The organism is Allonocardiopsis opalescens (genome assembly GCF_003002095.1).
GTDB classification, from domain to species: Bacteria; Actinomycetota; Actinomycetes; order Streptosporangiales; family Streptosporangiaceae; genus Allonocardiopsis; species Allonocardiopsis opalescens.
The window spans coordinates 510,257-565,776 of sequence record NZ_PVZC01000003.1; the positions used below are offsets into that span (position 1 = coordinate 510,257).

The following is a 55,520-nucleotide window of genomic DNA, read 5'->3' on the forward strand; positions in this document are numbered from 1 at the left end:
CGCTGGAACTCGCGGGCTCGCCTTGGTCGAGCAGTGCCGTCGCCTCGGCTGCTGCCGCCGATGCCTCGCCGGCCACCACGGCGCGGCGTGCGGTACGGCGTCGGAATGGGCCCCTCATGGGGTCGAGCCTACGGCCCTTTTTGTTGGGGACCGCCCGAGTCCGCTCAATGCGCAGGCAAAGGGTGACGTAGATCACGTGTGATGTGGAACCCGTGCGGCCGGCCCCGCCAACGGCGGCGTCCGGCCGCTCGCGCGGGGCGGGGCGGATCGCGGGCACTGCCTGCGGGCTTCGCCGCGGCGCGCCCCCGGTCACCGGGGCGGCGGCCCCCTCGGCGGCGCGGCCGCCGGGTGCGGGGCGGCGGGCCGGGCGGCGCGGGCGCCGGCGGTGGCCCCGGGGCGTGCGGGGGCGGCGGTCGAGGCTCGGCGCTGCGCCGCAGCGGCGGGTGCAGCATTATTAGCGGTGATGCTCGGGATAGTGATCGCCTTCATCGGCGCCCTGATCGCGTGGAGCGGCACCGCCGTTCTCGGATCGCTGCTGTCCAGAGAGCCGCGACTCTCCCACGGCGGCTGGCTGGCGGCGATGGCCGGCATGGCGCTCGCGCTCAGCGCGGCGGCCGCGGGGTACGCGGTCGGCTTCAACGCGCCGATCTTCCGCTTCTACCAGCTGGGCGCGGGCCTGTTCGCGCCGCTCGCGCTGGCCTGGGCCATCGTGGAGCTGTCCGCGCCCCGGCTGCGGCTGCGCTGGGCCGCCCGCCTCGCGCTGAGCTTCCTCGTGCTGGTCCCGGCCGTGGTGCTGCTGCTCGACCCGGTGCAGGGCGCTTTCGAGGCCGCGCTGCCCACGCCCGGAGACCACTACGACCTGCTGCCCAACGCCGTGCTCACCCTGGTGCACGTCTTCGTGTGCGGGGTGATCGTGGCGGCGGTGATCCGCTTCGGGCTGCGGGTGCGCGAGGGCGCCGCCGAGATGCTGCCGGTGCTGATCGGGCTCGGACTGGCGGCGGGCGCCGCCGTCCTGCAGATCCTGGTGAGCCGGCTGGGCCTGGGCGTGTTCGGGCTGCTGCTGCTGACGGCCGCCGTCGGCCTGGTCTGGACGGTGCCCGCCCGGGTGCGCCAGGGGCTGTCGGGCGCCCGGCGCCCGGCGCGCGGCCGGCAGCGCGCGCGGCGCGGCCGCAGGGCGGCCGACGACGACGACTACGACTACGACTACGACGAGGGCACCGGCTACGTGGAGAGCGTCGGCTACGACGACGGGTACGACGACGACGGCTTCGACGACTACCGCGACGACCACGCCGGCCTGCGCGCCGAACCGGAGCCCGAACCCGAACCCGAACCCCCGCCCCCGCCGCCGCGGGGCCGTCGCCACCGCGCAGCCGCGGCCGCACCGCCGGACGCGAGCCTGAGCGCGCCGGCGGGACCGCCCGCCGCCGCGCGGCCGCCCCGGCCGCTGTACGGCATGATCACGATCTACAGCGTGCAGCCCGGGCAGAACGCGTCCTTCGACGAGATCATGGCGCAGGCCGCCGCCGAGACCGGCCGCTCCGGGCCCGACACCCTCATCTACGCCTGCCACACCGTGCCCGCCGCCCCGCAGCAGCGCATCGTGTACGCGCTCTACCGCGACCGCCCCGCCTACGAGCGCCACCTCGCCACCCCGCACATGCGCCGCTTCGCGGAGCTGTCCCGGCTCTGCGTCGCGGGCAGCAGCGTGATCGAACTCCAGCTCACCAGCGCCGAGGCCGCCCCGGACGTGCTGGCCGCCCTCGGCGTCACCGGAGGGGTCTGACCGAGTCGGCGGCTCGCGTCCCGCCCCCGGCTCGGCGGGGGCGGATTCGCCAGGCAGAGGAGCGGCGCGACCGGGTCGGGCACTTCGCCCGCCCGCGGCATCCGCCGCGGGCGCAGCATCTTTGAACCGGCCGCGCCGACCCTGCTCGACGGCGCGGCGGCCACCCTCCCGTATGGGGCCGCGGGCACCGCCGCGCAAGGCCGCGATGGCGGCTGTGGACGACTTCGGGGCGCCGGCCGCCGGGCTGTGGACGACCCGGGCTGAGCGGGCCGGCCGCGGCCGGCCCGTGGCATCGTGAACGGGCGGGACCGGCGGGCGGTCCCGTAGGAGCGAGCAGGGGAGCGGAGATGACCGGGCACGACGGGCGGGCGGCGCCGAGGATCGCGCTGCTGGGCAAGCCGGGCTGTCATCTGTGCGACGACGCCAGGAGGGTCGTCGCTGAGGTGGCCGCCGAGCTGGGTGTGGCGTGGACGGAGCGCGACCTCACCGAGGCGCCGCAGCGCGAACGCGACGAGTACTGGGACAAGATCCCGGTCGTCTTCGTCGACGGGCGGCCGCACGACTTCTGGCGGGTCGAACCGGAGCGCCTGCGCCGGGCGCTCGCCGCCGGGCGGTGAGCGCCGTGCCGACCGCACGCAGCACCCCGGCGAGCACACGCTGTGCGCGGACGACCGCACGCAGTGCGCCCGGATCGGCCGCCCGGCCCGTCGCCGCACGTCCGCGCGGTGTCGCGTCGGTCACACCACGCGGCCTAAGCCGGCCGCGCCGGCCGGGCGGCGGCCCGTCGGTGCCCACGTCGCCCCAGGTCCGCGCGGCCGGTGCTCGTGGCCCACTGTTCACCCCCGCTTTGTGCGTGCGTTCACAAGGACATAACCTGGCGGCGAGACCGGCTCACACCGCCGGCGCCCGCAGTTCCCAGGCGGCCAGCCCGACGGCTGCGGCCGCCGCGCCGCCGGGGCGGCCGGGACCGCGCGGGCCGGCGGTCCCGTCACACCGCCAGGAGTGGAACCCCGTGACACGCCCGTCTTCCCGGCCCCGCGACCGGGGCATCCCGGAGGCAACGGTCGCACGGCTGCCGGTCTACCTGCGGGCGCTGCACGGCCTCACCGACCGGGGCGTGCCCACCGTCTCCTCGGAGGAGCTGGCCGCCGCGGCGGGGGTGAACTCCGCCAAGCTGCGCAAGGACCTCTCCCACCTGGGCTCCTACGGCACCCGCGGCGTCGGCTACGACGTCGAGTACCTGATCTACCAGATCTCCCGTGAGCTGGGCCTCACCCAGGACTGGGCGGTGGCCATCGTCGGCGCCGGTAACCTTGGACGCGCGCTGGCCAACTACGGCGGATTCGTCTCGCGGGGCTTCCGGATCGCCGCCCTGCTCGACGTCCAGGAGTCCCTGGTGGGAGCGGAGGTGGCCGGGCTGAGGGTCGAGCACTCCGACCAGCTGGAGGCGGTGGTGCGGCAGCGGCGGGTGTCCATCGGGGTCATCGCCACCTCCGCCGCGGGCGCGCAGACCGTCTGCGACCGTTTCGTGTCGGCCGGAGTCACCAGCATCCTCAATTTCGCCCCGGTAGTTTTGAACGTGCCGGAGGGTGTCGACGTCCGCAAGGTCGACCTCTCCATCGAGCTGCAGATCCTCGCCTTCCACGAGCAGCGCAAGGCGGCCGGCGCCCTCGGGCCCGACTGGAACGTCTCCGTCGAGCCGCCCCCGGCCCCGCCCGAGCGCGTCGGGGGCCGGATCCCGGTCGACGCGGTCGACGCCGCAGAGGAGGAGGGCCGATGAGCGTCCTGGTCGTCGGACTGAGCCACCGCAGCGCCCCGGTGGCGCTGCTGGAGCGGGCCGCGCTCACCGGCGAACCGCTGGTCAAGATGCTCACCGACCTGCACGCCGCGTCCTCGGTGGCCGAGGTGATGGCCGTCTCCACCTGCAACCGGGTGGAGGTCTACGCCGCGGTCGACCGCTTCCACGGCGGCGTCGCCGCCGTCTCCGAGCTGCTGTCCTGGCACACCGGCATCCCGCTGGACGAACTCACCGCCTCGCTCTACGTCCACTACGAGGACCAGGCGGTGCAGCACCTGTTCTCCGTCGTCTGCGGACTCGACTCCATGGTCGTCGGCGAGGGGCAGATCCTCGGCCAGGTCCGCGAGGCGATCAAGACCGCGCAGGCCGAGGGCGTCATGGGCCGCACCCTCAACGAACTCGGCCAGCGGGCGCTGCGCGTCGGCAAGCGCGCCCACACCGAGACCCACATCGACCACGCCGGTGCCGACCTCGTCGCCCTCGGCCTCACCGTGGCGGGCCGCTCGCTGGGCCCGCTGCCCGGCCTGCACACCCTCGTCGTGGGGGCCGGCTCGATGAGCGCGCTCGCCGCGAGCACCCTGGCCAGGCGCGGCGTTACCCGCCTTACCGTCGCCAACCGCACCCACTCCCGCGCCGAGCGGCTGGCCGAGTGCCTGGGCGAGGGCTTCGAGGGCATGTCCGCGCAGGCGGTGCCCTTCGCCGAGGCCGGAGCCGCCCTCGCCGACGCCGACCTGGTGATCTCCTGCACCGGCGCGCAGGGCACCGTGATCACGGCCGACGCGGTCCGCTCCGCGCTGGCCGGCCGCCCCGAGCGTCCGCTGGTGCTGCTCGACCTCGCCCTGCCCCACGACGTCGACCCGGCCGCCGCCCAGGTGCCGGGCGCCGTTCTGGTGAACCTCGCCGAACTCCAGGCCGCCACCGCCGACCGCGGCGCCGACGCGGCCGGGCGCGCCGCCGACATCCAAGCGGTGCGCGCCATCGTCGCCGACGAGGTCGCCGCCTTCCTCACCGAGCAGCGCACCGCCCGCGTCGCCCCCACCATCGTCGCGCTGCGCGGCAGAGCCAAGCTGGTGGTCGACGCCGAGATCGAGCGCCTGCAGGGCCGGCTGCCCGGCCTGGACGACCGCACCCGCGGCGAGATCACCCGCGCGCTGCGCCGGGTGGCCGACAAGCTGCTGCACCAGCCCACCGTGCGGGTCAAGGAGCTGGCCGGCGGCCCCGGCGGCGACTCCTACGAGGCGGCCCTGCGGGAGCTGTTCGCGCTCGACACCGCCGCGCCCGACGCGGTGAGCCGCGCCCGCATCGACGACCTGCGCGCCCCGGAGGCCGCCCGGCCACCGTCCCCCCGCACCGACGCGTCCCCGGCCGGCGGCCCGCCGGACCCCCGGCCATGACGCCGGCCGGCCCCCGCCTCGCCCGCCGACCGCGCGGCGCCGCCGCGCGACGGGAGAAGAACCGATGAGTCCGACACACCGCCCCGGCGGCCCGCCGCTGCGGCTGGGCACCCGCCGCAGCCTGATGGCCACCACCCAGTCCCAGGCCGTCGCCGACGCGCTCACCGAGCGCACCGGCGCCGCCGTGGAGCTGGTCGGCGTCACCACCTACGGCGACGTCACCACCACCCACCTCGCCCAGCTCGGCGGCACGGGCGTGTTCGTCAGCGCGCTCCGCGACAAGCTGCTGGCCGACGAGATCGACTTCGCCGTCCACTCCCTCAAGGACCTGCCCACCGCGGCGCCCGAGGGCCTGGCCCTGGCGGCCGTGCCCGCCCGCGACGACCACCGCGACGCGCTGTGCGCCCGCGGCGGCGCCGACCTCACAGCGCTTCCGCCGGGCGCGCGGGTCGGCACCGGCGCGCCGCGCCGGGTGGCGCAGCTGGCCGCCATCCGCCCCGACCTCGCCTACGTGCCGATCCGCGGCAATGCCGACACCCGCCTGGGCAAGGTCGCCTCCGGCGAGCTGGACGCCGTGGTGCTGGCGCACGCGGGCCTGCGCCGGATCGGCAGGCTGGCCGAGGTCACCGAAGTCCTGGACGACGACCGGATGCTGCCCGCCCCCGGACAGGGCGCGCTCGCCGTGGAGTGCCGAGCCGACCGGCCCGACCTGGTAGAACTGCTCGGTGCGCTCGACGACCCCGCCACCCGGCGGGCCGTCACCGCCGAGCGCACCGTGCTGGCGGTGCTGGAGGCCGGCTGCTCGGCGCCGGTGGGCGCGTACGCGTCCGAGAGCGGCGGGCGGCTCGACCTGCGCGCCGCCGTGATCGCGGTCGACGGCACCGACCGGGTGCGGATGGAGATGAGCGCCGACGTCGGTTCGGCCGCCGAACTGGGGCGGGCCCTCGCCGAGCGGATGCTCGAACGGGGGGCCGACGCGCTGATGGGAGGGAAGCCACGGTGAGTTCCGCGATGGACCAGGCACCGGCAACGGATTCCGACGCCGGACGGGACGCCGCCGAGGCCGCGTCCGCGGGCACGGGCGCACGCGAGGACCGCTGGCGCTCCGGCGGCGTGTGGCTGGTGGGCATCGGCCCCGGCGACGACGAGCTGCTGACCCTGCGCGCGGTGCGCGCGCTGCGCGGCGCCGACCTGGTGCTGACGCAGCGCGAGGTCGCCTCCGAGCGGCTCGCCGGCTACCGCGAGCCGGTGCTGCGCCACTGCGCCGCCGAGGCCGAGATCGTCGACACCGGCGAGATCGGCCGGGAGGAGGCCGAGCGGCTGGCGGTGGCCGCCGCCGGCGAGGGCCGCCGGGTGGTGCGCCTGTACAGCGGCGACCCCTTCTTCTTCTGCGACGGCGCCGGCCTCGCCGCCGCCTGCCGGGCGGCCGGGGTGCCGGTCGAGGTGGTGCCGGGCGTGCCCGCCGCCACCGCCGTGGCCGCCTACGCGGGGATCCCGCTCAGCGCCGCCTCCGGCGAGGTGCGGGTGCTGGACGCCGGCGACGGCACCGTCGACTGGGAGCGGGCCGGATCCGGCACCGCCACCCTGGTGGTGTTCTTCGCCGAGCCGGTCCTCGACGACCTCGCCAAGCGGGTGCAGGCGGCCGGGCGGCCCGCCGAGACGCCGGTGGCCGTGGTGCAGATGGGCACCACCACCGAGCAGACCACCCTGGTCTCCACCCTGGGCGCGGTCGCGTCGGAGTCCCGCAAGGTGGGGGTGTCCGGCCCGGCGCTGGTCATCGTCGGCGAGGCCGTGGCGCGCCGCGACGAACTGTCCTGGTTCGAGTCCAAGCCGCTGTACGGCTGGCGCGTGCTGGTGCCGCGCACCAAGGAGCAGGCGGCCGGGCTGTCGGAGCAGCTGCGCTCCTACGGCGCGGTGCCCGAGGAGGTGCCCACCATCTCGGTGGAGCCGCCGCGCACCCCCCAGCAGATGGAGCGGGCCGTGCGCGGCCTGGTCACCGGCCGCTACCAGTGGGTCGCCTTCACCTCCGTCAACGCGGTGCGCGCCATCCGGGAGCGCTTCGAGGAGTACGGCCTGGACGCACGCGCCTTCGCCGGGGTGAAGGTCGCCGCCGTCGGCGAGCAGACCGCGGCCGCGCTGGCCGCCTTCGGCATCCGGGCCGACCTGGTGCCCGACGGCGAGCAGTCCAGCGAGGGGCTGCTGCGGGTCTGGCCGCCCTACGACGCCGAACTCGACCCCATCGAGCGGGTGCTGCTGCCGCGCGCCGACATCGCCACCGAGACCCTCGCGGCCGGCCTGGGCAAGCTCGGCTGGGAGGTCGACGACATCACCGCCTACCGCACCGTGCGCGCCGCCCCGCCGCCCGCGCCGATCCGCGAGGCCATCAAGGGCGGCGGCTTCGACGCGGTGCTGTTCACCTCCTCCTCCACGGTCCGCAACCTGGTGGGGATCGCGGGCAAGCCGCACAACGTCACCACCATCGCGGTCATCGGGCCGCAGACCGCGAAGACCGCCGAGGAGTACGGTCTGCGGGTCGACGTGCGGGCGCCGCGTGCGTCCGTGGCCGAACTGGCCGCCGCGCTGGCGGAGTTCGGCGCCGAGCACCGCCGCAGGCAGGTCGAGGCCGGCCAGGCGGTGCGCAGGCCCAGCCAGATGCGACGTGGACGGAGGAAGACCACATGAGCCGCTACGCGGACGCCGGATTCCCGCAGGCGCGGCCCAGGAGGCTGCGCCGCACCCCCGCGATGCGCCGCCTGGTGGCCCAGACCCGGCTGGACCCGGCCGAGCTGATCCTGCCGATGTTCGTCAAGGAGGGCATCGGCGAGCCGCAGCCGGTGCCGTCGATGCCCGGAGTGGTGCAGCACACCCGCGACAGCCTGCGCAAGGCGGCGCACGAGGCGACGGCGGCCGGGGTGGGCGGGCTGATCCTGTTCGGCATCCCGCAGGCCAAGGACGAGCGGGGCTCGGCGGCCGACGACCCCGACGGCATCGTGCAGCAGGCGCTGCGCGATCTCACCGCCGACCTCGGCGACGCCACCGTGCTGATGGCCGACCTCTGCCTGGACGAGTACACCTCCCACGGCCACTGCGGGGTGCTCACCCCCGGCGGCGAGGTCGACAACGACGCCACCCTGGAGCGGTACGCCTCCATCGCGGTGGCGCAGGCTGACGCCGGGGCGCAGGTGGTGGGCCCGAGCGGCATGATGGACGGCCAGGTGGCGGCGATCCGCCGCGCCCTGGACGGCGCCGGCCACACCGAGACGGCGGTGCTGGCCTACTCCGTCAAGTACTCCTCGGCCTTCTACGGTCCGTTCCGCGAGGCGGCGGAGTGCGCGCCGCGCTTCGGCGACCGCTCCTCCTACCAGCAGGACCCGGCCAATGCCGGGGAGGCGCTGCGCGAGGTGCGGCTCGACCTCGCCGAGGGCGCCGACATGGTCATGGTCAAGCCCGGCCTCGCCTACCTCGACATCGTGCGCCGCGTCGCCGACGAGGTCGACGTGCCGGTCGCCGCCTACCAGGTCAGCGGCGAGTACGCCATGGTCGAGGCCGCCGCCGCCAATGGCTGGCTCGACCGCGACCGCGCCATCATGGAGACCCTCATCTCGTTCCGCCGCGCCGGCGCGCAGCTCATCCTCACCTACTGGGCCACCGAGGTCGCCCGCCGCCTGTCGGAGTCCTGACCGGCCGCCGGGGCGGCCCCGGTCGCCCCGGCGGCCGGCCGGCCGGGATCCCCCGCAGGGCGGGCGGCGGCGTGCCGCCCCGGGTCGAGGGCGCGACCGTCCGGGAGATCACCGGAAGCGCTCCGGGACGGACCTCAGCTGCGCGTCCAGCGACCAGCCGGGCGGCCGCAGCCGCGGCTTGAACCAGCGCGCGCCCCGGCGCAGCCACTCGCGGCGGTAGCCGCGGACGCCCTCGACCGTGGCGTCCTCGAAGCCGGACTCCACCCCGCAGCACGGGCAGATCCGGAACCCGGACGGCGGGCGGGCGGCGGGATGCCAGTTCGTCTCGCCCGGGCCGTAGCCGCACACCCGGCAGTGCTCCGCCTCCTCAGCGGGCGAGGGACAGGGCGAGGACTTCCGCATGACTCCACCTCAAGGCGCGCGCAGACCGGATGTGACGGCCCCCCTCCGCACGCTCAGTCCACCATGCCGCCCACCGCCGGACCAGGGTCCGCGGGCCCACGCCCACCTGCCCCGGGCGGGGCCCGGCGGCCCGGGCCCGCCGGCACCGGAACGGGTCCGCCGGCCCGGGCCCGGCCGGGCACCTGCGGCGCGGTCAGCCGGCGGGCTGGTCGTCCACCTGGATGTCGAAGTCGACCTGGCCGCCCTCCACGGCGGACGCGGTCACCGTCACGCCGAGGGTGGTGCCCTCATGGGTGAGCTCGCAGCGGATGCTCGCCCCCACCTCCGCGGGCAGATCCTCGGGGCAGGTGACCTCCTCCGGCTCGTACCCGACCTGGGCGGCCAGCTCCGAACTCACCTGAGAGGCCACCTCGTCGGCCGACACCGCGCCACCTCCCGCGCTGAACTCGAAACTGCACGCCCCGAGCAGCAGCACTCCGGCCGCCGCCGCCGTGGCCGCGGTCCAACGGATCTTCCTCACGCCATCACCTGTTTCCCATCATCGATTGCCGTGCACGGACGTAGACGCGCCGCCCGCCGATGATGATCCACAGCTCGGCCCGAGAACCGGCCATGACCGGCTCCGGACAGCGCACCGCCGGCCGGTGCGGCGGGGCGAGGCCGGCGCGTCGCGGCAGCCGGCGGTCTAGCGGTCCGGCCTCGGTCGGACCCTCTGGGGGCCGGCCATGACGGCCCCCGTCCGCACGCTCGGTCCAGCACGCCGTCCGTCTGCTGGGACAGAGCCCGCCGACCGGGGCGGGCGGCCGCGGCTGCGCACCGGGTCAGTCCGCACCGCTCGGCCGCCCGATCGTCGCGACGGCGAGTTCATCGACCTCGCCGTCCGCCACGGACACCACGGTGGCCTGCACGCTCTCGGCGGTTCCGTCCCAGGTGACCCGGCAGACCGCGGTCGCCCCCGGCCGGGCGGGCAGGGAGCGCGGGCAAGAGACGCCGTCAGGCGGGCGGCCGTTCTGCTCGGCCAGCGCCGAGCCCACCTCGCGGGCCAGTTCGGCGGCCGGCAAGCCGCCCGCCCCGGCGCAGCCCGCGAGGCCGCCCAGGCCGAGCAGCGCCCAGGCGGCGACGGCCGCGCGCAATCTGGTCTTCGTCTCCATAACGGCTCCCCTCGCCGACCGCGGTCCAGGTACAGACGCGGCACCGCCGGGGGAGGATCCGGGTGCGGGGGAGAAGCCGGCGGCCGGACCGGTGGATCGTCGGCCGGTACGGGTAGCCGTCGCTCTCCGGGAGTCGCCCGATCGTGGTCGTCGGCCGTGTCGGGCGCCGGCGGCAGGGGCGGCGGTCCGAGGGACGGCGGCGCGGACCTCGCCGTCGGGGGCGGGACAGCCGCCGGGACCGGCACCGGTGTCACCGGAGCGCGTTCAAGCGGTCGACCGCCCGCTGGTAGGAGCCGCCGTGCCCCGGGTTCAGCCGGGTCATGGCCTCGAAGAAGGCGGCGCCGTTCACGGCGAGCGCGCGCAGCAGCTCCGCCTCGTCGGCCTCGGCCGTGCGGACATGGCCGGGCGTGCCCATGTCCAGCGCCAGCAGGATCCGGCCCGGCCGGGTGCGGGTGAGCCGGAACCGGATCGGCTGCCCGGGGAAGTACACCTGGGCGTCGCCGGTGGCGACCGCGTCGGCGGCCGGCGAGCCGATGTAGGCCCACAGCTGGTCGACGTAGTCGACCAGGCCCGGGTCCAGGACCTCGGTGCCGTCGACGACCAGGCGTATCGCCCCCTCGACGTGGTCGCCGTCGCGCAAGGGCCCCTCGAACGCGCCGACCGGGACGAGCCGGCCGCCGCCGGCCGCCAGGAAGCTCTCGATCGTGACCATCAGCCCTCCCGGTCCCGGGGCGGCGGCGCGCACGGCCGGAGGACCCCGCCGCGGCCCGCGGACGGGGCGCCGCGCCTCAGCCCGGCCCTGCGGTGCTGAAGGTGACGGTCGGGCCGTAGGCGCCGTCCTCCTCGTCGGTGACGACCACGGAGACCGCGCGCCCGGGGTAGCGCCCGGCCAGCACGCCCTGCCAGCACTCGCCGATCGCCTGGGCCAGCTGGATGGCGGCGTACTCGCCGCAGGCGTCCACGTTCACCTGGGTGAACAGGTCGAACAGCACGGTCTGGTTGACCGCGGCCTCCGCCGCCGCGACGTCGCCGTGGAGGTGGGCCGACCATACGTCCACGCCGTCGGGGCTGAAGCGGTCCTCAAGGAACACACCGCCCCGGTACTCGACGGTGGCCGGGTTGAACAGCCACGCCGCCGCGAGCACGGACAGGTAGCGCCCCGGCTCGTTGAGGTAGGCCACCGGGCCGAGGTCCGTGATCGGCGGAGTGAAGGAGTTCTGCCACTCCGCGATGGGCTCGGGCACCGCGCGGTGCCGCCACACGGGGTGGGACATGGTCACGGCGGCCCTCACGCGTCGGCGCAGTCGCGGCGGAGACGATCCCGCGCGTCGGCCACCACGGATCGGGCGAAGGGCGCATCCGCCTCCAGCGGCGGCCGCTCGGGCGGGTAGAGCTCGTCCGTCGCCCGGTCGGCGTAGGCGAGGCAGCGCAGCGCCCACAGCCGCTCGTCCTCGGACGCGGCCGCGTCGTGCAGGTCGAGGAGCGCGGTCAGCAGCGTGCAACTGGCCGCGCCGCGCAGGTGCTCGGCGGCGGCGGAGCACGCCGACACGCGCACGTCCCCGGTCTCGTCCCACGGGACGCCGCGCACCAGCCGGTCGACCTCGGCCTCGCACGCGGCGACCGCGTGCCAGCGGCGGCCCACGATGCGCAGGCAGTGGATCAGTTCGTCGGGGTCGCGCGACTCGCGCAGCGTCCGCCGGACCAGCGGCAGGTGCGCCGCCGCGGAGCCGGCGTAGTAGAGCACCCGCAGCGCGGTCCGGCGGGTCTGCGGGTCCGTGCCGGACGCGATCGCGGCCGCGGCCGCGTCGACCCCGGCGGCGTCCAGGCGGCCGCGCCTGGCGCGCAGCGCCAGCTCCTCCATCTCCTCAGCCGTCGAGGGGGACATGTGACCACCGACCTCCGTCACTGCAGTGCGAGAAACTCGTCGAGCGTGCCGGTGTACGCCGTGCTGCGGGTGGGCGCGTTCTCGTTCAAGATGATGATCACGCCTCGTTCGGAGTCGTACCAGGCCGACCGGCCGTTGCGGAGGTTCGGCTGCCGCAGCGCGCCCGACCCCTCGCGCATCTGGCCGGCCAGGTACTCGGTGAACTCGTCGTTGTTGGAGAAGCCCAGCTCCCGGGCGCGGTTGGAGTGCTGGGCGATGAGGGCCGCGTCCTCTTGGAGGAAGAACTCCTCGTCCGTCATGTCGTCCGGTCGGTCGTCGTCCGGCCGATCGTCGTCCGGCGGGCACATGACGGTGGTGTTGTGCACGAGCAGGTCGGTGGAGCCCGCCGTGACGTAGTAGGTGTGGTGCTCGGCGACCGTGAGGTTGTGCACCCGCTGCGGCCGTACGCGCGTGTCGAGGGACTCCACGGCGACCTGGCCGCCGCCGGGCACGGTGAGGCGGTCGCCGACCTCCAGTTCGGCGGCCCCGACCCACTCCCCGTCCTCCTGCAGCCAGAAGGGGTGGGTGTCGGTGGCGGTCAGGGTGCCGCCGCCGGCGACGCCCACCTCCACCAGGATCTTGATCCCCGACGTGGTGATGAGGTCGGTGACGGGCTCGGCCGAAGTGCGGCCGGTGGCCGGATCGGTGGCGAGCACGTGGTCGCCCACCTCGACGTACTCGATAGGGACCCGGCTCCCGTCGGCGAGCAGCACGGGGGTGCCGGGGACGAAGCTGGACCGGCGGCGGCAGGCGTCGCGGGCGTCGTCCAGCCGCTCGCGGGCCTGTTCGAGTTCGCGGCGGCGGTCCAGGAAGCGGTTGGCCAGCCGCCAGATGGTGGGCAGCCGCCGGGCCAGCTTGAGCGCCTTGGTCCACGGCACCAGGTCGATCAGCGCGGTGATGCAGGCGATGATGTCGCCCTCGGTGAGGCAGGCCTCGATGTCCTCCAGCGGAATGGCCAGCTCGACCAGTTCGAGGAGGATGTCGTCCCAGACCTCGTCCATGGCGTCCTCGGCGTCGGCGTGCGCCTCCTCCGCCGCCTGGAGTTCGTCGGCCGCGTCCTGGCCACCGCTGGAGTCGCCGCCGCCGGGGTCGTCGGAGCCGGGGCCCTCAGTGCCGTCGGTGCCGTCGGCGCCGGAGCCGTCGCCGGGCTCCTCGCACTCCGCCGCGTTGTCGGGGTTCTGGAAGAGCCGGCACAGCCCGGCCTCGGTGCCGTCGGCGACGCGGGCGGGCAGGCCCGAGGCGATGAGGATGCCGACGAGGGCCGCGGCGACCGCGATCAGCGCCGCGTACTCCAGGGCCGAGGCGCCGGTCTCGTGGTGGCGGCGCGCACGCCACACCCATCGGTTCACCAGGGCACCCCGTAGCTGGGCTCGGACTCGGTAGGGCATCAGCGTACTGCTCGCACCCGCCCCGGCTTAAGGGTCCCTGAGCCCATTGGCGGGCCCGGAACGGGCCCAGGGCGGCCGTCGCGCTCGTGGGGCCGAGCCCGGGGGGCCGGCCGGCCGCTGGGCGGCTGCGCAGATGGCCGTTAGGCTTCCGGAACTGTGAGACGTGCAGCCTCCTTCGCCGCGGCCCTCGTCCTGGTGCTCGCCGCCACGGCCTGCCAGGGCGGCGAGCCCGCCGTCGACGCCTCCGCCGAGCCCGAGGCCGGCGGGCCGGCCTGGGGGGCGACCCCCGACGCCGGGGCGGTCACGCGGCCGGGAGCGCTGCCCGAGGACGCGCCGGCGCTGGCCGCCCTGGTCGCCGAGCAGGTCGCGGCCGCCGGCACGCTGCGCAGCGAGGTCTCGATCACCATCCCGGGGCAGTCCCGCGAGGACACGCTGACGGCCGAGGTCATCACGGGCGAGGAACCCGTCGCCCGCATCACCATCGACCAGTACACCCCCGAGGAGGGCGCGGAGGCCGAGCCGCCGGCCACCGAGCTGATCCTGGCCCAGGACGTCGTCTACGCGCTGCAGGACCAGGCAGCGCTCGAACTGGGCGAACGTCCCTGGATCAGGCTGAGCCGCGAGGAGCTGGCCGCCTACGAGGCCGAACTCGGGCCCTTCGTCGCCATCTTCGACCAGATCTTCGCGATCGCCGAGGAGGCCAGGATGGACGCCTCCACCGAGAACCTGGTCGCGCTGGTGGAGGCCGGCGAGCTGACCGAGGGCCCAGTGGCGGATTCCTCGGAGGGCGCCGCCGCGCAGCGCTACGAGGGCACGGCGCCGATGGCGGTGCTGGGCCGCAACAGCGCCGACGAGGCTTACGACACGCTCATCGAGGAGGGTGTCGACACCGTGGAGTGGACGCTGCTGCTGGACGAGCGGGGGCTGCCGCTCCGCTTCGACGTGCAGGTGGAGGTCGAGACCGGCACCCGGGCGCTGAGCAGCGCCGCCTACTCCGGCTGGGCCGAGCCGATCGACATCGCGCTGCCGCCGGAGGACGAGATCTCGTCGCTGCAGACCCTGGTGGAGGACGCCGGGGAGGGCGGCGGCTGAACCCGCACCGGGCGGCCCCCGCGGCGCCGCCGCGGCCGCGCGGCGGGTAGCGTCGGAGGCGTTGCGGGATACCGTCGCGACCCCCGGGTGGACCGGGTGGCCCGCGGTCCGTCCACGGTGGTGGGCGGGCGCGTGCGCACCCGTCCTTTATCCGGGAGTGCCCCCGCTCGCGGCTCGGTTACCGGCATCATCGAGGTACGCCGGAACTCCCCCGAATCCGCGTGCGGCGAACCCGCGCGCCGGTGGCCGGGGTCCGCGTGCCAGGCAGGCGACACCGACGGGAGCGCGCATGGTCGAGCTGGTCACTCGCAAGGGGCAGCAGCGGGGTCCGAGCCGGACCCTGGCGGCGGCGCTGGAGTACGCGGCGCTGGGCTGGCCGGTGTGCCCGGGCGCGTACCCGCTGCGCGACGGCCCGCGGGCCTGCTCCTGCGACCGGATCGGCTGCCCCGACCCCGGCGGCCACCCGGCGTCGGCGGTGTGGGGCTGGCAGGCCACCACGGAACCGGAGACGATCGGCCGCTGGTGGGCGGCGGAGCCCGAGGCGAACATCGTGCTGCCGACGGGGCGCGTCTTCGACGTCTTCGACGTCCCGGCCGCGGCCGGGGTGATGGCGCTGGCGCGGATGGGGCGCGCGGGCGTCCACGTGGGGCCGGTGGCCGCCTACGACGCGCAGCGCTACCTGTTCTTCGTGGCCACCAGGGGCGCGCCCGAGGACGAGGACGAATGGTGGTCCTGCCACCTGGACTGCTTCCCCGAGACCAACGAGGACGCCCCGGGGCTGCGCTGGCACTGCCGCGACAGTTACGTGATCGCGCCGCCCTCGCGGCTGCCGTCGAGCAACGAGGTGGCCTGGATCCGCCGCCCCGTCGACCGCGAGCTGCCCGACCCGATCGTGGTGCTGGACATCCTGGTCGACGCCTGCGACGAGATGTAGCCGGGCGGGGATCTCGTTCCGGCCCGTCCGGCGCGGGCGGGTGGTCCGGGAAGCCGGGGCCGGTCGGGTGCGGGAAGAAACGCGCCACGGCGTGCGCGGGGGCGCGGTCCGGGCCTTGTGCGGCGCAAGCCGGAGCGGAACGCTGTTGACCAAGGGGCTTCCCCCGCGACGATCCGACGGCCGGTTCCCGCGCCGCCGCCCCCTCACAACCGCCGTTCGGCCACCACGATGCCGTCGGAGTCGCTGTAGAGCCAGGCGCCGGGGCGGAAGACGACGCCGCCGAAGGCGACGGGCTCGTCGGCGGAGCCGGCGCCCGCCTTGGCGGAGCGGCGCGGGTTGGAGCCCAGGGCCTTGACGCCGAGGTGCAGGCCGCGCAGGGCGTCGACGTCGCGGACGGCGCCGTACACCACCACACCGGCCCAGCCGCCCTTGGCGGCGGCGCCCGCGATCACGTCGCCCACCAGGGCCGTGCGCAGCGAGCCGCCGCCGTCGACCACCAGCACCCGGCCCTCGCCGGGGCTGGTCAGCAGCAGCTTGACGAGGGTGTTGTCCTCGTGGCACTTGACCGTGGCGATCGGGCCGGCGAAGGAGCTGCGCCCGCCGTACTGGCGGAACTGCACCTCGCAGCTCTGCAGCTCGTCGCCGTGCCGGTCGATCAGGTCCGCGGTGGCGGGTGCGTCGGTCATGGCGGCTCCTCGTGAGCGAATCGGTTCGGAGAAGGGGCGTCGGACCGCCGATTCTGGCAGCCGCCGCGGCCGGCCGCGCGGACGGGGCGGCCGGTGCGCGCACCGGCCCGGCACCTGCCAGACTGGCCCCGTGGGTACCGAGCGGACGCGATCGCGCGAACTCTTCGACCAGGCCGGCGCCGTCATCCCGGGCGGGGTGAACTCCCCCGTGCGCGCCTTCGGCGCCGTTGGCGGCACACCGCCGTTCATCGTCTCCGGCGACGGCCCCTACATCACCGACGCCGACGGCAACCGCTACGTCGACCTGGTCTGCTCCTGGGGGCCGCTCATCCTGGGCCACGCCCACCCCGAGGTCGTCGCCGCGCTGCGCGAGGCGGCCGGCCGGGGCACCTCCTTCGGCGCGCCCACCCCCGGCGAGGTCGAACTGGCCGCCGAGATCACCGCCCGCGCCCCCGTCGAGCGGGTCCGGCTGGTGAACTCCGGCACGGAGGCGACGATGTCGGCCGTCCGGCTGGCCAGGGGCGTCACCGGCCGCAGCAAGGTGGTCAAGTTCGCCGGCTGCTACCACGGCCACGTCGACGCGCTGCTCGCCTCGGCCGGCTCCGGGGTGGCCACCTTCGCGCTGCCCGACTCCCCCGGCGTCACCGGCGCGGTCGCCGCCGACACCATCGTGCTGCCCTACAACAACCCCGCCGCCGTCGACGCCGCCTTCGCCGCGGCCGGCGCCGAGATCGCGGCGGTCATCACCGAGGCGTGCCCGGCCAACATGGGCGTGGTGCCGCCGCTGGACGGCTTCAACGCCAGGCTGCGCGAGGTCACCGCCGAGCACGGCGCCCTGCTCATCTCCGACGAGGTGCTGACCGGCTTCCGGGTCACCCGCTCGGGCTGGTTCGGCCGCGAGGGCGTCGTCCCCGACCTGATGACCTTCGGCAAGGTCATGGGCGGCGGCCTGCCCGCCGCCGCCTTCGGCGGCCGCGCCGAGCTGATGGACGCGCTCACCCCGTCGGGCTCCGTCTACCAGGCCGGCACCCTGTCGGGGAACCCGCTGGCCACCGCGGCGGGGCTGGCCACCCTGCGCGCCGCCACCGACGAGGTCTACGCCCGCATCGACGCGGTCGCCGCCGCCATCGGCGCCGCCGCCTCGGCGGCGCTCAGCGCCGAGGGGGTGCCGCACCGCCTGCAGACGGCGGGGAACCTCTTCTCGGTCTTCTTCACCGACGGCCCCGAGCCCGTCACCGACTTCGACCAGGCCCGCCGCCAGCACACCGACCGCTTCGCCGTCTTCTTCCACGCCATGCTCGACCGGGGCGTGTACCTGCCGCCGGCCGCCTTCGAGGCCTGGTTCTGCTCCGCCGCCCACGACGACGCCGCCGTGGAGCGCGTCCTCGACGCCCTGCCGCAGGCCGCGCGCGCCGTCGCCGCGATGTGACCCCCGGCCCTCCACCCGTGTCCGTCCGCTGCCATACGGTGAGTGCTGCGGAACGCCACGGGCGGGCGCTGGATCGCCTTGCCCGCCGGGCGATCGGAGCACGGAGCGGCTTGGGAGTGTCCGGATGCGCAGTGGCCCGCCGGAGGTACGCCGGGGCGGCAGAGGCTTCCTCCAACGCCTGCGGACGCGCCGCATCTGGGCGGGCACCGCCGCCGTCGTCGTCTTCCTGAGCGCCATCGTGGTGGAACTCGGCGCGCTGCCGTGGATCGGCACCCTGGGCGGCTGGGGCCTGGGCATGGTGATCGGCACCGGGGTGCTCTTCGCCTTCCTCGCCGCCTTCACCGACCCCATCCCGCGCGACCGCAGCGCCTCCTTCGAACGCACCCTGGTGCCGCGCCAGCTGCCCAAGGACTCCGAGGGCCTGGTCGGGCGCCGCGCCGAACTCGCCACGCTGGCCGCGCACTTCCAGCGCTTCCCGCGCCCGGCGATGCGCGCGCCGATGGCCAACCTGGCCCGCTGGTTCCGCCGGCTGGCCCGGGGCGGCCGTCCCAACGGGCCGCTGGTGGTGGCCGTCTACGGCCCGGGCGGCACCGGCAAGACGGCGATCGCCACCCGGCTGGCGCACCAGGTCGCCGACCGCTTCCCCGACGGCCAGCTCTACGTGAACCTGCGCGGCGCCGGCGGGCAGCACGGCCGCCGCCCGCAGACCGTGATCAACGACTTCCTGCAGGCCTTCGGCGCCCGCCCGCCCACCGACCTGGGCGGCCTGGAGGCGCTGGCCCGGCTGTGGCGCACCCACACCTTCGGCCGCCGGCTGCTGATCTTCCTGGACAACGCCAAGGACGAGGCGCAGGTGCGCGCGCTGCTGCCCAACGGCTCGCGCTGCGCCGTCATCGTCACCAGCCGCCAGGAGCTGGCGCTGGGCGCGGCCGAGACGGTGCACCTGTCCGGGCTCGAGCCCGACGACGGCCTACGGCTGCTGGCCCACCTCGCCGGGCCCGAGCGGATCGATGCCGAGCCCGAGGCGGCGCGGGCCATCCTGCGCGTGTGCGGCGACCTCCCGCTGGCGATCAGCGTCTGCGGCGGCCTACTCCACCGCAACCAGGACTGGCGGGCCTCCTTCCTGGCCATGAAGCTCTCCGAGGACCTCGGCCCGGTGCTGGACGGCGTCCGGGCCAGCGTCATGGTCAGCTACGACGCCCGCACCGAACAGGAGAAACGGCTGCTGCAGTTCCTCTCCTTCCTCGACGTCGACTCCTTCCCGGAGTGGATCGGGGTGCCGCTGCTGCCCTGCGAGCCGCGCGAGTCGCGGCAGCTGCTGGAGCGGCTGGCCCGGCAGAGCCTGGTCGAGACGGTCGCCGTCGACGGCACCGACACGCTGAGATACCGGCTGCACGACCTGGTGCGGGCGGTGCTGCTGGACCTGTGGCAGGAGAGTACCCCGCGCCTGGCCCGGCCCAGCTGGTGGCCGCGGCTGCCCTGGCAGGGGGACGCCACCGTCGAGCGGCGCGCCGCGCTGGTCCGGGTGATCGACCTCTACGCCCGGCTGGCGCGCCGCGCCGCCGCCGCGCGCTGGCCGCAGGACTGGGCGACCGGATCGCCGCCCGGCATGGGGAGGACCGACGAGCCGGCGCCGCCGCTGGGCCGCGACAACGCCGGCGCCCGCCCGGCGCTGTGGCTGGCGGCCGAGCGGCGCACCCTGCTGTTCTGCCTGGACCAGGCCGAGGACCTGGGCGAGTGGGGGCTGTGCTGGCAGATCAGCCGCGCGCTGGCCTCGCTCTGCCACTCGCTGCGCAGCTACTGGACCGACTGGGACGCCGCCACCGAGGCGGGGCTGCGCGCCGCCGGGCAGGTGGGCAGCCCGCTGGCCCGCGCCATCGCCCAGCTGGACCGGGCCGCGCTGCTCAACGGGCGCGGCGACTACCAGGAGTCGGGGCGGCTCGGCGAGCTGGCCAGGCGGACCTTCCTGGCCGAGCGGCACCCGCTGTGGGCGGCCCGCGCGCTGCGCACCATCGGCATGAACAAGCGGCTGCTCGGCGACCTCGACGACGGCCGCACCGAACTGGCGCGCGCCATCGAGGAGTTCGAGCGGGCCGGCGATCCCTGGTGGCGGGCCAGGACCCTGCGCAACCTGGCCGAGGTGTACGAGTTCGAGCAGGACTACGCGCGGGCGGGCGAGCTGCTCGAGGAGGCGCTGGCCGTGTTCCGCGCCGGGAACAACCGCTACTCAGAGGCGCAGACCCTGCGCGCGCTCGGCGAGGTGCACAGCGCCCAGGGCGACCACGACCGGGGCGCGGAGCGGATCGAGGCCGCGATGGACCTGTTCCTGGAGCGCGACGAGCGCTGGGACCTCGCCCGCTGCCTGCGCGCCAAGGGCGAGATGAACCGCCCGGGCGCCGCCGACGACGAGTGGGACAGCCTGGACGCCGCCGAGAAGCTGCTGGAGCGCCTCGGCGACCAGTGGGGGGTGGCGCGCACCCGCTGGGCCAAGGCGCGGGCGCTGGCCCGCCGCGACCGGTCCGCGGAGGCGGGCCGGGAGTTCCGGCGCTGCGCCCGCACCTTCGCCGAACTCGGCGACAACTGGTGGTGCGCCCGGTCACGGCGGGCCGAGGCCGAGACCTACATCGAGGCCGGCCGCTACACTGACGCGCTGCTGCCGGCCCGCGCCGCCCTGGAGGTCTACCAGGGGCTGGACAACACGGCGGGGACGGCGCGCGCCCACTACGTGCTCGGAATGGCCCTGCTCGGCGCGGGCGAACTGCTCCAGGCGCCCGAGCAGGCCAGGGCGGCGCTGGACCTGTACCGGCGGCTCGGCAACGAGGCCGGCGTGCGCCGCGCCAGGGCGCTGCTGGACGAGGCGTCCGGGTCCGATTCCGGACGCGACGGGCGGGCGGGGACATAGCTCGATATCGAGCGGCTAAGCTGCCGTCCGATGAGCGAAACGACAGTCGTGCACCTGCTCAGGCATGGTGAGGTGCACAATCCCGAGGGCGTCCTCTACGGGCGGCTGCCCGAATTCCACCTCAGCGACAACGGCCGGAACATGGCCAAGGCCGTGGCCGGGTGGTTCGCCGGGCACGACGTCGTCGCGCTGTACTCCTCCCCGCTGGAGCGGGCGCAGGAGACCGCCGAGCCGATCTCCGAGGCCTTCGGACTGCCGATCCACCTGGACGAGCGCCTGGTCGAGGCGGGCAACCGGCTCCAGGGCAAGATCGTCAACCGCGACGCGCTGCGCGACCCGCGCACCTGGCGCTACCTGTACAACCCGGTCCTGCCGTCCTGGGGCGAGCCCTACCACGAGATCCGCCGCCGGATGGTGGCGCAGATCCGCGCCGTCCGCGCCGAGGCGCGCGGCCGCGAGGCCGTCTGCGTCAGCCACCAGCTGCCCATCTGGATCACCCGCCGCGCCTCCGAGGGCCGCCGCCTGTGGCACCGCCCCGACCGCCGCCAGTGCGCCCTCGCCAGCGTCACCAGCCTCACCTTCGAACACGACCGCCTGGTCAGCGTCTCCTACACCGAACCCGCCGCCGGCCTCATCGTCGACTCGGGCCCGCCGGGGGCGTGAGCGGCGCGGGCAGGGGTGATCACGGGCCGTAGCGGGTATCGGCTGCGCGCGGCGGCCGGGTGGAGGGGCCGGGCAGGCCGCGCACCCCTGTTGAGGAGCAGGCCATGGCCGAAGGCCGGCAGGCCGACCCGTCCGCCGCGTTCGCGCGGCGGTTGGGGAAGTCGGCGAAGGAGCTGGGGGAGTCGAAGGTAGAGGATGACTGCCCGGACATCTGGGAGCTGGACAACGGGGATGTCGCGGTGATCGGACGTGACCTCACGGCCTCCTATGCGGCGCGGCTGCCCGCCGATGTGCGGATTGCCGCGAACGAGCGCTTGGTCGTCATTCCGGGCACGATGCTGCGGTCGGCGAAGCCGGATATCCCCGATGCCTGACGCGGCGGCCCTCCGGCTCGATTCGGCAATGGGCGAGCGGCTGGCCAGGCCGGAGTACCGGCGCGATTTCCGTGACAGGCACGCGCCCTTCCGTAACCGGCGGTCCTGGAAGTTCGAGCGTCGGCAGCACTTCGAGGAGGCCGACCCCAGCCGGGAGGCGCTGCGCGGACGCGACGGCGAGCAGGCCCGGCGGCACGCGGCCGAAGCGCTGCGCCTGTTCGCGCGGTACGACGGCCCCCGGGCGCCGGCCGCCCGCGAACGCCTCGGGACGGACCACGGAGGAAGGTGACGCCCATGAACCCCCACGATCCGCACGTGCACGTCCGGTCGGATGTGATCGGGGCCGACGCGGCCGCACGCGACATGATGGCGGCCACCTTCGGTCTTGTCGGCGAGCTGCCGAGCATCGTCGGCACCGGGTGCGGGCTGCGGGTGCCCTACGCGGCGACCTCGCCGAACCCCGACCGGGTCACCTGCCTGGCCTGTCGGGAGCATGGGCGGGCCGAGCACCTGCGGCTGGCCGAGCAGGTGGAGCGGCTGAGCCGGATGCCCGGGTCGGTCATCGGCGCGGCCGAGGCGGCGGCCGCCGCCTCGGGGCACCGCGAGCGGGCGGAGCGCTTCGCCGAGCCGCCCGGCTGACCTGCTCGGCGGCGCAAGGCAGCGGACCCGCGGGCCCGCTGCGCGCCATCTCCTGGTCCGAGCCCGCTCCCGCGCGCTTCTACTCCGCCGACCCCCACCCCCGCACGTTCTACTACGCGGTGTCGTTTACGCTGCCATTGAGCGGGGCGCTGGCTCCGCGCCGGACGCCGGGTGACCGGACGTCCCGTGACCGTCGCCGACGACCCGTATCGAGGTTCCGACCGTGCCCTCCGAGCCTCCCGCATCCCCGGTGCCCGCAGCGTCCGCAGTGCCTCCCGCGGGCGGGCGGCGGTCCGCCGCGCTGCCGCGCCTGCTCGCCGCCGCCGCGGCCGGCCTGCTGCTGCTGGCCGGGTGCGCCGACGACCCCACGACGGTGAGCAGCGCCGGGTACATCGAGGGCGACGGGTCCGTGACGACCTACCCCGTCGCCGAGCGGCAGCCGGCGCCCGAGGTGAGCGGGGAGACCCTGGACGGCGAGCCGCTGGACCTGGCCGACTACCGGGGGCAGGTCGTGGTGGTGAACTTCTGGGCCAGCTGGTGCCCGCCGTGCCGGGCCGAGACCCCGGCGCTGGAGGAGGTCTACACCGAGAACCGGGACCGGGGCCTGGCCTTCGTCGGCATCGACTTCAAGGACACCCGCACGGCCGCGCAGGCCTTCGTGCGCAACTATGGGGTGAGCTACCCGAGCCTGTACGACCAGCCGGGCCTGATCGCGCAGTCCTTCCACGGCACGGTGCCGCCCGCCGCGATCCCGAGCACCCTGGTGATCGACCGCGAGGGGCGGATCGCCGCCCGGGTGATCGGCTCCACCACCTACACCGGTCTGACCGAGCTGGTCGAGCCGGTGCTGGCGGAGGGCGAGCCGGACGGTGCGCCCGCTGACGGGTCCGCCGAGCCGAGCCCGGCGGGCGACGGCACCGCCTCGGCGCCGGCGCCGGACGCCACCGGCCTGGGCGAGCCGAACGGGCCGCGCCTCGACACGTCGGCGCCGACGGCGATTCCTGAGCAGACCGCCTACGCCGAGGGCGCCCCGTGACGATCGCCGAGACCGTCACCAGCGGCTCGCTGCTGCTCGCGGCGCCGCTCGCGCTGCTGGCCGGCCTGGTGTCCTTCCTGTCGCCGTGCGTGCTGCCGCTGGTGCCGGGCTACCTGTCCTACGTCACCGGCATGTCGGGCGCGGCGCTGGCCCGGCAGAACGGCGCCGCCGCCCCGGCGCGGCGCGAGCCGGGCCGCGGCCACCTGCTGCTGGGCAGTGTGCTGTTCATCCTCGGCTTCTCCGCGGTGTTCGTCTCCGCCGGGCTGTTCTTCGGCGGCGTCGGCGGGCAGTTGCTGGCCTACTCCGACGTGCTCACCCGCGTGCTGGGCGGGGTCACCATCCTGCTCGGCCTCGCCTTCATGGGCTTCCTGCCCGGCCTGCAGCGCGAGTGGCGCTTCGAGCGGCTGCCCGCCGCCGGACTGGCCGGGGCGCCGCTGCTGGGGGTGCTGTTCGGGCTCGGCTGGACGCCGTGCATCGGCCCCACCCTGGCCGCCGTGCAGACCCTCGCCTTCACCAGCGCCAGCGCCGGCCGGGGCGCGCTGCTGTCGCTGGTGTACTGCCTCGGCCTGGGCATCCCCTTCGTCCTGGCCGCCCTGGGCTTCCGCTGGGCGCTGGGCGCCTTCAGCGCCGTCAAGCGGCACTACCGCGCGGTCACCCTGGCCGGCGGCGGCCTGCTGGTGCTGATCGGCGTGCTGCTGGTCACCGGCGTGTGGGGCGAACTCACCCTGGTCCTGCAGATCTGGGCCGCGAGCTACGCGACGGTGATCTGATGGCGCGACCCGCACCCCCCACCGAGACCGGCCCCGCGGGCCCGTCCGGTCCGCCGCCCCCGGGGGACACCCCGCCCGGCGACTCCGCCCCCCGCCCGCCGGGGCGGCTCGGCCTGGTGGGCTGGCTGCGCTGGGCCTGGCGGCTGCTCACCACGATGCGGGTCGCGCTGATCCTGCTCTTCCTGCTCGCGCTGGCCGCGGTGCCCGGCTCCTTCCTGCCGCAGCGCGGCGTCAGCCCCAGCGACGTCGCCGCCTACTACGCCGACAACCCCGAGCTGGCCGCGCTGCTGGACACCCTGTGGCTGTTCGACGTCTACAGCGCGCCCTGGTTCGCCGCCATCTACCTGCTGCTGTTCACCTCGCTGGTCGGCTGCGTGGTGCCGCGCGCCGCCAAGCACTGGCGCGACATGCGGGCCCGCCCGCCGGCCGCCCCGGCCCGGCTGGACCGGATGCCGTACTCGGCCTCGTTCAGCACCGGCGCCTCCCCGGCGGAGGTGCTGGACCGGGCGCAGGAGGTGCTGCGGGGCTTCCGCACCGACCGGACCGACGGCTCCGTGGCCGCGGAGAAGGGCTACCTGCGCGAGACCGGCAACGTCGTCTTCCACATCGCGATGCTGGGCCTGCTGGCCGCGGTGGCGGCCGGCTCGCTGTTCGGCTACCGGGGCAACATCCTGCTCACCGAGGGCGACGGCTTCGCCAACACGGTCGCCTCCTACGACGCCTACTACCCGGGCTCCCAGGTGCGGCCGGGCGACCTCCAGCCCTTCTCCTTCACCCTGGACGGCTTCGACGCCGCGTTCATCGACGAGGGCCCCCGCACCGGCCAGCCGGTCGACTTCACCGTGGAGACCAGCTTCCGCACCCGCCCGGAGGCGCCCGAGGAGCGGTACACGCTGCGGGTCAACCAGCCGCTCGACGTCGACGGCGCCCGCGTCTACCTGGTCAACCACGGCTACGCCCCCGAGTTCCGGGTCACCGACGGCAACGGCGACGTGGTGCTGGACCAGGCGGTGCCCTTCATCCCGCCGCAGGCGGGCGCCTTCTTCGGCGAGGGCGTCATCAAGGTGCCCGACGCGCGCCCCGAGCAGCTGTCCTTCCTCGGCGCCTTCTACCCCTCCGCCGAGGAGTCGGCCGAGGCGCCCGGGCAGCTCGGCTCGGCCTCCCCCGAGGACGCGAACCCGATGGTGGCCCTCCAGCCCTACCGGGGCGACCTGGGCCTGGACTCCGGCGAGCCGCAGTCGGTGTACGAGCTGCCCACCGAGAGGCTGGAGCCGCTGGGCGAGCAGCTGACCCTCGCCCCCGGCGACAGCGTCGAGCTGCCCGACGGCACCGGCACGATCACCTTCACCGGCTACCGCGAGTGGGCCGCCTTCCAGATCACCAGCGACCCCGGCCGGGTGCCCGCGCTGGTGTCGGCGGTTCTCATCACCGCCGGCCTGGTGCTCACCCTCACCGTGCGCCGCCGCCGCTACTGGGTGCGCGCCGAGACCGGCCCCGACGGGCGCACCCTGGTGCGGGTCGGCGGGCTGACCAAGACCGAGAACGGCGCCGCCGCGGCGGAGTTCCACGACCTCACCACCACGCTGCGCGACCGCCTGGCCGGCGGCTCCGCGTCCCGTCCGAACGGAGAGTAGCCCGGTGCTGTACGCGCTAGCCGACACCGCCCCGACCACCGAGGTGAACCAGGGCCTCGCCGACCTCAGCGACACCCTGGTCCTGGTGACCATCCTGCTGTACGCGGTGGCGCTGTTCGCCTTCGCCGCCGAGGCCGCCTACGGCCGCCGCACCCGCGTCGCGGCCGCCCGGATCCCCGCCATGGCGGGGAGCGCCGCGGCCGGCGACGCGCGGGTCCGCGACACCGAGCCCGACCTGGGCGGCGCCGTCGACGAACTCCAGGTGCGGGTGCGCGACGCCGAACCCGACACGCTGGCCGCCCGGCACCCGATCGGCCGGGTCGCCATGGTCGTCACGGTGCTGGGCCTCATCGCCCAGGCCGGGCAGATCATCAGCCGGGGCCTGGCCGCGGACCGCTGGCCCTGGGGCAACATGTTCGAGTTCGTGGTCGCGATCACCCTGTGCGCGGTGGCCACGTTCGTGTACGTGGCGGTGCGGCACCGCGCCTACTACCTGGGCGCCTTCGTGATGGTGCCGGTCGTGCTGCTGCTGGGCATCGCGGTCCGCTGGCTCTACACCGAGGCCGCCCCGCTGGTGCCCGCGCTGCACTCGCCGTGGATCGCCATCCACGTGTCGGCCGCGATCATCGCCACCGGCGCCTTCGTGGTGTCGGGCGCGACCACCGTGATGTACCTGCTGGCCGACCGGGCCGAACTGCGGGCCAGGGCGGGCCAGGCCGTGCGCGGCGTGGTGGCGAAGCTGCCCGCCGCCGAGATCCTGGACCGGCTCTCGCACCGCACGATCGTCTTCGCCTTCCCGCTGTGGACCTTCGCGATCATCGCCGGCGCGATCTGGGCGGACGAGGCCTGGGGCCGGTTCTGGGGCTGGGACCCCAAGGAGGTCTGGTCCTTCATCACCTGGGTGGTCTACGCCGGCTATCTGCACGCCCGCGCCACCGCGGGCTGGCGGGGCCGCAAGGCCGCGGTCATCTCCCTGATCGGGGCCGCGGCCCTGCTGTTCAACTTCTTCGGCGTCAACTACCTCTTCAGCGGCCTGCACTCCTACGCGGGCTGACGGCCCGGGCGCGCCGGCCCGCGGGGGCTCACTCCTCGGGGTCGGCGCGCCGCTCGTCGAGGCGGCGGAGGAACTCGGGGTCGTCGTCGGGGCCGAGCGGCGCCGCTCCGCCGGACGCTCCGTGCGCCGGGCGGCCGCCGGTGAGCAGGCCGCCGCGCGCCGACGGGGGCGCGCCGCCGAGGTCGATGAGCGGGCTCGGCCGCCCCAGCAGCAGCCACAGCAGCGCGCCGACCACGAAGCCGAGCAGGATGACCGCCAGCCACACCAGCTTGGGGAGGTGACGGACCTCCTCGGCACGGGCGGTCACCGCGTCGAAGAAGGCGTAGACCCACACGACGATCGAGACCAGGGTCAGAAGAACGCTGAACACCACCATGCCTTTCAGCGTATCCCCGCATCCGCCGTGACCCGGTGAGGATCCGGACACGTGAAGGGCTATCCCAACCGGTCGCGCTTGTCTACTCTGGCGGTGACGGTCCGTGTTCCCGGCCCGGCCCGACCCCGGGGCGGCGCGCGGCGCCGCCGCCCGTGCACGTCCGCTCCAGCCCGCTCGCCCCTCGCTTCCCCCGTCGAGGAGGTGGCCGCCCGTGCGGCTCTTCGACCGCCTGCGCCGGATGGTGTCCGACACGGCCCCCGTCGGCGCGGCGCCTCCCGACACCGCCGACCGCGCCGCCGCGCCCGAACCGGCCGACCCGCCGCACTCCTCGGAGCTGGCCGGTCCCGGCCGCCGCGCCGCCGAGGACCCCGTCCGCTGGATGGACATCGAGCTGGACGACCCGCTGCCGCGCGCCGCGCCGCACGGCCCCGACGCCCCCGACCCCAGGGACGGCCGCCGGCACTGCGGCGCCGTCGAGGACGTCCTGTACCGGCAGTGGGACCCTGACGGCGGCCCGCCGGGGCCCGAGGTGGTCCGCGCGATCGACAGCCTCGCCGCGCTGCCCGAGCACCTCAAGGAGCTGCTGGCCGACGGCCTGGACGGCATCTACGTGGGCCCGGGCGGGGTGCCGGAGCTGGACGACATGGGCCACCTGCGCGGCCGGCCGCTGCCCTCGGGCCAGGCCAGCTGGGACATCTGCGCGGGCGCGTACGGCGACCGCACCGTGGTGGTGGGCGACCGCCCGTCGCCCACCCCCGACGTGATGATGCACGAGATCGGCCACGCCATCGACGACGTCGACGCGCCGCCCGGCGAGTGGCTGTCGGACAGCCCGCAGTTCCGGGCCGTCTACGAGCGGTGCCTGCCGCACCTGGCGTCGGACTACCACCGGCAGGAGGGCGAGCTCGGCCGGCGGGAGTTCTTCGCCGACGCCTTCGCCGCGATCACCTCGCGGCAGCGCCCGGCGCTGCTGGACATGCTGGGCGGCGATACCCGGGCCGGTATGGACGTCATGCTCTACTTCAACCGCCGCTACGAGATCTAGGCTGGTGGCCGCCGTGCCGCCAGGCAGCAGGCAACGCGACCGGGGGTGAAGCGATGTACGTGATCCGACTCGCCGACGGGCGGCTGCTGGTGCCGCGCAGCGCCGTCGCCGACGACGGCACGCTGGGCGACGCGTACGAGGAGGTCGGCCCCGACCACCCCGAGTACGCGCGGCTGGCGGAGGGGGCGCTGACGGAGGAGGAGTGGGAGGAGCGGCGCCGGGGCTGGCGCGAGGGCGATGAGTCGCTGCGCCGCCAGTTCGAGGAGTGGCGGGCCGGCCAGGAGCCCTGAGCGGCGGCGCGAGGGAGCTTCGAAGGGGTGCGCGGTGGTGGCTGAGGGGGCGCGCACCCGCTTCGCCGCTAGCGGTCGTCCGGCCGACCACCGGCCGGGCGGAGTGGGTTCAGGGCGACCGCCGGGCTGGGCGGCCGGCCTGGGTGGTCAGCGGGCGGCCTCGCTGGACTCGGCGACCTCGCCGCGCAGCAGCGCGCGCACCTCTGACTCGCGGAACCGTCGGTGCCCACCCGGCGTGCGTATGCTGCTGATCCGGCCGGCCGCGGCCCAGCGGGTCACGGTCTTGGGGTCGACACGGAACAGTGACGCGACCTCTCCGGGTGTCAGCAGGCGTTCACTTCGGCTCTCCACGTGGTGATCCCCCTTAGGCCCCGCCGCTGGGACGGGTGACTGTGCTGTCGAAAGTGGTGGTCGGGCTTTCGGGCCGTCGGCGAGACGCGCCGAGGCTCACAGTCGGGCCGCGTGAGGCTCCGCACCAGTCTCACGCGAGACGCCTACTGGGTGAGAGTGTGCGAGGGTGGTACGCACCCAGAAGGTGATCTTCTCCCTACTCCCTGCTGCTCCCTGGCTCCCCAGGGTCGGCGGTGTCCCCGCCCACTCCAAGTGTGCCGCCGGTGGCCCGATTCATCCCTAGTTTTCGGAAAACTGGGCGTAAGTGGTTGATTTCACGCAACACGTGATACGAACGTGATCTTCTAAGCCGCTTAACAGTGCTGGTCGCGGCGGTTTCGCCCGGATATATGGAGATCCGCGCCCGGAGCGGCCCGGAGCGGCCCGGAGCGTCCCAGGCGGCCTCCGCCCGGTCCGCCGGACCGGGCGGGCCGGGCCGAAATCCCCGGGCGGCGGGGGCGTGCGGGGCGGCGGCCGGCGCACCCCGGGGCGGGTTACCGTGGGGGGAAGCGACGGGGCCCCGTCGACCGCTCCGGCCGAGGCAGTCCAGTCATGCGTTCCTTCCTCATGTACACCGCGGCGCGCGCGCTGCTGTTCGCGCTCACCTTCGGCGTCCTGTACCTGCTGGGCGCCAGGGGGGTCCTCGCGATCGGCCTCGCGCTGCTGATCAGCATGCCGATCAGCTACGTCCTGCTGTCCAACCTGCGCGACCGGCTGTCGGCGGCGCTGGTCGACGGCACCGGGCGGCTGCGCGGCGGCCTGGCCGCCGGCGCCGCGGCCGAGGACGCCCCGGCTCCGGCGCGGCCCGAGCGCCCCGCCGCCCCGGCCGAGGGCGGCCCGGCCGCGGCCGGCTGAGCCGCCGCGATCAGCCGAGCGGGAACATCCCCAGCCGGGCGTGGAACTCCCCGGCCAGCCGCTCGGTGTCGCTGCCGACCAGCAGCCCGTCGGGGACGGCGGTCAGCGCGAGCACCCCGTGGCCGCGGTCGCGGCCGGGGTTCCACGGCAGCGCCCGGCCGGTCGCCGGGTCGAGCGCGGCGATGCCGGAGCGCTCCACCGAGCCCGGGCACGCCTCCTTGAAGCAGCCCGCGTTGTCGTGCCAGCGCTGGTGGCCGCCCACGTACACGGCCGGCCCGGTGGCGGCGACGGCGTACAGCGAGTGGCCGCCGGTGTGGTTCACCCAGGTGGGGTGGAGGCCGGCGCGGTCGGTGCGGGTCTCCCAGCGGCTGGCGGAGTAGCACAGCTCGCCGCCGCTGACGGGGTTGCCGGTGGTCACCACCACGAAGTAGGAGCCGTCGGGGGAGAAGGCCATCTGCCGCATGTTGGTGGACAGGTGCGGCAGGCCGCAGTCGTGCCGGAAGTCGCGGGTGGCCCAGCCGGTCACCCGGGCGTCGGCCCCGGTGACGTCGAGCATGGCGATCTGCTCGCGGGTGTGCCCGTCGACGCGCTGGAAGTCGCCGTTGACCACCAGCCGGGAGCCGTCGGGGCTGAGCGCCAGCTCCGACAGGCGCGGCGCCGACTCCCCGCGCGGGTGGGAGAGTTCCAGCGCGAAGCCCTCGTCCACCGCGCCCGTCTCGGCGTCCAGCCGGGCCAGGCCGGTGCGCGGCCGGCCGCCGACCGCGGTGAAGGAGCCGCCGGCGTACAGCTCGCCGCCGTGCTCGGCGAGCGAGGTGACGGTGCCGTCCGTCGTGGCGCCGAACTCCGCCGCGGCCTCGCCGTCGGCGGCGTCCAGCCGGGCCAGCCCGCGGCTGGGCTCGCCGTTGACCTCGGTGAAGGAGCCGCCCAGGATGACGCTGCCGCCCGGCCCGGCCACCACCTTGCGCACGGTGCCGTCCACCTCGGGCCGGAACCGGGGGTCCACGGCGCCGGTGCGGTGGTCGTAGGCGAAGATGTTGCTCCGCCGCAGCTCCTCGTCGTCGCCGTGCTCGCGCACCCGGGTGAAGTCCCCGGCGACCACCACCCGGCGGCCGACCACCGCGATGGACCACACCTGTCCGTCCAGCACGTGCGGGGTGTGCGCCACCGGGTCCTCGGAGACGACGCCGGGGTGCGCGACGGGGGCCGCCGGATGCGCCGGCGCCGCCGGACCGGCCAGCGCGAGCGCGAAGGCGGCGAGCGCCCCGCCCGCCCCCGCGACGAATCGACTACGGCGCATCACTCAAGCCCTCCACGGAAGAGTTCGTCACTGTCGAGAGCAAGAACACTACAGAAAGTGATAAGCGCATGTCGGGGATTGCCGATGGCGGACCGCCGCCCGTCTGGGCGGGCGCGGACCCCGCCGCGCCGCGCACGCCGGGTATGACACGCTGAGGGCATGACCCGTGCCTCCCTCGACAAGAGTCCCCGCGACGTCGCGGCGATGTTCGACCGCACCTCCGAGCGGTACGACCTCATGAACGCGCTCATGGCGGCGGGGCGCACGCGGATGTGGCGCCGGGAGACGGCGCGCGCCGTCGACGCCTACCGCGGCGAGCGGGTGCTCGACATCGCGGCCGGCACCGGCACCTCCTCGGCCGCCTTCACCGAGCGGGGCGCCTCCTGCGTGGCCTGCGACTTCTCGCTGGGCATGCTGGAGGTCGGCCGGCGGCGGCGCGGCGGCGCCTCGGCGGGCGGCGTCACCTTCGTGGCCGGCGACGCGCTGCGGCTGCCCTTCGCCGACGAGAGCTTCGACGCGGTCACCATCTCCTTCGGGCTGCGCAACATCGCCGACACCGCCGCGGCCCTGCGCGAGATGCGCCGGGTCACCAGGCCGGGCGGGCGGCTGGTGGTCTGCGAGTTCAGCCACCTCGCCCCCGAAGCGCTCGACCGCCTGTACCGCCAGTACCTGATCCGGGTCATCCCGCTGGTGGCCCGCGCGGTGTCGTCCAACCCCGACTCCTACGACTACCTGGCCGAGTCCATCCAGGACTGGCCCGACCAGCCCGCGCTGGCGGCGCTGATGCGGGCGGCGGGCTGGCGGTCGGTGGCCTGGCGCAACCTCACCTTCGGAGTGGTGGCGCTGCACCGGGGGTACCGCCTGTGAGCGCGCACCCGGCCGCGGAATTTGGAAAGACGGTCGTTGCGGAAATGGCTGGAATAGCCGGCCCGGGCCGCGCGGCGCGAAAATCAAATAACATTTCCGCAAATCATCCGGCCGTACGGGCCCGCCTGTGCATGGCCGGAACCCGCCCGCGGCCGGGCCTGAGGGCCGAAGAGCCTGCGGGACCGGCTGAAACGGACACCGGGCGGGCCGGTACGCCGATGAACAGGGCGGTTCGCCGCCCGCTCGGGAAAGGTCTAGACTTCCGGCGATAGGTTTGTGAAGTCGTTCACAAGAGAACGACCGGGCATTCCGATCGGCGAGCCGCCTCGGCCCGCACACCGTGACTCCCGGGCCACGACACAACAGCCACAGGCCAGCAGTCAGGATCCGAACTCGTGACCGAGCGCAGCGCCGCCCACAGGCGGCCAGGACGGGGCACCGGGGTGCCCCCGGTGGGGAAGGGAGCCTAAGCCGATGGACAGCTACGCGCCGATCCTGGTGCTGGGGGTCATCGCGGTCGGCTTCGCCGCCTTCTCGGTGGTCTTCGCCGGGCGCCTGGCCGGCCCGCGCCGCTACAACCGCGCCAAGCTGGACGCCTACGAGTGCGGGATCGAGCCCACCCCCCAGCCCAGCGGCGGCGGCCGGTTCACGGTCAAGTACTACCTGACGGCGATGCTGTTCATCGTCTTCGACATCGAGATCATCTTCTTGTACCCGTGGGCCGTGCACTACCAGGCCCTCGGCTGGTTCGGGTTCTTCGCCGTGCTGCTGTTCCTGGTGAACGTCTCGATCGCGTACGCCTACGAGTGGCGGCGCGGCGGGCTGGAGTGGGACTGATGGAGCCGGCGCCACGCAGCGGTCCGGTGCGCCGTCGGCGCGCACGATTGATGAGGGGGTGAGCCACCCGTGGGAATCGAAGAGCAGCTGCCCAGCGGGGTGCTCCTGACCACGGTCGAGAAGATCGTCGGCTACGCGCGCAAGTCGTCGGTGTGGCCGGCGACCTTCGGGCTGGCCTGCTGCGCCATCGAGCTGATGGCGGCCGGCGGGCCGAAGTACGACCTGGCGCAGTGGGGCATGGAGCGCGCCTCGGCCACGCCCAGGCAGGCCGACCTGATGATCGTCGCCGGCCGGCTGAGCCAGAAGATGGCGCCGGTGCTGCGGCAGATCTACGACCAGATGGTCGAGCCCAAGTGGGTCATCTCCATGGGCGTCTGCGCGTCCAGCGGCGGGATGTTCAACAACTACGCGATCGTGCAGGGCGTCGACCACGTCGTCCCGGTCGACATCTACCTGCCCGGCTGCCCGCCGCGGCCCGAGATGCTGCTGGACTCCATCGTCAAGCTGCACGACAAGATCTACAACACCAAGCTCGGCGCGCACCGCCGCGCCCAGATCGAGGAGATCGAGGCGCAGCGCATGCGCACCCTCCCGCTCATCGACGACCACGGAGCCCTGCGATGAGCGAGAAGGGCAGGCCCGACCTCAACCCCGACGACCGCGACGAGAACGCCGAGGAGAAGCTGCCGGCCCGGCGCGGCGACGAGCGGCTGGCCGCCCCCGTCGTGCGCACCGGCCTGTTCGGCGCCAGGACCTCCGGCGACACCTCCGGCTACGGCGGGCTGCTGGTGCGCGGCACCGCGCCGGTGCACAGCGAGCGGCCCTACGGCGGCTACTTCGACGAGCTCGCCGACCACCTGGAGGCGGCGCTGGAGTCCGCCGGCATCCCCTTCGGCGAGGCCGTCGAGCGGGTGGTCGTCGACCGCGGCGAGATCACCTTCCACGTCCGCCGCGAGCACCTGGTCGAGGTGGCCCGCCGGCTGCGCGACGACCCCGCCCTGCGCTTCGAGTTCTGCATGGGCGTCAGCGGCGCGCACTACCCGGCCGAGACCGGCCGCGAGCTGCACGCCGTGTTCCCGTTCCTGTCGGCCACCCACAACCGCCGGATCCGGGTCGAGGTCAGCGTGCCCGACGCCGACCCGCACCTGCCGTCGATCGTGGCGGTCTACCCGGCCAACGACTGGCACGAGCGCGAGACCTACGACTTCTTCGGCATCGTCTTCGACGGCCACCCCGCGCTGACCCGGATCGAGATGCCCGACGACTGGCACGGCCACCCCCAGCGCAAGGACTACCCCCTGGGCGGCATCCCGGTGGAGTACCGGGGCGCCAAGGTGCCGCCGCCCGACGAGCGGAGGTCGTACGCATGACAAGCCAGCAGGACGTCTACACCCCCGGCGGGAGCGGCGAGGGCACGCCGTTCAACGTCGGCGGCCAGGACTGGGACCAGGTCGTCGCGGCCGCGGCCGAGGAGGGGCACGAGCACCTCGTCGTGAACATGGGGCCGCAGCACCCCTCCACCCACGGCGTGCTCCGGCTCGTGCTCACCCTCGACGGCGAGACCGTCACCGAGGCGCGGCTGGTCATCGGCTACCTGCACACCGGCATCGAGAAGAACATGGAGTTCAGGACCTGGACCCAGGGGTCCACGTTCTGCACCCGGATGGACTACCTCGCGCCGCTGTTCAACGAGACGGCCTACTGCCTGGCGGTGGAGCGGCTGCTCGGCATCACCGACCAGGTCCCCGACCGCGCCCAGGTCATCCGGGTGCTGGTCATGGAGATCAACCGGATCGCCTCCCACCTGGTCGCCACCGCCACCTTCGGCCTGGAACTGGGCGCCACCAGCGTGATGCTGGCCGGCTTCCGGGAGCGCGAGCGCTGCCTGGACATCCTGGAGATGATCACCGGCCTGCGGATGAACCACGCCTACGTCCGCCCCGGCGGCGTCGCCCAGGACCTCCCGCCCGGCGCCGTGGACAAGATCCGCGAGCTGCTGGTCGAGCTGCCCAAGGGCGCCGCCGAGCTGCGCAAGTTCATGGACGCCAGCCCCGTCTACCTGGGCCGCACCTCCAAGGTCGCCTACCTCGACGTCACCGGCTGCGTGGCGCTGGGCGTCACGGGCCCGGTGCTGCGGGCGGCGGGCCTGCCCTGGGACCTGCGCAAGACCCAGCCCTACTGCGGCTACGAGAACTACGAGTTCGACGTCGCGGTCACCGACACCGCCGACGTCTACGGCCGCTACCGGGTCCGGATGACCGAGGTCGAGCAGTCGCTGAAGATCATCGAGCAGTGCCTCGACAAGCTGCGGCCCGGCCCCGTCATGGTGACCGACAAGAAGATCGGCTGGCCCGCCCAGCTGGCCATCGGCCCCGACGGCATGGGCAACTCCCCCGACCACATCGCGCACATCATGGGCCAGTCCATGGAGGCGCTCATCCACCACTTCAAGCTGGTCACGGAGGGCTTCCGGGTCCCGGCCGGCCAGGTGTACCAGGCGGTGGAGTCGCCCCGCGGCGAGCTGGGCGTGCACCTGGTCAGCGACGGCGGCACCCGCCCCTACCGGGCGCACTTCCGCGACCCGTCCTTCAACAACCTGCAGGCGGCGCCGGCGATGATCGAGGGCGGCATGGTCGCCGACACCATCGCCGCCATCGCCAGCATCGACCCGGTGATGGGTGGGGTGGACCGATGAGCACACCGATCCCTGGACCGCAGCCCCGGGGCGAGCGGCTCGGCGACGACGCGCGGGCGCGGCTGGAGGTGGACGCCAAGGAGATCATCTCCCGCTACCCGCGCCGCCGCTCCGCGCTGCTGCCGCTGCTGCACCTGGTCCAGTCCGAGCAGGGCTACGTCAGCGCCGACGGCATCGACTTCTGCGCCGACCAGCTGGGCATCACCGCCGCCGAGGTGACCGCCGTGGTCACCTTCTACACCATGTACAAGCGCCGCCCCGTCGGCGAGTACCACGTCGGGGTCTGCACCAACACCCTGTGCGCGATCATGGGCGGCGACCAGATCTTCGCCGAACTCAAGGAGCACCTCGGCGTCGGCAATGACGAGACCACCGCCGACGGCAAGGTCACCCTGGAGCACCTGGAGTGCAACGCCGCCTGCGACTTCGCGCCGGTGGTGATGGTCAACTGGGAGTTCTTCGACAACCAGACCCCCGAGTCGGCCAAGAAGCTCGTCGACGACCTGCGCGTCGGCGCCGACGTGCGGCCCACCCGCGGCCCCGACTCCGTGTGCACCTGGAAGCAGGCGTCCCGGGTGCTGGCCGGCTTCCCCGACGGCCGCGCCGCCGAGGGCGTCCAGGCCGGCGAGGCGTCCCTGCGCGGGCTCCGGCTGGCCAGGGAGCGCGGCTGGCGCGCCCCCGAAGCGGGCGCCGGCGACGGCGGGAACACCGGAAAGGAGGCGTCGTGACCACCCTCACCCCCGTCCTGTCCAAGCACTGGGACCAGGCCGACTCCTTCGCGCTGGAGACCTACCGGCGCAACGGCGGCTACGAGGCGCTGCGCAAGGCGCTGCGGATGGCTCCCGACGACATCGTCGAGATGGTCAAGGCGTCCGGCCTGCGCGGCCGCGGCGGCGCCGGCTTCCCGACCGGGATGAAGTGGGGCTTCCTGCCCAAGGACAACCCCAACCCGCGCTACCTCGTCGTCAACGCCGACGAGTCCGAGCCGGGCACCTGCAAGGACATCCCGCTGATGCTGGCGAACCCGCAGGTGCTGATCGAGGGCGTGATCATCGCCTCCTACGCCATCAACTGCAACCAGGCATTCATCTACGTGCGCGGCGAGGTGCTGCACGTCGTCCGGCGCCTCCAGCACGCGGTGGCCGAGGCTCGCGCGGCCGGGCTGATCGGCGAGAACATCCTCGGCTCCGGCTTCGACCTCGACATCGTGGTGCACACCGGCGCCGGCGCCTACATCTGCGGCGAGGAGACGGCGCTGCTGGACTCGCTGGAGGGCTACCGCGGCCAGCCCAGGCTCAAGCCGCCCTTCCCCGCCGTGGCCGGCCTCTACGCCTCGCCCACCGTGGTGAACAACGTCGAGTCCATCGCCAGCGTTCCCGGCATCGTCGCCGAGGGCGCCGAGTGGTTCTCCGGCATGGGCACCGAGAAGTCCAAGGGCTTCGGCTTCTTCTCCCTGTCCGGCCACGTCGTCCGCCCCGGCCAGTACGAGGCGCCGCTGGGCATCACCCTGCGCGAGCTGCTGGACATGGCCGGCGGGATCCGGCCCGGCCACCGGCTGAAGTTCTGGACCCCCGGCGGCTCCTCCACCCCGATCTTCACCGACGAGCACCTCGACGTGCCGCTGGACTTCGAGTCCGTCGGCGCGGCCGGGTCCATGCTCGGCACCCGGGCCCTGCAGATCTTCGACGAGACCACCTGCGTGGTCCGCGCCACGCTGCGCTGGATCGAGTTCTACGCGCACGAGTCCTGCGGCAAGTGCACCCCGTGCCGCGAGGGCAACTACTGGATGGTCCAGGTGCTCGACCGGCTGGAGCACGGCAAGGGCACCGAGGCCGACCTGGACAAGCTGCTCGACATCTGCGACAACCTGCTGGGCCGCTCCTTCTGCGCGCTGGGCGACGGCGCCGCCAGCCCGGTGATGTCCTCGATCAAGTACTTCCGCGAGGAGTACATCGAGCACTTCACCGGCGGCGGCTGCCCCTTCGACCCGGCCAGGGCCACCCTGTGGGCCGAGCCGACGGGAGGGAAGGGCCGATGACCGTCACGGCCAACGAGAAGGGCGGCGCCCCCGCGGTGCCGCCGGCCGACCTCGTCACCGTCACCATCGACGGCTTCGAGATCCGGGTCCCCAAGGGCACCCTGGTGATCCGGGCCGCCGAGCTGCTCGGCATCCAGATCCCGCGCTTCTGCGACCACCCGCTGCTCGACCCGGTCGGCGCCTGCCGCCAGTGCCTGGTCGAGGTGCCCGACATGGGCAACGGCCGGGGGATGCCCAAGCCGCAGGCGTCCTGCACGCTCACCGTCATGGAGGGCATGGTCGTCAAGACCCAGCTCACCTCGCCGGTGGCCGAGAAGGCCCAGCGCGGCATCATGGAGTTCCTGCTCATCAACCACCCGCTGGACTGCCCGGTCTGCGACAAGGGCGGCGAGTGCCCGCTGCAGAACCAGGCGATGGCCAACGGCCAGGGCGAGTCGGAGTTCACCGAGACCAAGCGCACCTTCGAAAAGCCGATCCCGCTCTCCAGCCAGGTGCTGTTGGACCGGGAGCGCTGCATCCAGTGCGCCCGCTGCACCCGCTTCTCCGCCCAGATCGCCGGCGACCCCTTCATCGAGCTGCTGGAGCGCGGTGCCAATGAGCAGGTCGGCATCGCCGAGGGCCAGCCCTTCCAGTCCTACTTCTCCGGCAACACCGTGCAGATCTGCCCGGTCGGCGCGCTCACCGGCGCCGCCTACCGGTTCCGGTCGCGCCCCTTCGACCTCGTCTCCACCCCCAGCGTCTGCGAGCACTGCTCGGCCGGCTGCGCGCTGCGCACCGACCACCGCAGGGGCAAGGTCACCCGCCGGCTGGCCGGCGACGACCCCGAGGTGAACGAGGAGTGGAACTGCGACAAGGGCCGGTGGGCCTTCACCTACGCCACCCAGCCCGACCGCCTCAAGCAGCCGCTGGTCCGCGACGAGGACTCCGGTGCGCTGGAGACCGCGTCGTGGCCCGAGGCCGTCGGCCTGGCCGCTCGCGGGCTCGGCGCGGCCCGCGGCCGGGTGGGCGTGCTCACCGGCGGGCGCCTCACCCTTGAGGACGCCTACGCCTACAGCAAGTTCGCCCGGGTCGCCCTCGGCACCAACGACATCGACTTCCGCGCCCGCGCCCACTCCGCCGAGGAGGCCGAGTTCCTGGCGTCCTCGGTGGCCGGCCGGGGCATCGATGTCACCTACGCCGACCTGGAGCGGGCCTCGGCCGTCGTCCTGCTCGGCTTCGAACCCGAGGACGAGGCGGCCATCGTCTTCCTGCGGCTGCGCAAGGCCGTGCGCCGCAACAGGCTCAAGGTCTTCTCCGTCGCCCCCTACGCCAGCCGCGGCCTCGCCAAGCTGTCGGGCACCCTGGTGCCCGCCGCCCCCGGCGAGGAGCCCGAGGTGATCGGCTCGCTGCTGTCGGGCGGCACCGGCGCCGCCGCCGAGGCGGCGGAGGCGCTGCGCGGCGAGGGCGCGATCGTGCTGGCCGGGCACCGGCTCGGCGCGATCCCCGGCTCCCTGTCGGCCACCGACCGGCTGGTGCGCGCCACCGGCGCCCGGCTCGCCTGGATCCCGCGCCGGGCGGGCGAGCGCGGCGCGCTCGAGGCGGGGGCGCTGCCCAACCTGCTGCCCGTCGGCCGCCCGGTCGCCGACCCCGAGGCCCGCGCCGAGGTGGCGCGGCGCTGGGGCGTGCCCGCGCTGCCGGCGGAGCCGGGCCGCGACGCCGACGCGATCCTGCGCGAGGCCGCCGAGGGCCGCCTGGACGCGCTGCTGATCGCCGGCGTCGACCTCGACGACCTGCCCGACCCCGAGCTGGCCCGTAAGGCGCTGGCCGCGGTCCCGTTCATCGTCAGCCTGGAGCTGCGCGCGAGCCAGGTCACCGACCGCGCCGACGTGGTGCTGCCGGTCGCCGCGGTCGCCGAGAAGCACGGCACCTTCGTGAACTGGGAGGGCCGCGGCCGGGCCTTCGCCAACGCGCTGAAGATCCCCGGCCTGCTGTCGGACCTGAGGGTGCTGTCGGCCATCGCCGACGAGCTCGACGTCCACCTCGGCCTGCCCGACCCCGAGGCCGCCCGGCTCGAACTGCGCGAGCTCGGCGTCTGGAACGGCGCGCGCAGCTCGCCGCCCTCGGTCGTCGGCGGCTCCCGGCCGGAGCCCGCGGCGGGCCAGGCCGTGCTGGCCGCCTGGGGCGAGCTGCTGGGTGCCGGCCGGATGCAGGACGGCGAGCCGTACCTGGCGGGCACCGCCCGCCCCACCGTGGCGCGGGTCTCCGCCGCCACGGCCGCCGAGGCCGGCGTCCCCGACGGCGGCCGCATCGCGATCAGCACCCCGCGCGGCACGGTCGACCTCCCGGTCATCGTCACCCCGATGCCCGACCGGGTGGTGTGGGTGCCCGCCGACGCACGCGACTGCTCGGTCCGGCGCGACCTCGCGGCGGGCCCCGGTGAGCTGGTCGCCCTGGCCCCCGCCGGTCCGGCCGGCTCCTCCGCCACCCCGCGCAGCACTGGGAGCGCCGCATGAGCATCCTCGCCCGCACGGTGCCCTTCCCCACCGTGCCGCCCGAACCGTCCACCGGCGCCGAGCAGGCCGCGCAGCCGGTGTGGCCGGAGGCGGTGCGCTGGCTGGAGTACCCGCTCTGGGGCGGCATCCCCTGGTCGCTGGTGCTGCTGAAGGCGCTGGTCATCTTCGTCTTCCTGATGCTGATGGCCCTGGTGCTCATCTACTTCGAGCGCAAGGTCATCGGCCGGATGCAGAAGCGCTACGGCCCCAACCGCGCCGGCCCCTTCGGCCTGCTGCAGACCCTGATGGACGGGCTCAAGCTCGGCCTGAAGGAGGACATCACCCCCACCAAGGCCGACAAGATCATCTACGTGCTGGCGCCGAGCATCGCGCTGGTGCCCGCCTTCATCGCCTTCGCGGTGGTGCCCTTCGGGCCCGAGGTGGAGATCTTCGGCTACCTGACCCGCCTGCAGCTGGCCGATGTGCCGGTGGGCGTGCTGCTGGTGCTGGCGATGGCCTCCGTCGGCGTGTACGGCTTCGTGCTGGCCGGCTGGTCCTCGGGCTCGCCCTACGCGCTGCTGGGCGGCCTGCGCTCCTCGGCGCAGGTCATCAGCTACGAGATCGCGATGGGCCTGGCGCTGGCCACCGTCTTCCTGTTCGCCGGCACCCTGACCACCTCGGGGATCGTCGACGCGCAGGCGCCGGGCAACGCCCCGGTGGTGCTGTTCGGCCTGGAGATCCCCACCCCGTCGTGGTTCATCTTCGCGCTCTTCCCGTCCTTCGTGGTCTACGTGATCACGATGGTCGGCGAGACCAACCGGCTCCCCTTCGACCTCGCCGAGGGAGAGGGCGAGCTGGTCGGCGGCTTCCACACCGAGTACTCCTCGATGAAGTTCGCCTTCTTCTTCATCGCCGAGTACCTGAACATGACCACCGTCTCCGCGCTCGCCGTCACCATGTTCCTCGGCGGCTGGCAGGTGCCCGGCTTCGTGCTGGCGGTCTGGCCCGGCGCCCACGCGGGCGCCTGGCCGGTCCTGTGGTTCATGATCAAGCTCTTCGTCTTCCTGTTCTTCTTCGTCTGGCTGCGCGGCTCGCTGCCCCGCGTCCGCTACGACCAGCTGATGAAGCTCGGCTGGAAGCTGCTGATCCCGGCCATGCTGGTCTGGATCATGGTCGTCGCCGCCATCCAGCTGGCCCGCGAGAGCGGCATGGCCGGCTGGCAGTTCACCGGCCTCATCGCCGGGATCTGCCTCGCCGTCCTGGCCGCGCTGTTCTTCTGGGACGACGCCAGGATCCGCCGCCAGGAGGCCGAGCAGGCCGCCGACAAGGCCGAGCGGGAGGCGCTGCGCGCCGACCCGGCCCACGGAGGTTTCCCGGTTCCGCCGATGGACGCCCCGCACTACGGAACCAAGGTCGACGCGATCCCGCGTCAGGAGGTCTGAGGCGTGTTCGACTGGCTCAACCCCGTCAAGGGGTTCGGCGTCACCTTCCACACGATGTTCAAGAAGGTCGACACCGTCAAGTACCCGGAGGTCAAGCGGCCCACCATGCCGCGCTTCCACGGCCGCCACCAGCTCAACCGCTGGCCCGACGGCCTGGAGAAGTGCATCGGCTGCGAGCTGTGCGCCTGGGCCTGCCCGGCGGACGCCATCTACGTCGAGGGCTTCGACAACACCGAGGACGAGCGCTTCTCCCCGGGCGAGCGCTACGGCCGCGTCTACCAGATCAACTACCTGCGCTGCATCCTGTGCGGGCTGTGCATCGAGGCGTGCCCCACCCGCGCGCTGACGATGACCAACGAGTACGAGCTCGCCGACGACAACCGCGAGAGCCTGATCTGGACCAAGGAGCAGCTGCTGGCTCCGCTGGCCGAGGGCATGGAGGCGCCCCCGCACGCCATGCGGCTGGGCGAGACCGAGCAGGACTACTACCGGCGCGGCGCCACCCCGACCGCCACCGGCAGGGACAGCGAGGGCACCCGATGAGCCCGCTCACCGCACTGGCCGCGCCGCTGCCCCCGGCCGTCCCCGAGACCGTGCCGATCGGCGGCGGCGAGACCGCCGCCTTCTGGGCGCTGGCGACCATCATGGTGCTGGCCGCCCTCGGCGTGGTCTTCATGCGCAAGCCGGTCTACTCCGCGCTGCTGCTCGCCGTGGTGATGATCTCGCTGGCGGTGCTGTACGGCATCCAGCAGGCGCCGTTCCTGATGGTGGTGCAGATCATCGTCTACACCGGCGCCGTGCTGATGCTCTTCCTATTCGTCGTCATGCTGATCGGCGTCAGCTCCGCCGACTCCCTGGTCGAGACGCTGCCCGGCCAGCGGGTGGCCGGCGCGCTCATCGCGCTCGGCTTCGTCGCCATGCTGGTCTTCGGCCTCACCGACGTGGTCGTCGGCGACCCGGCCGGGCTGGGCGCCGCGGGCGGCGAGCAGAACCTCCCGGCGCTGGCCGGCCAGCTCTTCGGCCAGTACGTGATCGCCTTCGAGGCGACCGGCGCACTGCTGATCACCGCGGTCCTCGGCGCCCTGGTGCTCGCCTTCCGCGAGCGCACCGGGCCCAAGGTCACCCAGCGGCAGCTCTCGCAGGTCCGCATCAGGGGCCCGCACCCCAGCCCGCTGCCCGGCCCCGGCACCTACGCCCGGCACAACGCCATCGACATGCCGGCGCTGCTGCCCGACGGCTCCACCTCCGAGCTGTCGGTCAACCCGGTGCTGGCCGCCCGCGCCGAGTCGGCCGGGCGGGCCACCGCCAGCGGCGTCGACCTGCAGGTGCGGGCCGGCTCCTCCGCCGCCCCCGGCGACGCCTCCGACAGCACCGAGGCCAAGGAGGCCCGCGCCGAGGGCGAGGAGACCGGCACCGGCCCGGTGGGGGCCGCGGGCGCCCCGGGCGCCGGTGAGCCGCGCGGCGGCAACGACTCCGACGAGACCGAGGGCGGCGTCCGATGAACCCGATGAACTACATCGTGCTCGCGTCGATCCTGTTCAGCATCGGCGCCGTCGGGGTGCTGGTGCGGCGCAACGCGATCATCGTCTTCATGTGCGTGGAGCTGATGCTCAACGCCTGCAACCTGGCGTTCGTCAGCTTCGCGCGGCTGCACGGCAACATCGAGGGCCAGGTCATCGCGTTCTTCGTGATGGTGGTGGCCGCGGCCGAGGTGGTCGTCGGGCTCGCGATCATCATGCAGATCTTTAGGACCCGCAGGTCGGCCTCTGTCGACGACGCCAACCTGCTGAAGTACTGACCATGAGGAGCGACGTGACCGGCATCCTTGCCGCCGACAGCGCCCACGAGGCTGTCGAGCGGGCGAGCACCGCGGCGGCCGACGGGGGGATCCACAGCCTCGCGTGGCTGCTCATCGCCTTCCCGCTGCTGGGCGCCGCCATCCTGCTGCTGGCCGGCCGCCGCGCCGACCGGTGGGGCCACTGGCTGGGCGCGGCCGCCTCCCTGGCGAGCTTCGCGGTCGCCGTGGCCGCCTTCACGCAGCTGCTGGGATACGCGCCCGAGGAGCGCAGCCGGATCGTCCCGGTGTACCAGTGGATCTCCACCGGCTCCTTCACCGTCGACGTCAACCTGCTGCTCGACCCGCTGTCGATCTCCTTCGCGCTGCTGATCACCGGTGTCGGCTCGCTGATCCACATCTACTCCGTGGGCTACATGGCCCACGACGAGGGCCGCCGCCGCTTCTTCGGCTACCTCAACCTCTTCGTGGCGGCCATGCTCACCCTGGTGCTGGCCGACAACTTCGCGCTGCTCTTCGTCGGCTGGGAGGGCGTGGGCCTCGCCTCCTACCTGCTGATCGGCTTCTGGCAGCACAAGCCCTCGGCGGCGGTCGCGGCCAAGAAGGCCTTCGTGGTCAACCGGGTCGGCGACTTCGGCCTGCTCATCGCCATCATGATCATGTGGTCGGTCTTCGGCACGGTCGCCTTCGGCCCGGTCTTCGAGCACATCGGCGAGGCCGACCAGTTCACCGTCACCGTCATCGGCCTGCTGCTGCTCCTGGGCGCCTGCGGCAAGTCCGCCCAGCTGCCGCTGCAGTCCTGGCTGCTGGACGCGATGGAGGGCCCCACCCCGGTCTCCGCGCTGATCCACGCCGCCACCATGGTCACCGCCGGCGTCTACCTGATCGTGCGGGCCGGGCTGATCTTCGAGGCGAGCCCGGTCGCGCAGACCACCGTCGCCGTCGTGGGCGCCGCCACCCTGCTGGCCGGCGCGATCATCGGCTGCGCCAAGGACGACATCAAGAAGGCGCTGGCCGGCTCCACCATGAGCCAGATCGGCTACATGGTGCTGGCCGCCGGGCTCGGCCCGATCGGCTACGCCGCCGCCATCGCGCACCTGCTCACCCACGGCTTCTTCAAGGCGGGGCTCTTCCTCGGCGCCGGCTCGGTCATGCACGGCATGAACGACGAGGTGAACATGCGCAGGTACGGCGGGCTGCGCAAGCACATGCCGGTCACCTTCGCCACCTTCGGCATCGGCTACCTCGCCATCATCGGCCTGCCGCCGCTGTCGGGCTACTTCACCAAGGAAGGCATCATCGAGTCCGCCTGGCTGCGCGGCGACGCCTTCGGCTTCACCCTGGCCGGGATCATGCTGCTGACCGCCGGGCTCACCGCCTTCTACATGTCGCGGATCATGTTCCTCACCTTCTTCGGCCCCAAGCGCTGGGCCGAGGGCGCGCACCCGCACGAGTCGCCCGGCTCGATGACCATCCCGATGGTCATCCTGGCCGTGGGCTCGGTGGCGCTGGGCGGCCTGCTGGTGCTGGTCTTCCACTTCGCCGAGTTCATCGCGCCGGTGACCGGCGCGGAGGTGCACCACTTCAACCCGCTCTCGCCCACCGGTCTGGTCGCGCTGGGCCTGATGGTCGCGGGCGTGGCCGTCGCCTGGGTGATGTACGGCCGCGCGCCGGCCGAGAAGCTGGCCACCGCGCCGCGCGGCAGCGTGTTCACCCGCGCCGCCCGCGCCGACCTCTACGGCGACGCCCTCAACGAGTCGCTGCTGATGCGCCCCGGGCAGCGGCTGGCCCACGCCTCCGTCGCCGTCGACGACCACGGCGTCGACGGCATCGTGAACGGGCTGGCCGGCGCGGTCCGCGGCCTGTCCGGCCGGCTCCGCCTCCAGCAGAGCGGCTTCGCCCGCAGCTATGCCCTGTCCATGTTCTTCGGCGCCGCCCTGGTCGTCGGCGCGATGCTGGTGGTGCAGCTGTGACCCGGCCCGCGCTCCCCACACCCCCATCCCCCGCCCGCCCAGGGGGGCGACCCCACTTCCATTCTCCCGCGGCCGCCGCGTCCGGCGCAGGGGTTACCGGCGGGTTGTGGACAAGTGCCGGCCGCGGCGGCCGGCCTGTGGACAACCGGCCCGCTCCGGAGCCGGCTCCCGCGAGGTCTGGCAAGGTGGGCGCCATGCCCGCCAGGTCCGCGCTCCCGCCCACCGCCGTCACGTCCCCGGCGGCGTCGGCCACGACGCCCGCCCGCAAGCCCGTCAACGCCGCTCAGCTCGCGGCCGCTCCGCTGGTGGTGAGGATCTAAGTGTCCGCGATTCCCTGGCTGACCATCGCCATCGTGCTGCCCCTCATCGGCTCGGTCGTGGTGGCGGCGATGCCCAGCTCCGGCGCCGAGCGGGCCAAGCAGGTCACCCTGGCCTTCTCCGTGCTGGTCCTCGCCGTCGTCGCCGCGATGGCCCTCCAGTTCAGCCCCGGCGGCCCGCGCTTCCAGTTCGAAGAGGTCTACCCGTGGATCCCGGCCTTCGGGATCAGCTACGCGGTCGGCGTCGACGGCATCGCGCTGCTGCTGATCCTGCTGTCGGCGCTGCTGGTGCCGCTGGTGGTGCTGGCCGGCTGGAACGAGGTCGACGCCTCCACCAGCAAGTACAGCACCAAGACCTACTTCGCGCTCATCCTGGTGCTCGAGGCCATGATGATCGCGGTCTTCGCCGCCACCGACGTCTTCCTCTTCTACGTCGTGTTCGAGGCGATGCTGATCCCGGTCTACTTCATGATCGGCGGCTTCGGCACCGGGCGCAGGCGCTACGCGGCGATCAAGTTCCTGCTCTACAGCCTCTTCGGCGGCCTGCTGATGCTGGTCGCGGTCATCGGGCTGTACGTGGCGGCCGGGCAGCAGGGCGAGGCCACCTTCCTGTGGGAGCCGCTGGCCGCGATGGCCGCCGACATCGACCCCGCCACCGCCCGCTGGCTCTTCCTCGGCTTCTTCATCGCCTTCGCGATCAAGGCGCCGCTGTGGCCGGTGCACACCTGGCTGCCCAGCGCCGCGGAGTCCGCCCGGCCCGGCACCGCCGTGCTGCTGGTCGGCGTGCTGGACAAGGTCGGCACCTTCGGCATGCTCCGCTTCTGCCTGGAGCTGTTCCCCGAGGCGTCCCGCTGGGCCGCCTGGCCGATCGTCATCCTGGCGCTGATCAGCATCCTGTACGGCGCCGTCGTCGCCATCGGCCAGACCGACATGATGCGCCTGGTCGCCTACACCTCGGTCTCGCACTTCGGCTTCATCGTGCTGGGTGTCTTCGCCTTCACCACCCAGGGCCACGCCGGCGCCGCGCTCTACATGGTCAACCACGGCCTGTCCACCGGGGCGCTCTTCCTCATCGTGGGCTTCCTGATGCTGCGCCGCACCGAGCGCTCTCAGCTGATCGGCGACTACACCGGCGTCGGGCGCACCGCCCCGCTGCTGGCCGGCACCTTCCTGGTGGCCGGGCTCGCCAGCCTCTCGCTGCCGGGCCTGTCCCCGTTCGTCAGCGAGTTCCTGGTCTTCATGGGCACCTTCACCCGCTACCCGGTGATCGCGATCATCGCGGCGCTCGGCGTGATCCTGGCCGCCCTGTACATCCTGTGGCTCTACCAGCGCACGATGACCGGCCCGCGGCCCGAGGGCGCCGCCCCGTTCGCCGACCTCTCCCCGCGCGAGCTGCTGGCCGTCGGACCGCTGGTCGCGCTGCTCGTGCTGCTCGGCCTCTTCCCCCAGCCGATGCTGGACGTCGTCAACCCGGCGGTGGAGTCCACCCTGGAGCAGGTCGGTGCCACCGATCCGGCGCCCGAGGTGCCCGCCGCAGCTGAGGAAGGAACAAGCGAGTGAATACGCTGACCGTGGCGGGGTCGCTCGCCGCGCCGCCGTTCCAGCCGCCGGACATCGACTACGGCCTGCTGCTGCCGATGCTGGTGGTCTTCACCGCCGGCGTGCTCGCGGTGCTGGTCGAGGCCTTCGCGCCGCGCGAGGTCCGCCGCTCCTTCCAGGTCGGGCTGAGCCTGCTCGCGGTGGGCGCCGCCTTCGGCCTCACCCTGGTTCAGGCCGCCTCCCCGCAGCTGCCCGAGACCGGCGGCATCCTGGTCGCGGGCGGCACCGTCGCCGTCGACCGGCCCACCCTGTTCCTGCAGGCCGTCATCCTGCTGCTCAGCTTCGTCAGCCTGCTGCTGATCGCGGAGCGGCGGGTCGGCGACGGCTCCTTCGCCGCGGAGGCGGCGGCGGTTCCGGGCAGCGAGGAGGAGCGCCAGGGCATCCTGGCCGGCCGCGAGCACAGCGAGGTCTACCCGCTGGTGCTCTTCGCGGTGCTGGGCATGCTGCTCTTCCCGGCCGCCAACGACCTGCTCACCATGTTCATCGCGCTCGAAGTGCTCTCGATGCCGCTGTACCTGCTGTGCGGCCTGGCGCGGCGCCGCCGGCTGCTCTCCCAGGAGGCGGCGGTCAAGTACTTCCTGCTCGGCGCCTTCTCCTCGGCCTTCTTCCTCTTCGGCATCGCGATGATCTACGGCTATGCCGGCTCGGTGCGGCTGTCGGCGATCGCCGACGCGGCCGCGGCGGCCGGCGGCGGCGAGGTGCTGCTGCTGCTCGGCATCGCGCTGATCGCGGTGGGCCTGCTGTTCAAGATCGGCGCCGTCCCCTTCCACAACTGGAAGCCCGACGTCTACCAGGGCGCGCCCACCCCGATCACCGCCTTCATGGCCTCGGTCACCCTCGTCTCCGCCTTCGGCGCGATGCTGCGGGTGTTCTACGTCGCCTTCGGCGCGATGGCCTGGGACTGGCGGCCGATGATCTGGGTGGTGGCCATCCTCACCATGGTGGTCGGCGCGGTCGTCGCCGTCACCCAGACGAACGTCAAGCGGCTGCTGGCCTACTCCTCGGTGGTGCACGCCGGCTTCATCCTGACCGCGCTGGCCGCCACCTCCGCGCAGGGCCTGGGCGCCTCGCTGTTCTACCTGGCGGTCTACGGCTTCTCCACCATCGGCGCCTTCGCGATCGTCACCCTGGTGCGCGACTCCCAGGGCGAGGCCGTCCGCCTCGACCAGTGGCGCGGGCTGGCCCGCCGCTCGCCGCTGCTGGCGCTCAGCTTCGCGCTGTTCCTGCTCGGCTTCGCCGGCATCCCGCTCACCAGCGGCTTCATCGCCAAGTTCGCGGTGTTCGAGGCGGCGCTGGCGGCCGGCGGCACCCCGCTGGTGGTGGTCGGCGTGCTCAGCAGCGCCGTCACCGCCTTCTTCTACGCCCGCATCATCGTGGTGATGTTCTTCACCGGCGCCGACGAGCCGGCCGAGGAGCCGGGCTCGGGGGCGGCGGTGGCCGAGTCCGCGCATGCGCAGGAGGCGGCCGGCGGCGTGTCCGTGCGCACCCGGCCCGCGCCGGCCGTCACGGAGGCGGCGCCGCAGGTCGAAGTGGTCAAGCCCGGACTGCTGAGCCAGGCGGTCATCGCGATCGGGGCGGCGGCTACCCTGGTGCTCGGGGTGGTGCCGCAGCCGGTACTGGACCTGGCCACCCAGGCCGCCCAGCACCTGTTCGTGCGGTAGCGGACCGGGCGACGCGGTACCGACCCGGCCGGCGGTCCGCTCGGCGCCCCGCCGGGCCGCCGCGCACGCCGCCGGCCCGGGGCTTGGTCCGGCAAGGCACGACCGCGTGGTTTGGAGAGCTGTCAGGTGAGCAGTGCGGTGCCCAACGACTTCTTCGGCATGCGCGGGATCCCTCCGGCGCTCGCCGCGGAGCTGGGATCGGGGCTGGAGCGCGTCGAGCACGAGCTGCGCTCCCGCGTCCGCAGCGACGACGGCCTGGTGGACGACGCCTCCCGGCATCTGATCACCGCCGGGGGCAAGCGCTTCCGGCCGATGGTCACCCTGCTCGCCGCCCAGTTCGGCGACCCCGGTGCCGCCGCCGTGGTGCACGGTGCCGTCGTCATCGAGCTGACCCACCTCGCCACCCTCTACCACGACGACGTCATGGACGAGGCGGAGCTGCGCAGAGGCTCGGCCAGCGCCAACTCCCGCTGGGGCAACACCGTCGCCATCCTCACCGGCGACTACCTCTTCGCGCGGGCGTCCGAGCTGCTGGCCGACCTCGGAGCCGATGCCGTGCGCATCCAGGCCCGCACCTTCGCCCGGCTGGTGCGCGGCCAGATCCGCGAGACCGTCGGCCCGGCCGACGGCACCGACCGGGTCGAGCACTACCTGGGCGTGGTGGCCGACAAGACCGCCTCGCTGATCGCAACCGCCGCCACCTTCGGCGGCATGTTCGCCGGCGCCCCCGCCGCCGTCACCGCCACGCTCACCCGCGCCTGCGAGGCGCTGGGCGTCGCCTTCCAGCTCTCCGACGACATCCTCGACGTCGCCAGTGAGTCAGTGGAGTCGGGCAAGGTGCCCGGTACCGACCTGCGCGAGGGCGTGCTGACCCTCCCGGTGCTGCACGCCCTGGCCGACACCAGCCCCGACGGCGCCCGGCTGCGCGAACTGCTCGGGGCGCCGGGCGCGCTCGACGACGACCAGGTCACCGAGGCGCTCACCCTGCTGCGCAAGGACCCGGCCATGGACGCCGCCCGCGCCGACCTCCTCGGCTGGGTCGAGCGGGCCCGCGCCGAGCTGCGCACCCTGCCGCACATCCCGGCGCGCGACGCCTTCGAGGCGCTGTGCGAGTTCGTGGTGGTCCGCACCGGCTGAGCGCCTCCGGTGCCGAAACCTCCCGCCGGGTACGGATTGTTTCCTGCTTGCGCCGCCCGGGTAGCCGCGCGCTTGTATACGCGGCTGTCCTCGCAGGTCAGCCGCTGTCAGGCGAAGAATCGACACGGGGGAGCGTGATTCGCCATGACCATGCGGGCCCGGGAACTCCTCGGACACCACCTGCTCGACCGGGACGGCTCCGACGTCGGCCGGATCAAGCAGGTCTACTTCGACGACGAGACCCAGGAACCCAAGTGGGTGACCGTGCACACCGGTCTGCTCGGCATGCGGGAGAGCTTCGTACCGCTGCGGCAGGCGCGGATGGTGGACGACAAGCTGCAGGTTCCGTTCGACAAGCAGACCATCAAGGACGCGCCCAGCGTCGACGCCGACGAGCACATCTCACCGGACGAGGAGGCGCAGGTCTACCGGCACTACGGCCTGCCCAGGCCGCGCGCCGCCGAGCCGGAGGGCTATACGCCGCCCTCGGACGCCGGGCGGCCCGGCATGGGGTCCGAGCAGGCCGACCGGTCCGGACCCATGGCGGCCGGCTCGGACGGCACGGCGGACATGGACGCCCGCGCCGGGACGGCAGAGCCCGGGGGCGAGGCGGCCGCGATGCCGTCCGGCACCGACATGGTCGAGGACCGGGGGCTCACCCGCTCCGAGGAGCGGATGCGCATCGGCATGGAGACGCAGCGCACCGGCCGGGTGCGGCTGCGCCGCTTCGTCGACACCGAGGAGGTCGAGCGCACGGTGCCGGTGCACCGCCAGGAGGTGCACGTGCGCCGCGAGCCGATCGGCGAGGACGAGCGCCCCGGCGACGCCGTGATCTCCGAGGGCGAGGAGGAGGTCATCACCTACCGGGACCACCCCGTGGTGATGACGGAGACCGTCCCGGTGGAGCGGGTCACGCTGGAGACCGAGGACGTGGTCGACGAGGAGACGGTGCGCGGCCGGCTGCGCAAGGAGCGCATCGAGGTCGAGGAGGACGACGGCCCCGACCGCCCCGCCTGACCGGACCGGCCCGCGCGGCGGGCCGCCTGGACGGGCGCCGCCCGGGAGGCCCGCCGCGCCGCCGGCCCCCGCTCCGGCCGGCGGGTCCCCCGGGCGGCCCTCAGCGCACCGGATCGAGCCGGTCCGGCACCGGCCCCGCCCCCTCCTCGACCCCCGCCGCGGCGGGTCGCGCCAGGCGCCGGTGCCGCCGCCCCTGGCGCACCAGGTCGAAGCTGAACACCGCCAGCGCCGCCCAGACCAGGCCGAAGCCGATCCACCTGCTGGTGGACATCTCCTCCGCGAAGACCAGCCAGCCGATCAGGAACTGCAGCACCGGCGCGCAGTACTGGAGCATCCCGATGGTCGTCATCGACACCCGGTAGGCGGCCGCCCCGAAGAAGACCAGCGGCAGCGCGGTGATCACCCCCGAGCCGACCATCAGCGCGGTGTGCGCCACGGAGACGTGCCCGAAGGCGGCGGTGCCCTGGAACTGGAGGAAGAGGATGTAGCCGAGGGCGGGCAGGAACATGATCGCGGTCTCGACGGTCAGGCTCTCGGTGCCGTCGACCCCGGCGAACTTCTTCAGCAGCCCGTAGGTGGCGAAGGAGAAGGCCATCGTCAGCGCCAGCCACGGCGGCTGGCCGACGTTGAGGGTGAGCACCCCCACCGCGACCGCGCCCAGGCCGACCGCCACCCACTGCGGCGCCCGCAGCCGCTCGCGGAAGACCACCACACCGAACAGCACGCTGACCAGCGGGTTGATGAAGTAGCCCAGCGCCGCCTGGAGCGTCTGCCCGCTGTTGACGGCGTAGATGAAGGCGCCCCAGTTCAGCGTGATGACGAGGGCGGAGGCGGTCAGCAGCGCCAGCTTGCGCGGGCTGCGCAGCACGCCGCGCACCCAGCCCCAGTTGCGGACCACGGCGAGCAGGACGAGCACCGCGGGGAGCGACCAGAGCATGCGGTGCGCCAGGATCTCGCCCGATCCCGAGGGCTCCAGCAGCGGCCAGTAGAGTGGAAAAAGACCCCAGCAGATGTAGGCGGCCAGGCCGTAGCCGACACCGCGGTTGGATTCGGACACAAGCCGCAGATTACGTCAGGAAATATCGCCTGTCTTCTAAGCGATCCTTAACGGTAATGTCCAGCAGCCTTCCCCCGGCCGGGCCGTGCCCGGGGAACAAGCAGGGATCGCCCGACGCTGTTCGGTAGACGCTGCGGCGCGCCCCGCGCGGGGCGGCCGCGAAGGTGTGGAGGAGATCTGATGAGCCTGTTCGGCGCCGCCAAGAGCCGCATGGTCGACGCGTCCGACGCCCTGCCCGGACGCGCCGAGCCGATCACCGTACCCGGCCGCCACGAAGTGCTCGGCACCCCGCTCGACGGGCCCTACCCCGAGGGCACCGAGATCGCCGACTTCGCGATGGGCTGCTTCTGGGGCGTGGAGCGGCTGTTCTGGAAGCTCGACGGGGTGGTCACCACCTCCGTGGGCTACGCGGGCGGCCACACCCCCAATCCCACCTACGAAGAGGTGTGCAGCGGCCGCACCGGTCACGCCGAGGCGGTGCGGGTGGTCTTCGACCCCGAGCGGGTGAGCTACGCCGAGCTGCTCAAGGTCTTCTGGGAGGAGCACGACCCCACCCAGGGCCACCGCCAGGGCAATGACATCGGCACCCAGTACCGCTCGGCGATCTACTACCACTCCGAGGCCCAGCGCGAGGCGGCCGAGCGCACTCGCGCGGCCTACCGGCCGCTGCTGGCCGAGGCGGGCTACGGCGACATCACCACCGAGATCGCCCCGGCGGGCCCGTACTACTTCGCCGAGGACTACCACCAGCAGTATTTGTCAAGCAGTAAAAACCCCAACGGCTACTGCGGGCTGACCGCCAACGGCGTGTCCTGCCCGGTCGGCGTGGTCAGCGCCGACGGCTGAGCCGGTCCGAGCCGATGGAGCCCCCGCCGTGCGCGGGGGCTCCGGCGTTCCGGCGCCCGGACCGCGCTCTGCGTGATCACGCGCTGTGGTGAATGGGACGAAAGGTGCGGGTGGGGCATAAGCGTACGGTAGTGGCGTTGACACGGTTGTGGTGTCCCTGGTCTTGTAGTGGCCGTTCACTGCCCCGCGCGCCAGGAGAGACCATGACGGAGACCAACGGGACCATCTACGACGCCATCGGCGGCCACGAGGCCATCGAGGCCGTCGTGGACGACTTCTACGGCCGGGTGCTGGCCGACGAGCGGCTGGCCCCCTTCTTCACCGGCATCAGCATGCCCAAGCTCAAGGGCAGGCAGGTGGAGTTCTTCGCCGCCGCTTTGGGCGGGCCGGTGGAGTACACCGGGCAGAGCATGCGCGACGCCCACCTCGGCCGCGGCATCGAGCAGGCGCACTTCGACCTGGTTGTCGAGCACCTCACCGCCTCCCTGCTGGCGGCCGGGGTGCCCGAGACCACCACCAAGGAGATCATCACCGCGCTCGCGCCGCTCTCCGACGACATCGTCTCCCGCGGCGTCTGACCGCTCCCCACCTCGAACGGCCCCGGCGCTTCCCGCACGCCGGGGCCGTTCGCCTGCCGTGGGAGCCCTGCGGCGCCGCCCGCTACCGAACGGTGGCGGCCACCGCGTCGGCGATCGGGGTGTCGCCCTGGACCAGGTCGAAAGAGCGGTGCGCGGTGGCGGGCTCGTCCAGCAGCGCCACCAGCACGGCGGCGACATCGTCGCGGGTGACCGAGCCGCGCTCGGCACGCTCGGCCAGGGCGACCCGGCCGGTGCCGGGGTCGTCGGTGAGCCGCCCGGGCCGCAGCACCGTCCAGTCGATGTCGAAGGTGCGGGTGCGCAGGTCGGCGTCTGCCGCCCCCTTGGCCCGCAGGTAGGCGGCGAACACCGGGTCGGCGTCGGCGGGCGGCTCGTCGTCGGCGCCCATCGACGACACCATCAGGTAGCGGCGAACCCCGGTGAGGTGCGCGGCGTCGGCCAGCAGGATCGCGGCGTTCTTGTCCACGGTCTCCTTGCGGGGCGCGCCGCTGCCCGGACCCGCCCCGGCCGCGAAGACGACCGCGTCGGCGTCGTTGATCCGGTCGGCCACCTCGGTGACCGTCGCCTTCTCCAGGTCGAGCAGGATCGGCTCGGCGCCCTCGGCCCGCAGGGCGTCGGCGTGGTCGGGGTTCCTGATCAGCCCGGCCACCTGGTCGCCGCGCCCGCTGAGCAGCCGCTCCAGCCGCAGGGCGATCCGGCCGTGTCCTCCCGCGATGACGATGCGCATGCCCCCACGCTATCGGCTGCGCCCCGCCCCGGCGAGGACGCGCCCCGGCCCCGACCGCCGGAGGCGACCCATGGCCCGGACGGGTTCCGGCCGGGGCCGCGGCGCCGCCCCGGGGCGGGCGGCGCGGCCGGCCGCGCATAGGCTGGCACGGTCCGCGCCGCCCCCCGTCCGCCGGCGAAGGGAGCCCGCCCGTGCCCGCACGCCCCGATCCCAGCGGCGCCGGTGCCCGCCGCCCGCCCGGCCGTCCGCGCCGCCCGGTCGGTCCGCCGCCGGAGCCCGCCGACATCCCGGTGATCCCCGACGACTTCGCCGAGGACGTGCGGCTGCGCTGCGGCGCCGACGGCGAGCGCTGGCTGCGTGACCTGCCCGGCCTGCTCAACCGGTACAGCCGCCGCTGGGGTCTGCGGATCTCGGCGGAGCCCTTCCCGCTCTCCTACAACTACGTGGTCGCGGCGCGCCGCCACGACGGCACCGACGCCGTGCTGAAGCTCTGCCACCCCCGCACCGTCGAACTGCCGCTGGAGGCGGCGGCGCTGCGCCACTTCGGACCGCGGCGGGCCGCCGAGGTGCTCGACGCCGACCTGGTCGGCATCGAGGAGTACGGCGGAGCCCTGCTGCTGGGCCGGGTCCGGCCCGGCGAGAGCCTGGTGGCGACGGCGGCGGCCGACGACCTCCGCGCCACCTCCGCCGCGGCCGAGGTGATGCGGGTGCTGCACGAGGCGGGCCCGCCGCCGGACGGCTTCCCGAGCGTCGCCGACTGGGGTGCCGGCTTCGCCCGGCACCGCGCCGCGCACGGCGGCGGCGCCGGCCCGCTGCCGGCCGAGCTGTTCGAGCCGGCCGAACGCCTCTTCGCGGAGCTGCTGGCCGGCTCGGCGCCGCCGGTGCTGCTCCACGGCGACCTGCACCACGACAACATCCTGGACGGCGGCGACCGCTGGGTGGCCATCGACCCCAAGGGCGTCACGGGGGAGCCCTGCTACGAGGCGGGCGCGCTGGTGCGCAACCTGTGGCAGGACCGCTACGACACGCCCGACGAGGCCGGTACGCTGCGCCGCCGGATCGGGCTGCTCGCCGACGAGCTGGCGGTGGACCGGGAGCGGCTGGCCGGGTGGTGCTTCGCCCAGGCGGTGCTCTCGGCGGTCTGGCTGGTGGAGGACGGCGAGGACCCCGGCGACGTGCGGGCGGCGGTGCGCACGGCCGGGCTGCTGCACGGCCTGCTGGGCGGCTGAACCACCCCCGGCGGAGCAGAGTGCGGGCCCGGGTGGCCGGGCGGGAACGCCCGGCCACCGGGGCCCGCGCCGCGACGGCAGGTCCCCTGACCCGCCCTCACCGCGTCTGCACGTCAGCACCTGGTGGTGAGTGATGAACGGTTCCCTGTGCCCCAGTGCGCCGTGCGGGCTGCGCGGTGATGGGTGGATACCCATGCGTGGGGCCAGCCCCATGGCCCGGAGAGTGA

57 protein-coding genes (1 of these 57 cut by a window edge) are annotated in these 55,520 nt (G+C 74.1%); 43 read left to right on the forward strand and 14 right to left on the reverse strand.

Annotated features, from left to right (window positions below):
* Positions 1 to 118 carry the 5' portion of an HAD family hydrolase gene (locus CLV72_RS12420; RefSeq protein WP_106244875.1) on the reverse strand. Its footprint begins 764 nt before the window's first position, so only the first 118 of its 882 coding nucleotides appear in the window; its start codon is at positions 116 to 118; the stop codon falls past the left edge of the window.
* Positions 119 to 463: 345 nt separating this feature from the next.
* On the opposite strand from CLV72_RS12420, the gene CLV72_RS12425 reads away from it, so the two are divergent.
* The 7 genes from CLV72_RS12425 to hemB all read left to right on the forward strand — a co-directional run bounded on the left by CLV72_RS12425 (position 464) and on the right by hemB (position 8,658).
* Positions 464 to 1,786 (forward strand): putative quinol monooxygenase, encoded by a 1,323-nt coding sequence (locus CLV72_RS12425; protein ID WP_146159435.1) that lies wholly within the window; start codon positions 464 to 466, stop codon positions 1,784 to 1,786.
* 347 nt (positions 1,787 to 2,133) lie between these two features.
* Positions 2,134 to 2,403 carry a glutaredoxin family protein gene (locus CLV72_RS12430; protein WP_106244880.1) on the forward strand — a complete coding sequence of 90 codons (270 nt, stop codon included), beginning with the start codon at positions 2,134 to 2,136 and terminating at the stop codon, positions 2,401 to 2,403.
* A gap of 395 nt (positions 2,404 to 2,798) precedes the next feature.
* Positions 2,799 to 3,566: a redox-sensing transcriptional repressor Rex gene (locus CLV72_RS12435; protein ID WP_106244883.1), complete on the forward strand. Its 768-nt coding sequence runs from the start codon at positions 2,799 to 2,801 to the stop codon at positions 3,564 to 3,566.
* Positions 3,563 to 4,978 (forward strand): glutamyl-tRNA reductase, encoded by a 1,416-nt coding sequence (locus CLV72_RS12440; protein WP_106244886.1) that lies wholly within the window; start codon positions 3,563 to 3,565, stop codon positions 4,976 to 4,978. The genes CLV72_RS12435 and CLV72_RS12440 overlap by 4 nt, the downstream gene beginning before the upstream one ends.
* A gap of 64 nt (positions 4,979 to 5,042) precedes the next feature.
* Positions 5,043 to 5,981: a hydroxymethylbilane synthase gene (gene hemC, locus CLV72_RS12445; protein WP_106244889.1), complete on the forward strand. Its 939-nt coding sequence runs from the start codon at positions 5,043 to 5,045 to the stop codon at positions 5,979 to 5,981.
* A gap of 8 nt (positions 5,982 to 5,989) precedes the next feature.
* Positions 5,990 to 7,660, forward strand: a complete 1,671-nt coding sequence (locus tag CLV72_RS12450) for a bifunctional uroporphyrinogen-III C-methyltransferase/uroporphyrinogen-III synthase (RefSeq protein WP_106244891.1) — start codon at positions 5,990 to 5,992, stop codon at positions 7,658 to 7,660.
* Positions 7,657 to 8,658, forward strand: a complete 1,002-nt coding sequence (gene hemB, locus CLV72_RS12455; protein ID WP_106244893.1) for a porphobilinogen synthase — start codon at positions 7,657 to 7,659, stop codon at positions 8,656 to 8,658. Before CLV72_RS12450 ends, hemB begins: the two co-directional genes overlap by 4 nt.
* Before the next feature lie 108 nt (positions 8,659 to 8,766).
* Here the strand turns inward: hemB and CLV72_RS12460 are convergent, their stop codons facing one another.
* The 7 genes from CLV72_RS12460 to CLV72_RS12490 form a co-directional block, all read right to left on the reverse strand.
* Positions 8,767 to 9,060: a hypothetical protein gene (locus CLV72_RS12460; RefSeq protein ID WP_146159436.1), complete on the reverse strand. Its 294-nt coding sequence runs from the start codon at positions 9,058 to 9,060 to the stop codon at positions 8,767 to 8,769.
* Positions 9,061 to 9,253: 193 nt separating this feature from the next.
* Positions 9,254 to 9,580, reverse strand: coding sequence for a DUF4333 domain-containing protein (locus tag CLV72_RS12465; protein WP_106244897.1), 327 nt, complete (start codon positions 9,578 to 9,580; stop codon positions 9,254 to 9,256).
* Positions 9,581 to 9,881: 301 nt separating this feature from the next.
* Positions 9,882 to 10,211, reverse strand: a complete 330-nt coding sequence (locus CLV72_RS12470) for a DUF4333 domain-containing protein (RefSeq protein ID WP_106244900.1) — start codon at positions 10,209 to 10,211, stop codon at positions 9,882 to 9,884.
* 250 nt (positions 10,212 to 10,461) lie between these two features.
* Positions 10,462 to 10,923, reverse strand: a complete 462-nt coding sequence (locus tag CLV72_RS12475; RefSeq protein WP_106244902.1) for a hypothetical protein — start codon at positions 10,921 to 10,923, stop codon at positions 10,462 to 10,464.
* Positions 10,924 to 10,999: 76 nt separating this feature from the next.
* Positions 11,000 to 11,485, reverse strand: coding sequence for a hypothetical protein (locus tag CLV72_RS12480; protein ID WP_211302836.1), 486 nt, complete (start codon positions 11,483 to 11,485; stop codon positions 11,000 to 11,002).
* Positions 11,486 to 11,499: 14 nt separating this feature from the next.
* Positions 11,500 to 12,096, reverse strand: a complete 597-nt coding sequence (locus tag CLV72_RS12485; protein ID WP_146159437.1) for a hypothetical protein — start codon at positions 12,094 to 12,096, stop codon at positions 11,500 to 11,502.
* 17 nt (positions 12,097 to 12,113) lie between these two features.
* The gene (locus CLV72_RS12490) at positions 12,114 to 13,484 is read right to left on the reverse strand and encodes a polymorphic toxin-type HINT domain-containing protein (RefSeq protein ID WP_146159438.1); all 1,371 of its coding nucleotides are present in this window, start codon (positions 13,482 to 13,484) and stop codon (positions 12,114 to 12,116) included.
* Between the two features lie 195 nt (positions 13,485 to 13,679).
* On the opposite strand from CLV72_RS12490, the gene CLV72_RS12495 reads away from it, so the two are divergent.
* Positions 13,680 to 14,615, forward strand: a complete 936-nt coding sequence (locus CLV72_RS12495) for a hypothetical protein (RefSeq protein ID WP_146159439.1) — start codon at positions 13,680 to 13,682, stop codon at positions 14,613 to 14,615.
* A gap of 289 nt (positions 14,616 to 14,904) precedes the next feature.
* Positions 14,905 to 15,549, forward strand: coding sequence for a bifunctional DNA primase/polymerase (locus tag CLV72_RS12500; protein ID WP_106244914.1), 645 nt, complete (start codon positions 14,905 to 14,907; stop codon positions 15,547 to 15,549).
* 203 nt (positions 15,550 to 15,752) lie between these two features.
* Here the strand turns inward: CLV72_RS12500 and rraA are convergent, their stop codons facing one another.
* The gene (rraA, locus tag CLV72_RS12505; RefSeq protein WP_106244916.1) at positions 15,753 to 16,235 is read right to left on the reverse strand and encodes a ribonuclease E activity regulator RraA; all 483 of its coding nucleotides are present in this window, start codon (positions 16,233 to 16,235) and stop codon (positions 15,753 to 15,755) included.
* Between the two features lie 130 nt (positions 16,236 to 16,365).
* Between rraA and hemL the strand changes: the two genes are divergently transcribed.
* The 10 genes from hemL (at position 16,366) to ccsB (ending at position 26,736) form a co-directional block, all read left to right on the forward strand.
* Positions 16,366 to 17,664 carry a glutamate-1-semialdehyde 2,1-aminomutase gene (gene hemL, locus CLV72_RS12510; protein ID WP_245930128.1) on the forward strand — a complete coding sequence of 433 codons (1,299 nt, stop codon included), beginning with the start codon at positions 16,366 to 16,368 and terminating at the stop codon, positions 17,662 to 17,664.
* Between the two features lie 124 nt (positions 17,665 to 17,788).
* Positions 17,789 to 20,566 (forward strand): tetratricopeptide repeat protein, encoded by a 2,778-nt coding sequence (locus CLV72_RS12515; RefSeq protein ID WP_106244920.1) that lies wholly within the window; start codon positions 17,789 to 17,791, stop codon positions 20,564 to 20,566.
* 30 nt (positions 20,567 to 20,596) lie between these two features.
* Positions 20,597 to 21,229 carry a histidine phosphatase family protein gene (locus CLV72_RS12520; protein WP_106244922.1) on the forward strand — a complete coding sequence of 211 codons (633 nt, stop codon included), beginning with the start codon at positions 20,597 to 20,599 and terminating at the stop codon, positions 21,227 to 21,229.
* Positions 21,230 to 21,333: 104 nt separating this feature from the next.
* Positions 21,334 to 21,603: a hypothetical protein gene (locus CLV72_RS12525; RefSeq protein WP_106244925.1), complete on the forward strand. Its 270-nt coding sequence runs from the start codon at positions 21,334 to 21,336 to the stop codon at positions 21,601 to 21,603.
* Positions 21,596 to 21,892: a hypothetical protein gene (locus CLV72_RS12530; protein ID WP_146159440.1), complete on the forward strand. Its 297-nt coding sequence runs from the start codon at positions 21,596 to 21,598 to the stop codon at positions 21,890 to 21,892. The genes CLV72_RS12525 and CLV72_RS12530 overlap by 8 nt, the downstream gene beginning before the upstream one ends.
* A 5-nt stretch (positions 21,893 to 21,897) precedes the next feature.
* Positions 21,898 to 22,242, forward strand: coding sequence for a hypothetical protein (locus tag CLV72_RS12535; protein WP_106244930.1), 345 nt, complete (start codon positions 21,898 to 21,900; stop codon positions 22,240 to 22,242).
* A gap of 268 nt (positions 22,243 to 22,510) precedes the next feature.
* Positions 22,511 to 23,278: a TlpA family protein disulfide reductase gene (locus tag CLV72_RS12540; RefSeq protein WP_106244933.1), complete on the forward strand. Its 768-nt coding sequence runs from the start codon at positions 22,511 to 22,513 to the stop codon at positions 23,276 to 23,278.
* The gene (locus CLV72_RS12545) at positions 23,275 to 24,048 is read left to right on the forward strand and encodes a cytochrome c biogenesis CcdA family protein (RefSeq protein WP_106244935.1); all 774 of its coding nucleotides are present in this window, start codon (positions 23,275 to 23,277) and stop codon (positions 24,046 to 24,048) included. The genes CLV72_RS12540 and CLV72_RS12545 overlap by 4 nt, the downstream gene beginning before the upstream one ends.
* Positions 24,048 to 25,682 (forward strand): cytochrome c biogenesis protein ResB, encoded by a 1,635-nt coding sequence (gene resB / locus CLV72_RS12550; protein WP_106244938.1) that lies wholly within the window; start codon positions 24,048 to 24,050, stop codon positions 25,680 to 25,682. Before CLV72_RS12545 ends, resB begins: the two co-directional genes overlap by 1 nt.
* Before the next feature lie 4 nt (positions 25,683 to 25,686).
* Positions 25,687 to 26,736, forward strand: a complete 1,050-nt coding sequence (gene ccsB / locus CLV72_RS12555) for a c-type cytochrome biogenesis protein CcsB (RefSeq protein WP_245930129.1) — start codon at positions 25,687 to 25,689, stop codon at positions 26,734 to 26,736.
* Positions 26,737 to 26,764: 28 nt separating this feature from the next.
* Here ccsB and CLV72_RS12560 read toward each other — a convergent pair whose 3' ends face one another.
* Positions 26,765 to 27,112: a PLD nuclease N-terminal domain-containing protein gene (locus tag CLV72_RS12560; RefSeq protein WP_106244940.1), complete on the reverse strand. Its 348-nt coding sequence runs from the start codon at positions 27,110 to 27,112 to the stop codon at positions 26,765 to 26,767.
* Between the two features lie 211 nt (positions 27,113 to 27,323).
* Between CLV72_RS12560 and CLV72_RS12565 the strand changes: the two genes are divergently transcribed.
* Positions 27,324 to 28,157 carry a hypothetical protein gene (locus CLV72_RS12565; RefSeq protein WP_245930131.1) on the forward strand — a complete coding sequence of 278 codons (834 nt, stop codon included), beginning with the start codon at positions 27,324 to 27,326 and terminating at the stop codon, positions 28,155 to 28,157.
* Between the two features lie 53 nt (positions 28,158 to 28,210).
* Positions 28,211 to 28,447 (forward strand): hypothetical protein, encoded by a 237-nt coding sequence (locus tag CLV72_RS12570; protein WP_106244942.1) that lies wholly within the window; start codon positions 28,211 to 28,213, stop codon positions 28,445 to 28,447.
* Between the two features lie 147 nt (positions 28,448 to 28,594).
* Here CLV72_RS12570 and CLV72_RS12575 read toward each other — a convergent pair whose 3' ends face one another.
* Positions 28,595 to 28,798 (reverse strand): BldC family transcriptional regulator, encoded by a 204-nt coding sequence (locus tag CLV72_RS12575; protein ID WP_106244945.1) that lies wholly within the window; start codon positions 28,796 to 28,798, stop codon positions 28,595 to 28,597.
* Positions 28,799 to 29,389: 591 nt separating this feature from the next.
* On the opposite strand from CLV72_RS12575, the gene CLV72_RS12580 reads away from it, so the two are divergent.
* Complete coding sequence (locus CLV72_RS12580; protein ID WP_106244947.1) at positions 29,390 to 29,692, forward strand: DUF4229 domain-containing protein; 303 nt, start codon at positions 29,390 to 29,392, stop codon at positions 29,690 to 29,692.
* 10 nt (positions 29,693 to 29,702) lie between these two features.
* Here the strand turns inward: CLV72_RS12580 and CLV72_RS12585 are convergent, their stop codons facing one another.
* Positions 29,703 to 30,989, reverse strand: coding sequence for a delta-60 repeat domain-containing protein (locus CLV72_RS12585; RefSeq protein WP_106244950.1), 1,287 nt, complete (start codon positions 30,987 to 30,989; stop codon positions 29,703 to 29,705).
* A 159-nt stretch (positions 30,990 to 31,148) separates the two neighbouring features.
* Between CLV72_RS12585 and CLV72_RS12590 the strand changes: the two genes are divergently transcribed.
* The 18 genes from CLV72_RS12590 (at position 31,149) to CLV72_RS12670 (ending at position 50,838) form a co-directional block, all read left to right on the forward strand.
* Complete coding sequence (locus tag CLV72_RS12590; protein ID WP_106244952.1) at positions 31,149 to 31,856, forward strand: demethylmenaquinone methyltransferase; 708 nt, start codon at positions 31,149 to 31,151, stop codon at positions 31,854 to 31,856.
* A gap of 474 nt (positions 31,857 to 32,330) precedes the next feature.
* On the forward strand, positions 32,331 to 32,693 hold the full coding sequence (locus CLV72_RS12595; protein WP_106244954.1) for an NADH-quinone oxidoreductase subunit A: 363 nt from the start codon (positions 32,331 to 32,333) through the stop codon (positions 32,691 to 32,693).
* Between the two features lie 69 nt (positions 32,694 to 32,762).
* Positions 32,763 to 33,317: a NuoB/complex I 20 kDa subunit family protein gene (locus CLV72_RS12600; RefSeq protein ID WP_106244956.1), complete on the forward strand. Its 555-nt coding sequence runs from the start codon at positions 32,763 to 32,765 to the stop codon at positions 33,315 to 33,317.
* Positions 33,314 to 34,063 carry an NADH-quinone oxidoreductase subunit C gene (locus tag CLV72_RS12605; RefSeq protein ID WP_106244959.1) on the forward strand — a complete coding sequence of 250 codons (750 nt, stop codon included), beginning with the start codon at positions 33,314 to 33,316 and terminating at the stop codon, positions 34,061 to 34,063. Before CLV72_RS12600 ends, CLV72_RS12605 begins: the two co-directional genes overlap by 4 nt.
* The gene (locus CLV72_RS12610; RefSeq protein WP_106244962.1) at positions 34,060 to 35,388 is read left to right on the forward strand and encodes an NADH-quinone oxidoreductase subunit D; all 1,329 of its coding nucleotides are present in this window, start codon (positions 34,060 to 34,062) and stop codon (positions 35,386 to 35,388) included. Before CLV72_RS12605 ends, CLV72_RS12610 begins: the two co-directional genes overlap by 4 nt.
* Complete coding sequence (gene nuoE / locus CLV72_RS12615) at positions 35,385 to 36,116, forward strand: NADH-quinone oxidoreductase subunit NuoE (protein WP_106244965.1); 732 nt, start codon at positions 35,385 to 35,387, stop codon at positions 36,114 to 36,116. The genes CLV72_RS12610 and nuoE overlap by 4 nt, the downstream gene beginning before the upstream one ends.
* Entirely contained in the window at positions 36,113 to 37,426 is a 1,314-nt protein-coding gene (gene nuoF, locus CLV72_RS12620; RefSeq protein ID WP_106244967.1) for an NADH-quinone oxidoreductase subunit NuoF, read from the forward strand. The genes nuoE and nuoF overlap by 4 nt, the downstream gene beginning before the upstream one ends.
* The gene (locus CLV72_RS12625) at positions 37,423 to 39,918 is read left to right on the forward strand and encodes an NADH-quinone oxidoreductase subunit G (RefSeq protein WP_106244970.1); all 2,496 of its coding nucleotides are present in this window, start codon (positions 37,423 to 37,425) and stop codon (positions 39,916 to 39,918) included. The genes nuoF and CLV72_RS12625 overlap by 4 nt, the downstream gene beginning before the upstream one ends.
* Positions 39,915 to 41,339, forward strand: coding sequence for an NADH-quinone oxidoreductase subunit NuoH (gene nuoH, locus CLV72_RS12630; RefSeq protein ID WP_106244973.1), 1,425 nt, complete (start codon positions 39,915 to 39,917; stop codon positions 41,337 to 41,339). Before CLV72_RS12625 ends, nuoH begins: the two co-directional genes overlap by 4 nt.
* Positions 41,340 to 41,342: 3 nt before the next feature.
* Positions 41,343 to 41,882 (forward strand): NADH-quinone oxidoreductase subunit NuoI, encoded by a 540-nt coding sequence (gene nuoI, locus CLV72_RS12635; RefSeq protein WP_106244975.1) that lies wholly within the window; start codon positions 41,343 to 41,345, stop codon positions 41,880 to 41,882.
* Positions 41,879 to 42,841, forward strand: coding sequence for an NADH-quinone oxidoreductase subunit J (locus CLV72_RS12640; protein WP_106244977.1), 963 nt, complete (start codon positions 41,879 to 41,881; stop codon positions 42,839 to 42,841). Before nuoI ends, CLV72_RS12640 begins: the two co-directional genes overlap by 4 nt.
* A complete protein-coding gene (nuoK, locus tag CLV72_RS12645; RefSeq protein ID WP_106244980.1) occupies positions 42,838 to 43,137 on the forward strand; it encodes an NADH-quinone oxidoreductase subunit NuoK in 300 nt (99 codons plus the stop codon). The genes CLV72_RS12640 and nuoK overlap by 4 nt, the downstream gene beginning before the upstream one ends.
* A gap of 14 nt (positions 43,138 to 43,151) precedes the next feature.
* Positions 43,152 to 45,107 (forward strand): NADH-quinone oxidoreductase subunit L, encoded by a 1,956-nt coding sequence (gene nuoL / locus CLV72_RS12650; RefSeq protein WP_425428062.1) that lies wholly within the window; start codon positions 43,152 to 43,154, stop codon positions 45,105 to 45,107.
* 194 nt (positions 45,108 to 45,301) lie between these two features.
* On the forward strand, positions 45,302 to 45,427 hold the full coding sequence (locus CLV72_RS33620) for a hypothetical protein (protein WP_281262410.1): 126 nt from the start codon (positions 45,302 to 45,304) through the stop codon (positions 45,425 to 45,427).
* Positions 45,428 to 46,984, forward strand: a complete 1,557-nt coding sequence (locus CLV72_RS12655; RefSeq protein WP_106244985.1) for an NADH-quinone oxidoreductase subunit M — start codon at positions 45,428 to 45,430, stop codon at positions 46,982 to 46,984.
* Complete coding sequence (nuoN, locus tag CLV72_RS12660; protein ID WP_281262411.1) at positions 46,981 to 48,684, forward strand: NADH-quinone oxidoreductase subunit NuoN; 1,704 nt, start codon at positions 46,981 to 46,983, stop codon at positions 48,682 to 48,684. The genes CLV72_RS12655 and nuoN overlap by 4 nt, the downstream gene beginning before the upstream one ends.
* Positions 48,685 to 48,810: 126 nt before the next feature.
* Positions 48,811 to 49,821, forward strand: coding sequence for a polyprenyl synthetase family protein (locus CLV72_RS12665; RefSeq protein WP_106244987.1), 1,011 nt, complete (start codon positions 48,811 to 48,813; stop codon positions 49,819 to 49,821).
* Between the two features lie 144 nt (positions 49,822 to 49,965).
* A complete protein-coding gene (locus CLV72_RS12670) occupies positions 49,966 to 50,838 on the forward strand; it encodes a PRC and DUF2382 domain-containing protein (RefSeq protein WP_106244989.1) in 873 nt (290 codons plus the stop codon).
* Between the two features lie 100 nt (positions 50,839 to 50,938).
* Here the strand turns inward: CLV72_RS12670 and rarD are convergent, their stop codons facing one another.
* Positions 50,939 to 51,895 (reverse strand): EamA family transporter RarD, encoded by a 957-nt coding sequence (rarD, locus tag CLV72_RS12675; RefSeq protein ID WP_106244991.1) that lies wholly within the window; start codon positions 51,893 to 51,895, stop codon positions 50,939 to 50,941.
* A gap of 186 nt (positions 51,896 to 52,081) precedes the next feature.
* Here rarD and msrA point away from each other — a divergent pair, with 186 nt between their 5' ends.
* Both msrA and CLV72_RS12685 read left to right on the forward strand, forming a co-directional pair.
* Complete coding sequence (gene msrA / locus CLV72_RS12680) at positions 52,082 to 52,741, forward strand: peptide-methionine (S)-S-oxide reductase MsrA (protein ID WP_170140972.1); 660 nt, start codon at positions 52,082 to 52,084, stop codon at positions 52,739 to 52,741.
* Between the two features lie 203 nt (positions 52,742 to 52,944).
* On the forward strand, positions 52,945 to 53,319 hold the full coding sequence (locus tag CLV72_RS12685; RefSeq protein WP_106244994.1) for a group I truncated hemoglobin: 375 nt from the start codon (positions 52,945 to 52,947) through the stop codon (positions 53,317 to 53,319).
* A gap of 82 nt (positions 53,320 to 53,401) precedes the next feature.
* On the opposite strand, the gene CLV72_RS12690 is transcribed toward CLV72_RS12685, so the two are convergent.
* Positions 53,402 to 54,064 (reverse strand): SDR family oxidoreductase, encoded by a 663-nt coding sequence (locus CLV72_RS12690; protein WP_106244996.1) that lies wholly within the window; start codon positions 54,062 to 54,064, stop codon positions 53,402 to 53,404.
* Between the two features lie 191 nt (positions 54,065 to 54,255).
* Between CLV72_RS12690 and CLV72_RS12695 the strand changes: the two genes are divergently transcribed.
* Complete coding sequence (locus tag CLV72_RS12695) at positions 54,256 to 55,293, forward strand: aminoglycoside phosphotransferase family protein (protein ID WP_106244998.1); 1,038 nt, start codon at positions 54,256 to 54,258, stop codon at positions 55,291 to 55,293.
* Positions 55,294 to 55,520: the final 227 nt, after the last annotated feature.

Bases quoted from the DNA above. Each gene is read 5' to 3' on its own strand.
- CLV72_RS12425 (WP_146159435.1), top strand. From the start codon at position 464: ATGCTCGGGATAGTGATCGCCTTCATCGGCGCCCTGATCGCGTGGAGC.
- CLV72_RS12430 (WP_106244880.1), top strand. From the start codon at position 2,134: ATGACCGGGCACGACGGGCGGGCGGCGCCGAGGATCGCGCTGCTGGGC.
- CLV72_RS12440 (WP_106244886.1), top strand. From the start codon at position 3,563: ATGAGCGTCCTGGTCGTCGGACTGAGCCACCGCAGCGCCCCGGTGGCG.
- hemC (WP_106244889.1), top strand. From the start codon at position 5,043: ATGAGTCCGACACACCGCCCCGGCGGCCCGCCGCTGCGGCTGGGCACC.
- CLV72_RS12450 (WP_106244891.1), top strand. From the start codon at position 5,990: ATGGACCAGGCACCGGCAACGGATTCCGACGCCGGACGGGACGCCGCC.
- hemB (WP_106244893.1), top strand. From the start codon at position 7,657: ATGAGCCGCTACGCGGACGCCGGATTCCCGCAGGCGCGGCCCAGGAGG.
- CLV72_RS12460 (WP_146159436.1), bottom strand. From the start codon at position 9,060: ATGCGGAAGTCCTCGCCCTGTCCCTCGCCCGCTGAGGAGGCGGAGCAC.
- CLV72_RS12470 (WP_106244900.1), bottom strand. From the start codon at position 10,211: ATGGAGACGAAGACCAGATTGCGCGCGGCCGTCGCCGCCTGGGCGCTG.
- CLV72_RS12475 (WP_106244902.1), bottom strand. From the start codon at position 10,923: ATGGTCACGATCGAGAGCTTCCTGGCGGCCGGCGGCGGCCGGCTCGTC.
- CLV72_RS12480 (WP_211302836.1), bottom strand. From the start codon at position 11,485: ATGTCCCACCCCGTGTGGCGGCACCGCGCGGTGCCCGAGCCCATCGCG.
- CLV72_RS12485 (WP_146159437.1), bottom strand. From the start codon at position 12,096: ATGTCCCCCTCGACGGCTGAGGAGATGGAGGAGCTGGCGCTGCGCGCC.
- CLV72_RS12500 (WP_106244914.1), top strand. From the start codon at position 14,905: ATGGTCGAGCTGGTCACTCGCAAGGGGCAGCAGCGGGGTCCGAGCCGG.
- rraA (WP_106244916.1), bottom strand. From the start codon at position 16,235: ATGACCGACGCACCCGCCACCGCGGACCTGATCGACCGGCACGGCGAC.
- CLV72_RS12515 (WP_106244920.1), top strand. From the start codon at position 17,789: ATGCGCAGTGGCCCGCCGGAGGTACGCCGGGGCGGCAGAGGCTTCCTC.
- CLV72_RS12520 (WP_106244922.1), top strand. From the start codon at position 20,597: ATGAGCGAAACGACAGTCGTGCACCTGCTCAGGCATGGTGAGGTGCAC.
- CLV72_RS12525 (WP_106244925.1), top strand. From the start codon at position 21,334: ATGGCCGAAGGCCGGCAGGCCGACCCGTCCGCCGCGTTCGCGCGGCGG.
- CLV72_RS12530 (WP_146159440.1), top strand. From the start codon at position 21,596: ATGCCTGACGCGGCGGCCCTCCGGCTCGATTCGGCAATGGGCGAGCGG.
- CLV72_RS12535 (WP_106244930.1), top strand. From the start codon at position 21,898: ATGAACCCCCACGATCCGCACGTGCACGTCCGGTCGGATGTGATCGGG.
- resB (WP_106244938.1), top strand. From the start codon at position 24,048: ATGGCGCGACCCGCACCCCCCACCGAGACCGGCCCCGCGGGCCCGTCC.
- CLV72_RS12560 (WP_106244940.1), bottom strand. From the start codon at position 27,112: ATGGTGGTGTTCAGCGTTCTTCTGACCCTGGTCTCGATCGTCGTGTGG.
- CLV72_RS12570 (WP_106244942.1), top strand. From the start codon at position 28,211: ATGTACGTGATCCGACTCGCCGACGGGCGGCTGCTGGTGCCGCGCAGC.
- CLV72_RS12580 (WP_106244947.1), top strand. From the start codon at position 29,390: ATGCGTTCCTTCCTCATGTACACCGCGGCGCGCGCGCTGCTGTTCGCG.
- CLV72_RS12585 (WP_106244950.1), bottom strand. From the start codon at position 30,989: ATGCGCCGTAGTCGATTCGTCGCGGGGGCGGGCGGGGCGCTCGCCGCC.
- CLV72_RS12590 (WP_106244952.1), top strand. From the start codon at position 31,149: ATGACCCGTGCCTCCCTCGACAAGAGTCCCCGCGACGTCGCGGCGATG.
- CLV72_RS12595 (WP_106244954.1), top strand. From the start codon at position 32,331: ATGGACAGCTACGCGCCGATCCTGGTGCTGGGGGTCATCGCGGTCGGC.
- CLV72_RS12605 (WP_106244959.1), top strand. From the start codon at position 33,314: ATGAGCGAGAAGGGCAGGCCCGACCTCAACCCCGACGACCGCGACGAG.
- CLV72_RS12610 (WP_106244962.1), top strand. From the start codon at position 34,060: ATGACAAGCCAGCAGGACGTCTACACCCCCGGCGGGAGCGGCGAGGGC.
- nuoE (WP_106244965.1), top strand. From the start codon at position 35,385: ATGAGCACACCGATCCCTGGACCGCAGCCCCGGGGCGAGCGGCTCGGC.
- CLV72_RS12625 (WP_106244970.1), top strand. From the start codon at position 37,423: ATGACCGTCACGGCCAACGAGAAGGGCGGCGCCCCCGCGGTGCCGCCG.
- nuoH (WP_106244973.1), top strand. From the start codon at position 39,915: ATGAGCATCCTCGCCCGCACGGTGCCCTTCCCCACCGTGCCGCCCGAA.
- CLV72_RS12640 (WP_106244977.1), top strand. From the start codon at position 41,879: ATGAGCCCGCTCACCGCACTGGCCGCGCCGCTGCCCCCGGCCGTCCCC.
- nuoK (WP_106244980.1), top strand. From the start codon at position 42,838: ATGAACCCGATGAACTACATCGTGCTCGCGTCGATCCTGTTCAGCATC.
- CLV72_RS33620 (WP_281262410.1), top strand. From the start codon at position 45,302: ATGCCCGCCAGGTCCGCGCTCCCGCCCACCGCCGTCACGTCCCCGGCG.
- CLV72_RS12670 (WP_106244989.1), top strand. From the start codon at position 49,966: ATGACCATGCGGGCCCGGGAACTCCTCGGACACCACCTGCTCGACCGG.
- CLV72_RS12685 (WP_106244994.1), top strand. From the start codon at position 52,945: ATGACGGAGACCAACGGGACCATCTACGACGCCATCGGCGGCCACGAG.
- CLV72_RS12690 (WP_106244996.1), bottom strand. From the start codon at position 54,064: ATGCGCATCGTCATCGCGGGAGGACACGGCCGGATCGCCCTGCGGCTG.